We start from the raw sequence: 56,474 nt of genomic DNA, 5'->3' as shown, positions 1-56,474 counted from the left end.
CGCAAGGAGCAGGCCGAGCGTGAGGAAAGCCAGCAGCAGCGCCTTGTCGAGCAGCAGGAACGTGATCAGCGCCGCTTCGAGGAAGAGTCACGACGCCTGGGGGCTGAAGTTTCGGCCAATCTTCGGCGCGCCGAGCAAGAAGCCGAACGGGCCCGGGAAGAAGATATCCGCCGCAAGGAAGAGGCCGAACGACGGGTGAAAGAAGAAGACCTGGCTCGCCGGCAACGCGAAATCGAGCGTTTCCGCGGCCGCAGCTTTTCGTCCGGCGAGTGATTTCCCGTCGCCTGCGCCAAACCGGGATCAGCGCCGAAAATCGGCTTCGGCGGATCGCCAGTTTCCTCGTCGGCAGTCTGCTTATCGTCGTACTGGCCGGCTGCGAGCGGATCAAGGCCAGCGATTTTGTCGGCAAATGGCAGTCCTCCCGCGCCGTCACGCCCATCCATCTTGCCGCCAACGGCGAGTGGGAAATCCGCCGGGACGACGGCACCATCCTGCAATACGGTGTCTGGCGCTACGTCGACAAGAAAATCATCTGGAGCGTCAAGCAGGGCAGCCGTGTCATCGACGATCCGACGCCGGTGCTCACCGTCGAGCGCAAGGAGTTCAAGCTGCAGGAGCGCGATGGCGCGACGACCGTTTTCCAGCGTCTCGATTGACCGCAGGACCGGCGGAAAATGACTTGGTAATTTCCACGCTTGCTCATTAGACTGAAACTGTTGCCGTACGGGGTTTGATCGCCTCGGGCGCTACCGAAGGAGTCCAAAATGTCCGCTCTCGTTGCCTTCTGGAATCTCGAAAACCTCTTCGCCCCCGAAGGCTATCCAGCGCGCGAGCCGTGGATCGCCAAGGCTATGCAGAAGGATCTCAAGGGCTGGTCGGAGACGCTGTTCAAGCGAAAAATCGCCCAGCTTGCTTCGATCATCGTTCGCATGAAGGATGGTGCCGGCCCGGATATTCTCGGCGTCTGCGAGGTTGAAAACCGCTTTGCCCTGCAGGCCCTGGCCGATCAGCTCAATCAGGCCCTGCCGGCGCGCAACTACCAGCTCGTTCATGTCGATTCGGCCCGCGATCAACGCGGCGTCGACACCGCTTTCCTGTTTGACGCCAGGCTGTTTACCGCCAAGATGGATGAGTTGTTTTCGCACTGGGTCATGCGCCAGACCGGCACGCGTGACATTACCCAGATCACCTTCGTCGCGCCGTCCGGCAAGCAACTCGTCATGCTGGCCAATCACTGGCCGTCGCGCTCGTCGTCGACCGGTGACGGGGCGGAATATTCGGCCGGTTTCCGCGCCACGGCGGGCGAAACGCTGGCCTATTGGCATGGGCGGATTCGGGAAATCAAGGGTGACAACACCGCCGTCATCGCGCTCGGCGACTTCAACGACGAACCCTTCGACCGATCCGTCACCATCCATGCTCAGGGCTTGCGCGACAAGGGTGATGTGACGCGGACGCGGAGCGCCAAGTTCTACAACCTGAGCTGGGAATACCTGACGGTGATGACGCAGGACCGCAAGGGCAACCAGCGCCTGCTCAACGGCACGCTGTACTTCGGCAGCGATGCCAGCCTGTTCGATCAGATCCTGATTTCAACGGGCCTGCTGACCGGCAAGAGCGGCTGGCGCACGGTCGACGGCAGCGCCCGCATCGAGGCCTATCCGCCGATGGTCAGCCATCGCGTCGGCGAAGGGCCGATTCGCTTCGGGCTGCCGAGTGGCGACGTGGCTGAAAACGTCAATCTCGACGGCTACAGCGACCATTTTCCGGTGTCGGTGCGCATCGAAGAGGTTTGAACCGGGGCGCCGACTCGCGCCCCGCATTCAGAAGCCGATCTTCCGGCTCCGCCCCATGCGGGCCTGTTCGAAATCCCGCCCTTCCAGCCAGTTGCGGCCTTCCAGCTTAGCCGTGCCGAAAGCGGCGAGCAGGCGTTTGCGCATGTCTCGTGGGGGCAGCGAGCCGAGCCTTTCGAGTACCGCCTCGTCGGCTTCCGGCGGGAACCCCCAGTCGTGCTGGCCGACGATTTCGCGGTACAGCGCGGCGGCGATGCTGATCGCCGCATCGTGGTCCGGGCGCGGCACTTCGTAGACGTTCATGCGGTTGAGGATGGGCTCGGGAATCGAACGTTCGTCGTTGGCCGTCGTCACCCACAGGATGTGCGAGGCATCGATGTCAATGTCGATGAACTCGTCCTTGAAAGCGCGCGCTGTGTCATGTTCCAACAGACCGTAGAGCGAACCCATCGGGTCGTAACGCGAATCGCCACCGGCCTTGTCGATTTCGTCGAGGACGACGATCGGGTTGGCGTAGTCACCATGCACCAAAGTGTGCGCCACCTTGCCGGGCTTGGCGTTGTTCCACTGCGCCGAGGCACCGGACAGCACCCAGCCGGCGGTCAGCGAACTCATCGAGATGAATTCGTGGCCGGTGCCGAGGCGGGCGGCCAGTTCGCGGGCGAAATGGGTCTTGCCGATGCCCGGCTCGCCGAGCAGCAGGATGGGGGTGAAGCTCATCGGCTCGTTGCCGGCCACCGAGAGGGCGACGTACTTCTTGAGATCGTCGATGACGTCGCTGAAATTGGGGCAGGTGTCGTAGAGATCGTCGATCATGTCGGCACCGGTCGGGCGGATCAGGAAACGGCCGCCGCCGCGCTGCTTCATCTTGTCGTAGAGGGTGGCCAGCGCTTCGTTGCGATTGCCGGCGGCTTCTTCCATGGCGCGATCAATGGCTGCCACATCGTAGATGGTGCGCTCTTCAGCGACCGAGAGTCGGATTTCACTGTGTGCCATGATGACTTCCTCCATGCGCTTTTAGACCGGTTAACGGATCCAGCGTGCTACGGTTTCAGTCACGCATATTTCGTTCCCGGTGTCGGGTCATGGGCGTCGAACAAGAGCGTAAACCCTTGGTACAAGGTGATTAACAGCTTTGGCGAGCAGCAAAAAGCAGTTTCAAATTTGGCGGTTTTTTCCGGTTGACCGTGGAAACCTGACAATTTGTGCCCCTCTTTGGAGCATTCAGTGCTCCGGATAGAGCAGTTGCTGCGCTGTCTCGAACACCTCACGTTCCTCGAAGCGGACGTGGTCGTGGAGCAAGGTAGCAAAGCGGGCGAGGATTTCGCTGTCCGGCTCGACCAGGCGACGGTTCAGTTCGCGCAACTCGGCATGTTCGGCCAGCGTGCGCGCCACCAGCTCGTTGGCACCAACCGCGGCCAGCGCCGGCAGCAGGTCATTTTCTTCGCTCTGGAAATGGGGTTCGAGCACTTCGGGAAAAGACTCGATAATCTTTTCCGCCGCCTCGGCGATGGCCAGCGCATGGCCGGCGTCGCTGGCAAAGCGGGCCAGTCGGGACAGCTTGAGGGCGTGGTGGTGTTCGCGCGAGAGTTGCAGCAGGGCGGCGTGGCGTTTCATCGGGCACCTCGGTTGGCGTTACGGCGGACTAGCGTGACCAGCGTTGCAATGAAAACCACCAGGACCAACCCGTTGAGCAGCGCGGCCTGCTGACGCAGCACAAAATTGCCGCCCAGGCCACCGAAGATGCGTAGCGCCAGTGTCAGGTGGAGCAGCGCAAGCGGCAGGTAAAGGGCCGGGTGGTAGGGAATCTTGATGCGGGTGACGGCCGGGAAAATGATCGGGGCGTGGCCGAAGACCATGGAAAAAACGAAGCCGAGACCGATGGCGTGCAGGGCCGCATCGCGCCATTCATGGCCGGGTGTAAACGCGCCGGCCAGTCCGAGCAAGCCGGCCGCGAAAAGCCAGGCGTAGCCGGAGAGCAGGCAGGCAGCAATGAAGCGGGTCAGGCCCGCGGTGGCGATGTTGCGGCGGGCGATGTCGTAACGCAGCAGCCAGAGGGCGAGGGCAATCAGTCCGCCGGCAAAAAGGCGCTCGAGTCCGGCCATTGCACCAAGCAGCAGCACACCGACGATGGCGAGGAACAGCTTTTGGGCGAGCGGCGGCGTCGGCAGAAAACGCGTCAGTTCGAGCCGTTCACCGGCGATGGTCAGCACGAGAAAAAGCAGCCACCACGGTACAGCTGCGCTGACGTTGCCGGTGGCCAGCCAGAGCAGATTGCCGACCAGCCAGCAACCGGCGGCCAGGGTCAGGATGATCGTGAAGACGGCGACCTGACGGCGCAGGGCAACGGCGCTGGCGGCGATCAGGCCGAGCGCGCCAAGGCTGCCGAGGATCTGGCCAAGTATTAAAGGGGCGCCGGCGAGCAGCGCAATGCCGCTGGCCCCGGCCGCCAGCGGGGCGAGATAGGCCCAGTTCCGACCAGCCGCGACGGCACGTTCGAGGCTGATCACCGTGCCGAAAAAGGCGGCGATCATGAGCGGGCCATGCACGCCGGCCGCCTGCATGGCCGGGCCCGGCACATCCCAGCCAAGACGAGCAAGGCCGGCCATGACGCCGCCGAGCAGCGAAAGCATCCCGAAAAAGAGCAGCGGCAAGCGGCCGCCGGGTTTGAGGTCAGCCATTAAGCGTTGTCCGCCTCGTCCCAGCCCAGGCTTAGCCGGCACTTTTCGCTCATCATCGACGGCGCCCAGGGCGGTTCCCAGACGAGGCGGATTTCTGGCTGGCAGTCGGCCGGCAGGATGCGGTCGAGTTCGGCGTAGGCGTCCTCGACGATCATTTCGCCCATCGGACAGGCCGGCGAGGTCATCGTCATTTCGATGAGCAGCTTGTTGCCGTCGACTTCAATGCGGTAGATCAGGCCGAGATCAACAATATTGGCGCCGACCTCGGGGTCGACCACCTTGCGCAGGGCGGCGCGGATCAGTTCGGTATCGAGGGCAGCGGTCATTGGAGCGAGACGTTAGAATGTGGTGAGGGCCATCCTAGCATCGCGTTTTAAGGCCGTATTTAGCACGGAGCAAAGAACATGGAACGCTTCACAATTTCTTTGGATGAGGCTTTGGCCAAGGAATTCGACCAATTGATCGCGGCCCGCGGCTACAGCAACCGCTCGGAAGCCGTGCGCGACCTGATTCGCGGCGCCATCGAGAGCGACCGCCTGCGCGAAACGCCCTCCGGCCACTGCGTCGCCAACCTGTCCTACGTCTATAACCACCACGAACGCGAACTGGCCGAGCGCTTGACCAGCCTGCAGCACGACCACCATGACCTGACGGTGGCGGCGATGCACAGTCACCTCGATCACGACAACTGTCTGGAATCGGTGATCCTGAAAGGTGCGACGGCCGATGTCCGCCAGTTCGCCGATGCCCTGATGGCTGAAAGCGGCGTCCGCCACGGCAAACTCAATGTCATCGCGCTCCAAGCGGAACATCATCACGCCCACGACGACCACGGCGAAGCGCATGTCCACTATCGTCCCGCCCGCTGATCTTTCCGGCGACTCGCCGCTGCCGCCGGGCGGCGAGCAGGCGTGGATCGAAGTCATCCAGAAGATGGACGAAGTCTACAACGACCTCCTGCAATACGAAGTCGCCCTCGAAGAAAAGAACGCCGCGCTCGAAGAGTCGCACCAGTTCATCGAAAGCGTCCTTGCCTCGATGTCGGACATCCTGATTGTCTGCGACCGCAACGGCGGCATCGAGGAGGTCAATTCCTCGATGCTCCACATCTCGGGCAAGACTGCCGGCGAACTGGAAAAGACACCGGTCTTCGACCTCTTCGCCGACGATGTCGAACGGGCCAAGGCGCGCGACATCTTTGCCCGCTTCGGCCGCGAAGGCGCTCATGACTGCGAGTTCTTCCTGCGTGCCGGCGACGGTTCGACGGTGCCGGTGTCGATGAACTGCACGCCGCGCCTGTCGCAGACCGGCAAGCTCATGGGCATGGTGGTCACCGGCCGGCCGGTCGGCGAATTGCGCCGCGCCTATTCCGCCTTGCGCCAGGCGCACGACGATTTGAAACGGACGCAGAGCCAGTTGCTGCACGCCGAAAAAATGGTTTCGCTCGGTCGTCTGGTCGCCGGTGTGGCGCATGAATTGAACAATCCGATCAGCTTCGTGCTCGGCAATGTAATGTCGCTCAAGCGCTACGCCAGCCGGCTCGAAAGCTACCTCGGCGCGGTGCACGCCAGCGATGCCGCTGAAGACGGCGCCTTGCAGGCCATGCGCCAGGAGCTGCGCATTGATCGTATCCTCGCCGACATGCCGCACCTGATCGACGGCATGATCGAAGGGGCAGAGCGCACGCGTGACATCGTCGATGCGCTCAAACGCTTTTCGGCCGTGGACAAAATGACGCCCGAACAGGTCAACCTCAACGAGGTCGTCGAACGTTCGGTGCGCTGGGTCGTGCAGAGCGCGGCGGCGAGTTTCACGGTCAACACGAAAATATCGCCAAATTTGAAATGTTCCGGTTCGTCCGGCCAATTGCAGCAAGTTGTCATGAATCTGGTTCAGAACGCCTGCGACGCCACGGCCAGCCAGCCGGAACCCAGCCTGACCATCATCGGCGGCATCGAGAACGGCATGGTCACCTTGCGGTTCGCCGACAACGGCCCGGGCATTTCCGAGGAACATCTGGGGCGCCTGTTCGAGCCTTTCTTCACCACCAAGCCGGTCGGTCAGGGCACCGGTCTTGGCTTGTCGATCAGCTACAGCATCGTCGAGCGCCATGGTGGCAAACTGAGCGCCCGCAACATTCCGGGTGGTGGAGCGGAATTCATCCTTGCACTGCCGGTGGAAAGTCACTGACCAGTTGGCCGGTATTTCGTCCGGTTTCCGGATCGTGAAATCAATACGAACAATGACTTATTGATCTGGCACGGTCTTTGTATGAAGATAGCCACAAATTTCATACAGAGCCCATGGAACCTCTTCCCTCCGATTGGCTGTCGCTGTTGATCCTGACCTTCGTGCTCGGCATGAAGCACGGTTTCGACGCCGACCATCTGGCCACCATCGACGGCCTGACCCGCTACAACGCCCGCACCCGGCCGGGTCTGGCGCGCTATTGCGGCACGCTGTTCTCGCTCGGCCACGGAGCCGTGGTCATGGCCATTGCCCTTGGCGTCTCGGCGCTGGCCGGGCAATGGGAAGTGCCGGAATGGTTCGGCACGCTGGGGGCGGTGATTTCCATCGCCTTTCTCGTCGCGCTCGGCAGCCTTAATCTGGCTGCCGTGTTGTCGGCCGAACCGCATGAAATGGTTCAGCCTGTCGGTCTCAAAGGTCGCCTGCTCGGCAATCTGCGCCATGTTTCGCACCCGGCGCTCATCGCGCTAGTCGGCGCCCTGTTCGCCCTGTCCTTCGACACCCTGTCGCAAGCCGCCTTCTTCGCCCTGACCGCCACCCAGTTCGGCGGCTGGGAACACGCGCTGGTGCTCGCCCTGCTCTTCATGCTCGGCATGCTGCTGACCGATGGCATCAACGGCCTGTGGATCGCGAGGCTTATTGCCCGGGCCGACCAGGTGGCGCTCATCGCCTCGCGCGTCATGGGGCTGGTGGTGTCGGGTGTCAGTCTGCTGGTCGCTGCTTTTGGTGCCGCCAAGATGCTGTCGCCGGCGGTCGACGCTTGGAGCGAGGGCAAGGAATTGATATTCGGTTTTTCGCTGGTGGCGATCATCGCCCTGAGCTTCATTGCAGCGGTGCGCCTGACGCGCCGACCAGTGGCGGTTTAATCACTAACGATGGGGGATGGCCGGGTAACCGGCTTTTTTAAGCGATGAGATTAAGACGAAAAATAATTAATTCATATTTGATCCTCGCCATGACGAGTGTCGTGGCGCACGAATCGGTCGAACTATCTGCCGTCGAAGTCCGCGCCAAAGCCGAAAATCTCGAAGGCATCGCCAGCACGGGCAGCGAAGGCGTGGTTTCCAGCCAGCGGCTGGCGGCAGTGCCCATCCTGCGCCCCGGCGAGGCGCTCGAAATGGTGCCCGGCTTGATCGTTACCCAGCACGCTGGCGACGGCAAGGCCAACCAGTATTTCCTGCGCGGCTTCAATCTCGACCACGGTACCGATTTCGCCACCTATATTGGCGGCGTGCCGGTCAATATGCCGAGCCATGCGCATGGCCAGGGCTACACTGATCTCAATTTCCTGATTCCCGAACTGGTGGACCGCATCACTTTCCGCAAGGGGCCGTACTTTGCCGAGGAAGGCGACTTCTCGTCAGCCGGCGCCGCGCATATCGACTACTTCCGCAAGATCGAGGGCACGCTGGCGCAGGTCACGCTCGGCCAGGGCGGCTACGCCCGCAGCCTGCTCGCCGGTTCGCCGGAACTGGCTGGCGGCAACCTGCTTTACGCGCTGGAACTGTTCCACAACGACGGGCCGTGGGAGGTTGCCGAGAATTATCGCAAGATCAACGGTGTGCTGCGTTACAGCCAGGGCACGCGCAACGACGGCTTCTCGATTACCGGCATGGCCTATCAGGGCCGGTGGACATCGACCGACCAAATTGCGCAGCGCGCCATTTCCAGCGGCGCTGTCGACCGTTTTGGCTCGCTCGACCCGACCACCGGCGGCGAGACGCGTCGTTACAGCCTGTCCGGCGAGTGGGCGAAGCGCTGGGAAAATGCGCAGAGCAAGGCGAATGTCTGGTGGCTGAAGTCCGATCTCGATCTGTGGTCGAATTTCCAGTATTGCCTGAACGACATGGCAGCGACCGGCAGCTGCAACACCGGTGACCAGTTCAAGCAGGCGGAACGGCGTCAGGCCGGCGGCTTCGCCGTCTCGCATGCGATGTTCGATCAGTGGGGTGGCTTCGCGGTCGAGAACAGCATCGGCTTGCAGGGGCGGGTTGATGACCTGAACCCGGTCGGACTGTATGCGACCAGCGCTCGGCAAACGATCAGCACGATCCGTGAAGACAAGGTGACGCAGCGTAGCCTGGGGCTGTGGGCGCAGAACGAGACGCGGTGGACCCCCTGGTTCCGCTCCGTACAGGGCTTGCGCGCCGACACCTACGATTTCACGGTCGACAGCAATTTGGCGGCAAATTCAGGAAAAGCCAGTGATCAGATGGTGACGCCCAAGCTGTCGCTGATTTTCGGGCCGTGGCGCAAGACCGAGCTCTACCTCAACTACGGCCACGGCTTTCACTCCAACGACGCGCGCGGCACGACCATCCGCGTCGATCCGACCGATGGCGTGACGCCGGTGCAGTCGGTCAAGCCGCTGGTCAGGACCAAGGGTTACGAACTCGGCCTGCGTTCGGAAATTGTGCCGGGCTGGCAGTCGACCATCGCCCTGTGGCAACTCGATTCGGCCTCCGAACTGCTCTTTGTCGGCGATGCCGGGACGACAGAAGCTTCCCGCCCGTCGCGCCGTTACGGCGTCGAATGGACCAATCTGTACGTGCTCTCCGACTGGCTGGCCATCGATGCCGACCTCGCCTGGTCGCATGCCCGATTCCGCGACCACGACCCGCTGGTCGGCGACTACATTCCCGGCGCGGTGACGACGACGGCCAACATCGGGCTGACCCTCGATCACCTCGGTCCCTGGTTCGGTGCCGTACGCCTGCGCTACTTCGGGCCGCGGCCGCTGATTGAGGACAACTCGGTACGTTCGCAATCTTCGGCGCTGACCAACCTGCGCGTCGGCTACAGGTTCAACCCGCGGACGCAACTGGCGCTCGACGTGTACAACCTCTTCGATCGCAAGGCGAATGACATCGAATACTGGTACGACTCGCAACTTGCCTCCGAGGGCGCCGCGGTCGACGATCGGCATGTTCATCCGACCGAGCCGAGAAGCCTGCGCCTGACCATAAGCCATCGATTTTAACCCTGTAATTATGAATTACACTTCCAGCGGCGCAACGATTGGAGTACCCTAACGGGTTTTCCCTAATACCTAAATCCCCAGGAGAATCCGTGGAAAAGGATCTGCGCGAAGCCGCTCTCGAATACCATCGCTGGCCCACCCCGGGCAAGATTTCAGTCCGCCCGACGAAGGGCCTGACCAATCAGCGCGACCTCGCGCTGGCCTACTCTCCGGGTGTTGCTGCCGCCTGCGATGCGATTGTTGAAGATCCGGCGACTGCCGCCTGGTACACCTCGCGGGCCAATCTGGTCGGTGTCGTCACCAACGGCACTGCCGTGCTCGGCCTCGGCAATATCGGCCCGCTGGCCTCCAAGCCGGTCATGGAAGGCAAGGGCTGCTTGTTCAAGAAGTTCGCCGGTATCGACGTCTTCGACATCGAATTGGCCGAGAACGACCCGGACAAGCTGATCGACATGATTGCCGCCCTCGAGCCAACGCTCGGCGGCATCAACCTCGAAGACATCAAGGCGCCGGAGTGCTTCTACATCGAGCAGAAGCTCAAGGAACGGATGAATATTCCGGTCTTTCATGATGACCAGCACGGCACCGCGATCATTTCCGGTGCTGCCATGCTCAACGGCCTGAAGGTCGTCGGCAAGAAGATCGACGAGGTCAAGGTCGTCGTCTCCGGCGCCGGTGCCGCCGCCATCTCCTGCGTTAATCTGTGGTGCGATCTCGGCGTCAAGCGTGAGAACATCACCATTTGCGACTCCAAGGGTGTCATCTATGTTGGCCGCCCGGGTGGCATGGACGAGACCAAGGCACGCTACGCCCAGAACACCGAAATCCGCACGCTCGGCGAAGCGCTGGTCGGCGCCGATATTTTCCTCGGCCTGTCCGCTGCCGGTGTTGTCAAGCAGGACATGGTCAAGGCCATGGCCGACAAGCCGATGGTCTTCGCGCTCGCCAACCCGACTCCGGAAATCATGCCGGAACTGGTCAAGGAAGTCCGCCCGGATGCGATCATCGCCACCGGCCGTTCCGACTACGTGAACCAGGTCAACAACGTGCTGTGTTTCCCGTTTATCTTCCGCGGCGCACTCGATGTCGGCGCCACGCGCATCACCGAAGAGATGAAGATGGCTTCCGTTCGCGCCATCGCCGAACTGGCCGAAGCCGAAGTGACCGACGAAGTGGCCATGGCCTATCCGGGCGCCGACTTGTCTTTCGGCCCGGAATACTTGATCCCGAAACCCTTCGATCCGCGCCTGATCGTCAAGATCGCGCCGGCTGTTGCCCTGGCCGCCATGGATTCGGGCGTCGCGACGCGGCCGATCACCGACTGGGATGCCTACCGTGCCAAGTTGTCCGAGTTCGTCTATCACACCGGCGTCGGCATGCGTGCCATCTTCCAGGCCGCCCGTCAGGCCAAGGGCAAGCGCATCATTTTCGCAGAAGGTGAAGACGAGCGCGTCCTGCGCGCCGCTCAGGTGGTCATCGAGGAAAAATTCGCGCGTCCGATCCTGATCGGTCGTCCGGGTGTCATCGAGCATCGTCTCGAAAAAGCCAAGCTGCGTATCCAGCCGGGTGTTGATTTCGACATCGTCAATCCGGAATCCGACGAGCGTTATCGCGAATGCTGGACCGCCTACCACAAGGCCATGGCGCGTCAGGGCATCACCCCGGCCATCGCCAAGGAAGCCATGCGGCGCAAGCCGACAGTGATCGGCGCCATGCTGCTCAAACTCGGCTACGCCGACGGCATGATCTGTGGCATGACCGGCCAGTACAGTCATCACCTCGGCGTGATCAGCCAGATCATCGGCAAGCGCCCCGGCGTCAGCACGCTGGCTGCAATGAACTATCTGATGCTGCCGGGCCGTTCGCTGTTCATCTGCGACACGCATGTGAATGAAAACCCGAATGCCCAGGAAATCGCTGAAATGACTCTGATGGCGGCCGAACAGGTCAAGCGTTTTGGCAGCCATCCGAAGGTGGCGCTGTTGTCGCATTCCAATTTTGGTTCGGCCAATTCCGAGTCGGCGCGCAAGATGAGCGTCGCCGCCGGGCTGGTCTCGGCGATGTCGGCCGGCGAGCTGGAAGTCGATGGCGAAATGCACGGCGACTCGGCGCTCAATGAAGACCTGCGCCGTGAAGCCAACCCGGATTCGCCGCTCAAGGGCGAGGCCAACCTGCTGGTCATGCCCAATATCGATGCTGCCAACATCTCCTACAACCTGATCAAGATGACCGGCGGCGAAGGCGTCACCATTGGCCCCATCCTGCTCGGCGTGGCCCGTCCGGTGCATGTGCTGACCTCGACCGCCACCGTGCGTCGCTTGGTCAACATGACTGCGCTGGCCGTCGTGGAGTCCATGGAGCGCTAAGCTCGGCACAACAAAAAGGCGCGGGAGGGCTTACCTCGCCGCGCCTTTTTTATTTTTGGTCGTTTTTTCCGGTCGACCGTGGAAGTTCAGCCGAAAGGGAGGCTACTCCGTCAATCCGGCCAGTATCTTGCCGTGAATGCCGCCAAAGCCGCCGTTGCTCATGACCAGAATGTGATCGCCCGGTTGCGCGTTGATGACGATCTGGTCGACCAGTCGGGCCAGGTCATCTTCAACGACAGCGCGTTCGCCCATTGGCGCCAGCGCCTCGCGCGCATCCCAACCCAGATTGCCGGCGTAGCAGAAAGCCATATCAACTTCGCGCAGGCTGTCCGGCAGTTGCGCCTTCATCGTGCCCAGTTTCATCGTGTTCGAACGCGGTTCGAGCACGGCCAGGATGCGGGCCTTACCGACCTTGCGACGCAGGCCGGCAACCGTCGTCGCGATGGCAGTCGGATGATGCGCGAAATCGTCGTAAACCGTCACGCCACGCACTTCGCCGCGCACTTCCATGCGCCGTTTGACATTCTCGAAGCGCGACAGTGCGTCCAGCCCTTGCTCGAGTGGCACACCGACATGGCGGGCGGCGAGCAGCGCGGCGCAGGCGTTGGCCCGATTGTGGTCACCGGATAATCCCCAGACCGTGCGCCGGACCCTGCCGTCCGGCGAGTGCAAAACAAGTTCGCCGCGGGCGTCGTCACCTGTCACGCGATAGCCGTCCGGGGCGTTGAAGCGTTCCACAGGCGTCCAGCAACCGCGCTGCAAAACGCGATCCAGGCTGGCCTCGGCGGCATTCGAAACGATCAGGCCGGACTGTGGCAGGGTGCGAATGAGATGGTGAAATTGTGTCTCGATCGCGGCCAGATCGGTGAAGATGTCGGCGTGATCGAATTCGAGGTTGTTCAGGACGACCGTCCGCGGGTGGTAATGGACGAACTTGGAACGCTTGTCGCAGAAGGCCGTGTCGTATTCGTCGGCCTCGATGACGAAGAACGGTGTGCCACCGAGCCGGGCCGAGACGCCAAAGTTCAGCGGTACACCGCCGATCAGGAAGCCCGGGTCCATGTTGGCCGCCTCGAGTATCCAAGCCAGCATCGAGGCCGTCGTCGTCTTGCCGTGCGTACCGGCGACGCCGAGCACCCAGCGGCCCTGCAACAGGTTCTCGGCCAGCCACTGCGGCCCGGAAACATAGGGCAGGCCCTTGTCGAGAATGGCTTCGAGCAGCGGATTGCCACGCGAAATGGCGTTGCCGATCACGAAGACGTCCGGCGCCAGCTTCAGTTGCTCGACGTCGAAACCTTCGATCAGCTCGATGCCGGCGCCGCGCAACTGGTCGCTCATCGGCGGATAGACGTTGGCGTCGCAGCCTGTGACCTTGTGGCCGGAATCGACCGCCAGTTGGGCAACGCCGCCCATGAAAGTGCCGCAGATGCCGAGAATGTGAATGTGCATTTCAGTTCGAGCCGTTAGAATGGGGGCGATTTTACCTTGATCGAGTCCCCATGGCCCGTCATGAACGGCAACGTACGAGCCCCGGCACGCGGGCCAGCATCGCCAGCGCCGCCGCCCGCCTGATGGCGGAAGACGGCATTACCGATTATCACCACGCCAAAAAGAAAGCGGCCCGCCAGTTGGGGCTGCCCGACAATTCAGCTTTTCCGGATAACGCCGAGGTCGAAGCCGAGTTGCGCGCCTATCGCAGTCTTTATCAGGGCGAAGAACATGAGGAACTGCTCGGGCTGCTACGCCACACGGCACTCGAGCTGCTCGACTTGCTGGCGATTTTCAATCCCTACCTGACCGGCTCGGTGCTCGATGGCACGGCCGGCGAGCATTCGCACATCGATATCCTGCTCTTTGCCGATAGCGCCAAGGAGGTCGAGATCTTCCTGCTCAATCGCGCCATCGACGTCGCGCATGTAGAATCGCGAAATGAACGGGTCGAGGCCGTGCTACGCATGGAAACCGATACGGCTGACGCAGACCTGATCATTCTCCCACCGAACATGGAGCGCGTGAGCCTGAAACATCACGATGGCCGTCCGCACGAGCGCATCCGGGCCGACGCCCTGCGTGCCTTACTAAAGGAATAGACTAGACAAGTTGCAGCTATTTGCGGCAAACTTGCAGCTATGACGAAGCGAAAAACAGCTTCCAAGCCGGTCGAAAAGCCTCGTGTCCTAGTCATCCACGGGCCGAATCTGAACCTGCTTGGCACACGTGAGCCCGAACATTATGGCCGGGTAACCCTGTCGGACATCAACATGTCGTTGGCGCGCATGGCCGAAACGGCTGGTGTTGATCTGGAGGCCTTCCAGAGCAACCATGAAGGTGCGCTGATCGAGCGCATTCATGCGGCTCGCGAACAGGGTGTCCGTGCCATTATCATCAATCCCGCGGCGTACACGCATACCAGCGTGGCCTTGCGTGATGCCATTGCGGCGGTGGCAATTCCGTTTGTCGAAGTGCATCTTTCCAATGTGCATGCGCGGGAACCGTTCCGTCATCACTCGTATTTTTCGGACCTGGCTGTCGGCGTCATCTGCGGGCTGGGTCATGAGGGCTACTTGCTAGCCCTCGAATATCTGCTTAACAAGCTTAATATTGAATAGTCCGGCTCTGGCCGGACACTTGTGCCCGACGGGCGCAACACAGAAGGGAGTCTCCATGGATCTGCGTAAACTCAAGAAACTTATCGACCTCGTTCAGGAATCAGGTATTTCCGAACTGGAAGTGACCGAAGGCGAAGAAAAAGTCCGAATCGCCAAGCACTACGCCATGCCGGCCCAGCCGATGATGCAGCAATACGCCATGCCGGTTGGCATGCCGGCACCGGGTGCTGCTCCGGCGGCTTCTGCGGTCAACCTCGATGACGAGGATGAATTGCCGGAAGGTCACATCGTCAAGTCGCCGATGGTCGGTACCTTCTACCGCTCGCCGTCGCCCGGTGCTGATGCCTTTGTGCAGATCGGCCAGACCGTCAAGCAGGGCGAAACCCTCTGCATCATCGAGGCCATGAAGCTACTTAACGAGATCGAGTCCGATGCCTCGGGCGTGGTCAAGGCCATCCTGGTCGAGAATGGCGAGCCGGTGGAGTTCGGTGAGCCGCTTTATGTGATTGGCTGATATGGCCATGTTTGAAAAGATTCTTATCGCCAACCGCGGAGAGATCGCGCTGCGTATTCAGCGTGCCTGCCGTGAGCTTGGCATCAAGACGGTGGTCGTGCACTCGGAGGCCGATCGTGACGCGAAATACGTCAAGCTGGCTGACGAATCGGTCTGTATCGGACCTGCCTCCTCGTCACTGAGTTACCTGAACGTCCCGGCGATCATCTCGGCGGCGGAAGTGACCGATGCCCAGGCGATTCACCCGGGTTACGGCTTCCTGTCGGAAAACGCCGACTTCGCCGAGCGCGTTGAAACTTCGGGCTTCGTTTTTATCGGTCCGCGGGCTGAAACCATTCGCCTGATGGGCGACAAGGTGTCGGCCAAAAATGCGATGAAGGAAGCCATGGTGCCTTGCGTGCCCGGCTCCGAAGGCGAATTGCCCGACGATCCGAAGGAAATCGTCAAGATTGCCCGGGCCGTCGGTTATCCGGTCATCATCAAGGCCGCTGGTGGCGGTGGCGGTCGCGGCATGCGCGTCGTGCACACCGAAGCAGCGCTGGTCAATGCCGTGGGAATGACCAAGCAGGAGGCTGGCAGCTTCTTCAACAATCCTGCGGTGTACATGGAAAAGTACCTGGAAAACCCGCGTCACGTGGAAATCCAGGTGCTGGCCGACGAATACAAGAACGCGATTTACCTCGGCGAACGCGACTGCTCGATGCAGCGCCGACACCAGAAGGTAATCGAAGAGGCGCCGGCACCGCACATTCCGGCACGCCTGATCGCCCGTATCGGTGAGCGTTGCGCCGAAGCCTGCCGCAAGATCGGCTATCGGGGCGCTGGTACTTTTGAGTTCCTCTACGAGAACGGCGAATTCTATTTCATCGAAATGAACACCCGCGTTCAGGTCGAGCACCCGGTGACCGAAATGATCACCGGCGTCGATATCGTCCAGGAGCAGATTCGCGTCGCTGCCGGCGAGAAGCTGCGCTACAAGCAGAAGGACATCGTCTTCCGTGGCCATTCCATCGAATGCCGCATTAACGCTGAAGATCCCTTCACGTTCGTGCCCTGTCCCGGCAAAATCGAGTTTTATCACCCGCCCGGTGGCCCCGGCATCCGGGTCGATACGCACATTTATCAGGGCTATACCGTGCCGTCACATTACGACTCGATGGTCGCCAAGGTCATCGCCTATGGCGACACCCGTGATCAGGCCATTCGCCGCATGCGTATAGCCTTGTCCGAGATGAGCATTCAGGGCATCAAGACCAATATCCCGCTGCATCAGGAACTGATGCAGGACGCGCGTTTCGTCGAAGGCGGCACGAGCATTCACTACCTCGAACAGAAACTCGCCGACAAGGGCGAAGTGAAGCTTTAAGCGATGGCTTGGCAAAGTGTCAGCTTCCTGACCGATGCCTCGCATGCCGAGCCGATTTGCGACGCCCTGCTTGAAGCGGGCGCGCTGTCGGCCAGCATTGAGGATGCCGATGCCGGCACGCCGGACGAGCAGCCGCTCTTCGGCGAACCAGGGTCCTTGCCGAGTTCTGGCTGGACGCATTCGCGCATTGTCGCCCTGCTCGAGCCGGATGCCGACATCGACGCCCTGCTGGGCGAGGCAACTGCAGCTATCGGCTTGAGTGAGGCGCCGACATACACGGTTGAAACGGTGGAAGAACAGAACTGGGTACAACTGACCCAGTCCCAGTTCGATCCGATCCGTGTTTCGGAGCGCCTGTGGATAGTGCCGTCGTGGCATGAAACACCGGACCCGGCTGCGGTCAATCTGATTCTCGACCCGGGCATGGCCTTCGGCACCGGTTCGCACCCGACCACCCGACTCTGTCTGGAATGGCTCGAGCGCAACGTTTCCGAAGGCTGCTCCGTACTCGACTATGGTTGCGGCTCAGGCATTCTGGCCATCGCCGCCGCCCGGCTGGGGGCTGGTCGCGTCGCTGGCGTCGATATTGATCCGCTGGCAGTCGACGCGGCGCGTTCGAATGCCGAGCGCAATGGCGTGGTCGCACTATTTGCCGATTCGGCAATGCCGGTCGCTGGCGAGTATGATGTTGTCGTGGCCAATATCCTTTCCAATCCGCTTCGCGTTCTGGCGCCGGCTATCTGCGCCCATGTCCGTTCCGGCGGTCGTTTGGCACTATCCGGCATCCTCCGCGAGCAGGCGGAAGAAATCATCGCCATCTACGCTCAGTGGCTGCCCATGCAGGTCGCCGATACGCGCGAAGACTGGGTGTGTCTGGAAGGAAGCAAGCCTTGATGCGGACGCGCTGTCCGGTCTGCAGCACGGTTTTTCGTGTGACGACCGAGCAGTTGCGGCTGAGGGCGGGCAAGGTTCGTTGTGGCCACTGCCAAGCCGTATTCAATGCTTTTGATGCACTGGTCAGCGAGGATCACGAGCCATTAATCGAGACGCCGCCAGTCGAGGAGCCGGTTCCGCACCAAGAATCGGGTTCTCCGGAGCCTGAGACCCCGTTCGACGAGCCGGAAATTGAGGCGCCGGAAGTCGAAGCGGACGCGCCGCTGGCAGAGTGGCCCGCAGATTTGCCGGTTGAAGTCGTTGACGAGACTGCCGCCGCAGAGATTTCGCCAAACGAAGAGCCTGAACAGCCTGCCGATGTCGTCCCCGAGGATTTTTCGCCCATGGCTGTAGAGCCATCCGTGGAGCCTGTTACGACTGAACCGGAGTTGATTCAGGAGCCGCTCGCCGAACCCCTGATCGAATCTCCCGAGGAGTCGACCGAGGCGGCCCGTCAGGCCGGCTTGGTTGCCTCACGTGAACTGGCAGATACGGCATCTAGCAACCGCTGGTTGGCCGGAACTCTCGCCAGCGATGGTTTGGGTGGCTTCGATAACGAATCGACTCAGCGAGCGGTCTGGCCCTTTGTCCTCGTTGCTGTTTTGCTGTTGATCGGTCTGCTCGGCCAGCTGCTGTTCTATTTCCGCACCGACATTTCGCTGCGTTTCCCCAGCACGGTGGGGCTCTATGAGCTTGCTGCGGTCGACATTCCCTTGCCGCGGAATTCGGCGCTGGTGTCGATTGAAACCTCCGATCTGCAAGCCGATAACGCTCGTGGCCTGTTCGTGCTGCAAGCCACGTTGAAGAACCGGGCCGGCTACGCCCAAGCCTGGCCGGCGCTGGAATTGAGCCTGACCGATACCAATGATGCCGTGGTATCACGGCGGGTCATGTATGCCGCTGATTACTTGCCGCCCGGCACGACTTCCGATGCCTTTCCGGCTGACGGCGAAATGGCCGTCAAACTCTGGATCGAAGCCAAGGAAAGTGGCGCTTCGGGCTACCGCCTTTACATCTTTTATCCCTGATCCCTCATGACAACACTTATTTGCGGTTCCCTGGCTTTCGACAACATCATGGTCTTTCCGGACCGCTTCAAGAACCACATTCTGCCTGAGCAGATTCACATCCTGAATGTGGCTTTCCTGGTGCCGGAAATGCGTCGCGAGTTCGGTGGCTGTGCCGGTAACATTGCCTACAACCTGATGCTGCTCGGAGGCGAACCGATGATCATGGCTACCGTCGGTGACGATGCTGCGCCGTATCTTGATCGCCTCGACAAGCTTGGCTTGCCACGCACCCATGTCCGTCAGGTCAGCGGCAGCTTCACGGCACAGGCCTTCATCACGACCGACCTAGACGACAACCAGATCACTGCTTTTCACCCGGGCGCGATGAGTTTTTCCCATCTCAACAAGGTTGAGAGCGCCAACGCCAAGCTCGGTATCGTTGCCCCGGACGGTCGCGAAGGAATGATGCAGCACGCTCGTGACTTCGCTGATGCCAGCGTGCCGTTCATCTTCGATCCGGGCCAGGGCCTGCCGATGTTCAATGGGGACGAACTGCTCGATTTCATCCAGCTGGCTGATTACGCCTGCTTCAACGATTACGAAGCCAAGCTGCTGTGCGACCGGACTGGTCACAGCCTGGAGCAACTGGCGGGCAGTCTGAAGGCACTGATCGTGACGCGCGGTGGTGAAGGCTCTGAAATCTACGCCGATGGCGTGCGTCACGACATTCCCTGCGTCGTGGCCGACGAAATCCTCGATCCTACCGGCTGCGGTGATGCCTACCGCTCAGGCCTGCTTTACGGCATCGCCAACGGTTTCGATTGGCTGACGACGGGCCGTCTGGCCGCGGTGATGGGCGCCATCAAAATCGCTCATCGTGGTGGCCAGAATCATCAGCCAAGCCGTGAGGAAATCGCCGAACGTTTCCGCAAGGCCTTCGGCACCCAACCCTGGTAATCGGGCGGCGATGAAACATCGCTGTCATCTTCGGGCAAAGTGCATGTAACAACGCTCGTCCAGACTTGTTCTCCACGAACACAAGGAGAACAAAGATGGAAAATATCCATAAGGCGGCTGGTCGCAGCCGTCCCGAAAAGAAGAGTCTGGCTGTCGGCTTTGCCCGCAGCCAGAGCGATATCCTCGATGCGCAGCGCCTGCGCTACCGCGTTTTTGCCGGTGAAATGGGCGCCAACCTGCCGAGTCGCATCCCGGGCGTTGACCACGATATTTACGATCCGTACTGCCAGCATCTCGTTGTGCGCGATACGCAGACCAGCGAGATCGTCGGTACCTACCGCATCCTGACCCCGGAAAATGCCCGTCAGGTCGGCTACTACTCCGAAAACGAATTCGACCTGACCCGCCTGCAGTACCTGCGTTCGCGACTGGTCGAAATTGGCCGTTCCTGCGTACATCCGGACTACCGGACTGGCGCGACGATCACCTTGCTGTGGTCAGGTCTGGCCAATTTCATGATTGAGAACAACTACGACTACCTGATGGGCTGCGCCTCGATCAGCATGGCCGATGGCGGCCACGCGGCGGCCAGCTTGTATAATCGCTTGGCTGCCGATCACCTCGGGCCGCAGGAGTACCGCGTTTTTCCGCGCTGTCCGCTGCCCTTGGCTGCCCTGCAGCAGGATTTGCCGGCCGAAACGCCGCCGTTGATCAAGGGCTACTTGCGTGCCGGGGCCTGGATCTGCGGTGAGCCGGCATGGGATCCTGATTTCAACACGGCAGACCTGCCGATTCTGATGCCGATGGCCAAGGTTTCCGGCCGCTACGCCAAGCATTACCTGGGATAAATAGACTGAGCCAGACCAATTTAGCGATTCGCGCGTTCCGGATACTTCGTATCACCCTGCTGGTGATCAGCGGGGTGCTTTTTTCGCTGTGCGTCTTTCCGCTGTGCAGCGATCGCAAGCGTCTGGCGCTCAAGGCCAGTTGGGCGGCTGCCTTGCTCGACGCGCTTGGTGTCGAGGTCGAGGCCGATCTGACGCATGCGGTGCCGGGCGCCTTGCTGGTGGCCAATCACATTTCGTGGATCGATATTTACGTCATCAACTCGGCGTTGCCAGCGGCCTTCGTATCGAAGGAAGAAGTCCGGCATTGGCCGCTGATCGGCTGGCTGGCGGCGAAGAACGACACGATATTCTTGCGCCGTGGCAGTCGTGGGCACGCCAAGGTGATCAACGAGCAAGTGGCCGAGTTTCTCGACAAGGGAAGGCATGTCGCCGTTTTTCCTGAAGGAACGACCACCGATGGTCGCAGCCTGCTGCATTTTCATGCCGCGCTGATCCAGCCGGCGTTGAGCGCCGGGCGGCCGGTGTTGCCGGTGGCGATCTCGTACTGGGAACTCGATGGTCAGCGCAGTCTGGCGCCGCGTTACGACGGTGATATTTCGATGGGGCAATGCACGGCGGCCATCCTTGGCCGAAAACGGCTGATTGCCCGGCTGGTGACCACGCCGGTGCGTGGCCTGAATGGTGAAGACCGCAAGCAGGTCGCGGCCGAGGCGCGCGAAGCTATCGCTTTGGCGGCTGGGCTTCCGTTGGCGAGCAATCCACTTGAAACACCTGCCGATCTTCGAGCCGGACAGCGGTCAGGTGGCCTCCCCACAGACAACCTGAGTCGAGCGCCAGCAGATTCGGCGTGACTTTCAGGCCAAGCGCCGACCAGTGGCCGGTGACCAGCACGGCGTCAGCACTTTTCCGGTTTGGCAGATCGAACCAGGGCACGTGACCGGCTGGTGCGTTGGCCAGTTTGCCCTTGACCTTGAACTCCATGACGCCGTCCAGCGTGCAGAAACGCATGCGGGTCATGGCATTGACGATGACGCGCAGGCGCGGCCAGCCACTCAGCTTGTCCGACCAGCCAGCCGGTTCACTGCCCCACAGGTTGAGGATGAATTCGCGGAAATTCGGGCCCTGCAACGCGTCTTCAACCTCCCGCGCCAGTTCGCGGGCGCGGGAGGCCGTCCATTGCGGTAGCAGGCCGGCGTGGACCAAGCAGTATTCACCCTCGGTATGGCAGATTGGCTGGTGGCGTAGCCAGTCGAGTAATTCGTCGCAGTCCGGAGCGTCGAGAATTTCCTGCAGCGTGTCGTCCTTGCCGCGAAACTTGGCGCCGCCCTCGGCGACCATGAGCAGATAGAGGTCGTGATTGCCCAGCACGGTGAGTGCCGCCGGTCCGAGTGATTTGATCAGGCGCAGCGTTTCCAGCGAATGCGGACCGCGATTGACGAGATCACCGACCAGCCACAGGCGGTCGGTTGCCGGGTCGAAGGCGCAGCGTTCCAGAAGCCTCTGTAGCGAGTCGTAGCAGCCCTGGATGTCGCCGATGGCGTAGGTGCTCATTGTTACGGTCAACCGGAAAAAATGGCCAAAATTGAAATGTCTGCCTACTCGACGGTGACCGATTTCGCCAGATTGCGTGGCTTGTCAACGTCGGTACCCTTGACCAGCGCCACGTGGTACGACAGCAGCTGCAGCGGAATGACATGGAGGATTGGCGACAACTCGCCGTAGTGCTCCGGCAGGCGCAGGATGTGCACGCCGTCCGATTCCGGGATTTCCGAGTCGGCATCGGCAAAGACGTAGAGTTCGCCGCCACGCGCCTGGACTTCCTTGAGATTCGATTTGAGCTTGTCGAGCAGTTGATCGTTCGGGGCGACCGAAATGACCGGCATGTTGGCATCGACCAGCGCCAGCGGGCCGTGCTTGAGCTCTCCGGCCGGGTAGGCTTCGGCGTGGATGTAGGAAATTTCCTTGAGCTTGAGCGCGCCTTCCATGGCAATCGGGTAGTGGCGACCGCGCCCGAGGAAAAGGGCGTGATGCTTGTCGGCAAAGCGCTGAGCCCAGGCCTTGATCTCGTCTTCGAGCTCGAGCACCTTGTTGACCGCGACCGGCAGGTGGCGCAGCTGGTGAATGTAAGTGGCTTCCTGTTCCTCGCTCAGGCGGCCCTTGACCTTGGCGGCGACGAGCGTGAGCAGGAAGAGCGCGGCGAGCTGGGTGGTGAAAGCCTTGGTCGAGGCGACGCCGATTTCCGGACCGGCGCGGGTGATGAAGCGCAGCGCGCATTCACGGACGATAGCCGATTCCGGCACGTTGCAAATGGCCAGCGTTTTTGTCTGGCCAAGCGACTTGGCGTGGCGCAGGGCAGCCAGCGTGTCGGCCGTTTCACCGGATTGCGAAATGGCGACGATGAGCTGGCGCGGGTTGGGCACCGAGGTGCGGTAGCGGTATTCGCTGGCGATTTCGACATTGCACGGCACGCCTGCAATGCGTTCGAGCCAGTAGCGGGCGGTGAAGCCGGAATGGCTGCTGGTGCCGCAGGCCAAAATGAGGATCGAGTCGACATCGGCCAGCAAGTTGCCGGCTTCGGCACCGAAAATGCCGGGCTGGATGGTCTTGCTGCCGCCAACGATTTCCAGCGTATTGGCCAGCGCTTCGGGCTGCTCGAAGATTTCCTTTTGCATGTAGTGCTGGTAGTTGCCGAGTTCGACGGCAGCGGCCGACAGCTGGGAAACATGCACCGGACGCTGGACCGGTGTGCCGTCGAGGCGGGTAATCCGGACGTTGCCTGCGGTCAATTCGGCGATATCGCCGTTTTCCAGATAGACCATGTTGCGCGTGACTTGCAGCAGGGCCGAGGCGTCGGAGGCGGCATAATTGCCGGTGTCGGATACGCCGAGCAGCAGCGGCGAGCCTTCGCGGGCTACAATGACCTTGCCCGGCTGGTTGTGATCGATGACGGCAATGGCGTAGGCACCAACCAGACGCTTGCAGGTGATCTGCACGGCCTTGAGCAGGTCAGGCTCGGTTTTCAGCGTGGCCTGGACGAGGTGGGCGATGCTTTCGGTATCGGTATCCGAGGTGAAGACGTAGCCCTGGGTGGTCAGTTCGGTGCGCAGCGATTCGTAGTTTTCGATGATGCCGTTGTGCACGACAGCGATGGTGCCGGAAATGTGTGGGTGGGCATTGCGTTCGCACGGTACGCCATGGGTCGCCCAGCGGGTGTGGGCGATGCCGGTGATGGCCTGGGTGTTGGCCGAGGCGGCTTCCAGTTCGGCAACGCGGCCGACCGAGCGGACACGCTCGATGCTGTTGTCGGCAATGACGGCCAGGCCGGCCGAGTCATAGCCCCGATATTCGAGCTTCTTCAGACCTTCGACGAGAACCGGAACGATGTTCTTGTCGGCTGCTGCCGCGACGATGCCACACATAGCTGATCCTTAAACCTTGTAGTAATCGCGATACCACGCGATGAAGCGATTGACGCCTTCCTGGACCGGCGTGCCCGGGACGAAGCCAACCCAGTCGTTGAGCAGATCGGTGTTGGCATAGGTGGCCGGGACATCACCATCCTGCAACGGCAGCAGGCGCTTTTCAGCCTTCTGGCCGAGGGCGTTTTCGATGGCTCCGATGAAATCGAGCAACTGCACCGGGTTGTTGTTGCCGATGTTGAAGACGCGGTAAGGCGCGTTGCTGGTCGCCGGGTCGGCGGAAATCGCGTCATATTCAGCGTTGACCGCAGCATTCTTGTCGAGCACGCGGATGACGCCCTCGACGATGTCGTCGACGTAGGTGAAATCACGCTGCATGTTGCCGAAATTGAAAACGTCGATGGGACGACCTTCAAGAATCGCCTTGGTAAACAGGAAGAGCGCCATGTCCGGCCGGCCCCATGGGCCATAGACGGTGAAGAAGCGCAGGCCGGTCGTCGGCATGCCGTAAAGATGGCTGTAGGTGTGCGCCATGAGCTCGTTGGCCTTCTTGGTCGCGGCGTACAGGCTGACCGGGTGATCGACACTGTCGTGCTCGGAGAACGGCATCTTGGTGTTGCCACCGTAGACGCTGGAACTCGAGGCATAGACCAGATGCTGCACCTTGTTATGGCGGCAGCCTTCGAGAATATTGGTGAAACCGACGATGTTGCTCTCGATGTAGGCGTGCGGATTTTGCAGCGAGTAGCGAACGCCGGCCTGGGCGGCCAAGTGGATGACCTTGTCGAACTTCTCGTCGGCGAACAGCTTGTCCATGCCGGGGCGGTCGGCCACGTCGAGCTTGATGAAGCGGAAGTTCGGGTGCGACGTCAGGCGCTTGAGGCGATTTTGCTTGAGCGAGACTTCGTAGTAATCGTTCAGGTTGTCGAGACCGACCACTTCGTCGCCACGCGCCAGCAGGCGCAAAGAGGCGGTTGAACCGATGAATCCGGCGGCGCCGGTAACAAGAATTTTCACGGAATTGCCCAGAAGAAAAGTTGCTAGATTTTATCGCAGTGCAGCATCGAATTTATGACGCTTGTGCATATTCAGTCGGAAGCGCGCAATCAAAGGCGGCTGACACGTGCCGGCATTTATAATTGCGGCTTCGAAAGTCGTGATTTTATCCGTCGATGCGCATTCTGATCGTGAAAACTTCCTCGCTCGGCGACGTTATCCATAACTTGCCGGTGGTCAGCGACATCCGGCGGCATTTCCCGGATGCTACGGTCGACTGGTGCGTGGAAGACAGTTTCGCTGCCATTCCGCGCCTGCATCCCGGGGTTGGCAAGATCATTCCGGTCGCTGTCCGGCGCTGGCGCAAAAACCTGTTGAAGGCGGCAAGCTGGCGGGAGATGACCGAATTTCGCCGTGGTTTGCAGGCTGTACCTTACGACGCCGTTGTCGACACCCAGGGTTTGCTCAAAAGCGCGTTGATGGCCAGTCTGGCCCATGGCCCGGCGCTGGGTTATGCCGCCGATTCTGCCCGCGAACCAATGGCAGCCAGATTCTACGACCGGAAATTCAGCGTTTCCCGCGAACTGCACGCCGTCGTCCGCAATCGCCGGCTGGCCGCTGCTGCGCTGGGTTATGCTGCCGATGACGAGCCCGACTACGGCATCGAAGCAGCACCAGCCGGTTTCGCCTGGCTCCCGCACCGGCCCTACGTCGTCTTCCTGACCGCTACGAGTCGCGACGACAAGCTGTGGCCGGAAGCCAACTGGCTGGCCTTGGGGCAGCAACTCAATGCGCAGGGGATAAGTGCTGTTCTGCCCGGCGGCAGCCCGGTCGAGCGCGAACGGGCGAGTCGTTTGGCGGCAGGGATTCCCGGTGCAGTGGCGGCGCCGACCATGAATATCCCTGATCTGGCTGCCCTGCTCGCTGGCGGACTCGCCGCTGTGGGGGTCGATACCGGCCTAACCCATCTCGCCGTTGCGCTCAAGGTGCCTACCGTCGCGCTTTATACCGCTACCGATCCCGGCCTGACCGGCGTTCTTGGCGTCGGCTTTCATCGCAATCTGGGTGGCAAGAATCAGATTCCTTCGCCGGCTGCCGTCCTTACCGAATTGCAGCCGGTACTGGCCTGATGGTGCGTTTCTTCTATTCGTTGCTGCTCTATCTGATCACGCCGCTGATCTGGCTGCGCCTGCTCTGGCGCGGCCGCAAGCAACCGGAATATTTGCAAAATCTCGGCGAGCGCTATGGTTTCTATCGCCAACCGGCGCCGGCAAAACTGATCTGGGTACATGCTGTCTCCGTCGGCGAAACCCGCGCTGCCCAGCCGCTGATCGAAGGCTTGCTGGCGCGCTGGCCGGAGCATCGCATCCTGCTCACCGGCATGACGCCAACCGGCCGCGACGCCGGGCAGCAAGTCTATGGTGACAAGGTCATTCAGGCCTACCTCCCCTATGATTATCCCGGGGCGGTCGACCGTTTCTTCCGCCATTTTTCCCCGGCTTTCGGGGTGCTCATGGAAACTGAAATCTGGCCCAATTTGCTGGCTGCCGGGAAGCATCGCAAGGTGCGGATTTTCCTCGCCAATGCCAGGCTGTCGGTGCGTTCAGCCCGCGGTTATGGACGGTTTTCGGCGCTGACCGAGCCGGCTTTTTCGGCACTGGCTGGTGTTGCTGCGCAAACGACCGGCGATGCCGAGCGTATTGCCGGACTGGGCGCCAGTCCAGTCGAAGTCTGCGGGAATCTCAAGTTCGATGTCACGCCCCCAGCCGAAAAGCTCACCCTCGGTCACGAATGGCGGGCAGCGATTGGCCAGCGGCCGGTCTGGCTGGCGGCCAGCACGCGTGAAGGCGAGGAGCCGCTGGTGCTCGAAGCATGGCACCAGGTGGCCGTTCCCGATGCCTTGCTCGTGCTGGTACCACGTCATCCGCAACGTTTCGACGAAGTGGCTGCTTTGCTCCGGCAGCAGGGGCTGCGCAGTGTTCGGCGCAGCGCGGCCATGCCGGCGGCCGATACGCAGGTCTGGCTAGGCGACAGCATGGGTGAGATGGCTGCTTATTTCACGCTGGCCGATCTGGCCTTCATTGGCGGCAGTCTATTGCCGCTCGGCGGGCAGAACCTCATTGAGGCGGCGGCTTGCGACTGTCCGGTCGTTGTCGGGCCGCATACCTTCAATTTCAAGCAGGCGACCGAGGATGCAATCGCGGCGGGTGCCGCGCTACGCGTCGACAGCGCGGAAATGCTCGGTGCCACGGTCAACCGGATTTTTGGCCAAAAAATGAAATTGGCCGAAATGCGGACAGCGGCTGGATCGTTTGCCCGCGCCCATCAGGGCGCGGCCGGGCGAATGCTGGCGCTTATAGCGCGCTGGACGGATCCAGCAGGGCGTTGATCTGGGCGACGTCTTCCTCGCCCAAGGAACCCGTTGCCGCCTTCAAGCGCAGTTGTGCCAGCAGCGTGTCGAGCGTTGCCCTGGCCAGGTCACGACGGGTGACATAAACCTGATTCTCGGCGTTCAAGACATCGATGTTGATGCGCACGCCGACTTCGTAACCCAGTTTGTTCGACTCAAGCGCCGATTGTGATGAAATCAGCGCCGCCTTGAGTGCCTTGACCTGGGCCAGCCCGTTGGTCACGCCGAGATAATACTGGCGGGCCGACAGCGCGGCGCCGCGGCGGGCGGCATCAAGGCCGGATTGTGCCGCCGTGCGGTTGGCCGCAGCCTCGCGCTGGCGCGAAACGGTCAAACCACCCTGGAACAGCGGAATGTTGAGCTGGACGCCGATGTTGGTGTAGTCAGTGTCGGCCAGGCCGTAAGCCGCAGCATAGGATTTTGAGTGCCCCTGATTGGCGACCAGATCAAGCGTCGGGTAATGGCCGGCGCGCTGCTTGTCCACCTCGCGCGCCGCGATGTCGGCGGCAGCCTGCTGGACCTGAACGGTGATGCTGTCCTTTTCGGCGGCAGCGACCCACTGATTCATGTCGCTTGGCTGCGGCATGGTCAGCTCGGCGTCCTTGCGCGTTGTGGCGAGATTGCCCGGCGTCTTGCCGATAATCGCCTGCAAGGCATGTTGCTTGACCTCGAGGTCGCTTTCAGCGGCGATCTCCTGAGCCGAAGCCAGATCGTAGCGGGCTTGGGCCTCGTGCGAGTCGGTGATGGTTGCGGTGCCGACCTCGAAATTCTTTTTGGCCGATTCCAGTTGCTGGGCGATCGCCGTCTTGTTGGCGCGCACCGCCTTGAGGTTTTCGACGGCGTAGATCGCGTCAAAATAGGCTTGCGCTACGCGCAGGATCAGATCCTGCCGGGCTTGCACGAAATTGGCCTCGGCCTGTGCCACCTGCATTTTTGACTGGTCGTACGACACCCAGTTCTGCCAGCGGAACAGGGGCTGCGACAGGGTCAGCTGGTAACCATTGGAGTTGTATTGCGGCTTCGACAGCGTCGGGCCGTTGTGGGTCGAAATCTCGTTCTTGTTCCACACCGTATTGCCCGACAGTGTCAGGCTGGGCAGCAAGCCAGCCAGGCCTTGCGGTGCTTTTTCGCGGCCGGCATCAAGCGTTGCCCGGGCGGCGGCAAAGGTCGGGTCGTTATCCTGCGCATCGCGATAGACCTGCATCAAGTCTGCGGCGAACAGCGGGGATGCCAACAACGGGGAGACGATCAGCCAAGCGAGTTTTTTCATGCCTACCTCAATAACGACGCATGTTGGAATCGACTTCACCGGCCCAGGCCTCGACGCCACCCATCAGGTTATAGACCGCGTTGTAGCCCTTGCGCTCCAGGAACATGGCGACCTGCATGCTGCGGCCGCCGTGGTGGCAGATGACAACGATGTCCTGCTCGGGGGCGATTTCGGCGCAGCGCATCGGCACCAGGTGCATGGGGATGTTTTGCGATCCAGCGAGCTGGCAAAGCTCGATTTCCCACGGTTCGCGCACATCGAGCAGAACGGGGCTGGGCCGGCTCTCGTCGGCCAGCCATTCGGCAAGTTGTCGTGCTCGAACCTGTTGCATCAGAAAGAGAAGCTTTCCTTGGCCACGAAGCCGTCGAGCGCGGGAATGACCGTTTCGAACAAATTGACCGTGTTGTAGATGCCATCAGCGGTGCAGGTGATCAGTTGGGCTTCCATGACCGGTGCTTCGCCGACGACGACAGCCAGACGGCCGCCGACGCGCAGCTGCTTGAGCAGGGCGTCAGGAACGGCGGGAATGGAGCCAGAAACCACGATGGCGTCGTAAGGACCACGCTGGGACCAGCCGTTGGCGCCGTCGCCGAGTTCAATCGTGACGTTGGTGACGCCGGCACGCTCGAGATTCTGCTTGGCAATATCGACCAGCGCCGGGCGGCACTCGACGCTAACCACGTGCTCGGCACGGGCAGCCAGCAGGGCAGCCATGTAGCCGCTGCCGGTGCCGATTTCAAGAACCTTGTCGGTCTTCTTGAGGCCCAGCTCCTGCAGCATCTTGGCTTCGATTTTCGGGGCCAGCATCATCTGGCCATCGCCCAACGGGATTTCCATGTCGGCGAAAGCCAGGTTGCGATAGGCCGGCGGGGTAAAGTCCTCGCGCTTGACGACAAACAGGAGGTCGAGAACCTGCGGATCCAGAACATCCCAGGGACGGATCTGCTGTTCGATCATGTTGAAGCGCGCTTGCTCGATGTTCATTGGTGGGTCTCCGCAGACTGAATATTAGCACGAGCTAATATATTGATTCCGACAAATCAAAATTATACCCGACTCTCTTTTTCCGGCTTGCGCAAACCCTGGCGTAGCAAGTCCATATGTATGCGCAAATAGGTCTGCGGGTCGCTCTCGGCGCTTTGGCAGCAACTCATCGAAAAGCGCCAGATCAGCAGCATTAAAATCGGTGCGATAACCACGTCGACGGTGGTTTCGACGTCCATGCTGCGGAACTCGCCGCTATCCATGCCGCGTCGCAAGGCGCCAGCCACCAGCGCCCGGCCGCGGCTGATGACGTTTTCGTAATAGAAATTGGCCAATTCAGGAAAGTTGCGCGCTTCGGCCACTATCAGCTTCGGAATGCCGGCAAATTCGGTCTGGCCGATCTTTGTCCACCAGTTTTGGAGCAGGAGTTCCAGCAGTTCGAAGCTGCAGCCGCTATGTTTTGCCGCAATCGCTTCATTTTCGGCAATGACCGGGATGATCCCTTCCTGAACCACCGCCTTGAACAGCGCATCCTTGTTCTCGTAATAGAGATACAGCGTCCCCTTTGATACGCCGGCGCGTGCCGCGACATCTTCCAAACGGGTGGCGGCAAAGCCTTTTTCGACGAATAGATGAAGCGCAGCCTCGAGAAGTTCGGAGGGGCGGGCTTCCTTGCGTCGCTTGCGGGGGGTGGGGATGGCTGACATGGTAACTTAATGACTCGTTGGTCATTAAGTTACCATTGCGACTACTTTCCGGTCAACGGCCTTCCTTGATCAGGCGGCCGCCCGAGGGCTGGATGGGCCGGGCGTTGTTTTTGTACAGCCGGCTGAAGATGTTGATCTGGTCAGGCGAAACCTGCACCGGCTGCTTCATGACCAGCCACAGCACGCCTTCGGAGCACGGCGGCGTCGTCAGCGAGCCCATGTAGGTGTAGTAGTTGCGGGCGGTCGGCAGCAGGGTGTTCAGGTCGATCGTGGTGGTTGGTGGCGCTACCGGCAGGTTTTTTTCCAGCGGCATGTTGTTCCACAGGGTCTGGATGAACGCGTTTTCCGTGCCGCGTTCGAGCAACACGGCGACGACGGCGAGCTGGCCATCGTCGGCCTTGTGCACGAGGTGGGCGACCATGTCAAAACGCTGGCCATTGACCTTTTCTTCCGACGGACGATGGAAATGGAACTGGACCAGCTCGTAGGTCTTGCCGGTCAGGGAAATCGAGCTTTCGCCGACTTCGACCTGAACCGTGTGGCCGTTGTCGATGATGCGGAAGGTCGAAGGCTGGTAATTGAACTTGATCGGCTCCAGATCAACCTTGATGCCATCCTTGATGTCGATTGGCGACTGCCGCTGGCCAATGGCGCACGTCTTGTTGTTCTGGTCCAGTTTCGACCAGTTTTCCGGGCCGCCGGCACCTTCGTAATCCCAGTGGATGTGGGCATGCTGCACGGCCGGTTCGCTGTGGGTCAGTTCCAGCATGTAGCCTTCGGATCTGGGTGCCTTTTTCGGTTTTGGTGCTGGCGCCTGGCTGGTGTGAACTACGACGGTTGCTGCCTTCGGCGCGGCGACCTTGGCCGGTCCAGGCGTGGGCGCTGGTGGCGGCGGAGCGGGAGGTGCCGCTTCCTTGGTATTTTCCTTGGCGCTTTCCATGGCCGCCTTGAGGTTCGGCCGGATCGACGGAATCGCACTTTCTTTCAGCGGTGCCGCGCCATGGGCGGCGTCGCTGGTTTTCATGGCCTCGGGCTTTTCGGCCTTGGCCATTTCCTTCTTGAGCATCGCCTCGTTGGCTGCCTTCAGCTGGCCGGCTGCCTCATTCGCCTTCTGCGCAATCTCGGCGGCGCCCTCCTTGGGTGGGCGACAGACTTCGCGCAGCACCTTGTCATCCAGCGTTCCGGTACGCACCGGCAGGTCGGCGCCCTTGATGTCCTCTTCGCGGACAATGTCATTTTCATTCTTCTTGAAAATTCGCTTTGTCGTGCTGGCGCTGCGTGTCGTGCAGTCGTAGCGGGTGAATGCCTCAATCACGCGGTAAGGCGCGCCGGTACGGCCATCCACCAGTTCCTTTTCGAGCACGACGCGTCCTTGCGCCTCAACGATGTTGCCGTCACGTTTCAGGCTTGTGCGGTTGAGTTCAATACGTTTGCCCGGTTCGGATGAAATGGTCTGCCAGGCGGGCGCGGCTGCAGCACCGAAAGGCAGGGCGACCAGCAGGCTGGCGATCATCAGTAGGCGCATCTTGGTTCCCATGTTTTCTCTTTGAATTCTGGCGCTTGTCGACGATATTTCGGCTGGTTTCGAGAAATCTTGAGCGCATTTTGTCGTTCCTTGCATTTTGCCTGTATTTCCAGTAACTTGCAGCCTCTCGTTAGGGGTGCCCGACTGGATTCGGGCTGAGAATCACCCTTCGAACCTGACCGGGTCATGCCGTCGTAGGGAAACGAACTTTGTTGCTCCTTGCCCGTCTTACCCCGCTGCATCCACGCAAGGAATAACCATGAACGCCACCGAACAGTTTCTCGCCGCCAACGCCCACGTCGACGCGGCCGCAGTCCAGCCACTGCCCAATTCCCGCAAGGTTTATATCGAAGGTTCCCGCCCGGACATCCGCGTCCCGATGCGCGAAATTTCGCAGGACGACACGCCGACCGCCTTCGGCGGCGAAAAGAATCCGCCGATCTACGTTTACGACTGCTCCGGCCCTTATTCCGATCCTGCGGCCAAGATCGACATCCGTTCCGGGCTGCCGGCTTTGCGTGCCGGCTGGATTGCCGAACGTGGCGACGTTGAAGAACTCCCCGGCCTGAGCTCCGAATTCGGCCGCAAGCGCGCCACCGACAAGGAACTCGACGAACTGCGTTTCCCCGGTCTGCACCGCAAGCCGCTGCGCGCCAAACCCGGCAAGAACGTCAGCCAGATGCACTACGCCCGCCAAGGCATCATCACCCCCGAGATGGAATACGTCGCCATCCGCGAAAACAACAACCGCCGCGCCTACATCGAATCGCTACGGTCAACCGGAAAAATGGGCGAAAAAATGGCTGCCCTGCTCTGCCGCCAGCACCCCGGCCAGAACTTCGGCGCCAGCATCCCGGAAGAAATCACCCCGGAATTCGTGCGCAGCGAAATCGCCCGCGGCCGCGCCATCATCCCGAACAACATCAACCACCCGGAAAGCGAGCCGATGATCATCGGCCGCAACTTCCTTGTGAAGATCAATGCCAACATCGGCAACTCGGCACTCGGTTCAAGCATTCAGGAAGAAGTCGAGAAAATGACCTGGTCGATCCGCTGGGGCGGCGACACCGTGATGGACCTGTCCACCGGCAAGAACATCCACGAAACCCGTGAATGGATCATCCGCAACAGCCCGGTGGCCATCGGCACCGTGCCGATCTATCAGGCGCTGGAAAAGGTCAACGGCAAGGCCGAAGACCTGACCTGGGAAATCTTCCGTGACACGCTGATCGAACAGGCCGAGCAAGGCGTCGACTACTTCACCATCCACGCCGGCGTGCTGCTCCGTTACGTGCCGCTCACCGCTAACCGGATGACCGGCATCGTCAGCCGCGGCGGCTCGATCATGGCCAAGTGGTGTCTGGCGCACCACAAGGAAAGCTTCCTCTACACGCACTTCGAGGAAATCTGCGAAATCATGAAGGCCTACGACGTCGCCTTCAGCCTCGGCGACGGCCTGCGTCCCGGCTCCATCTACGACGCCAACGACGAAGCCCAGCTCGGCGAACTCAAGACCCTCGGCGAACTGACCCAGATCGCCTGGAAGCACGATGTACAAGTCATGATCGAAGGCCCCGGCCATGTGCCCATGCACATGATCAAGGAGAACATGGATCTGCAACTCGATCAGTGCAGCGAAGCCCCGTTCTACACCCTCGGCCCCTTGACCACCGACATCGCGCCGGGTTACGACCACATCACCAGCGGCATCGGCGCCGCCATGATCGGCTGGTACGGCACGGCCATGCTCTGTTACGTCACGCCCAAGGAACACCTCGGCCTGCCCGACAAGGATGACGTCAAGGTCGGCATCATCACCTACAAGCTCGCCGCCCACGCCGCCGACCTCGCCAAGGGCCACCCCGGCGCGCAGATCCGCGACAACGCGCTGTCCAAGGCGCGTTTCGAGTTCCGCTGGGACGACCAGTTCAACCTCGGCCTCGATCCGGACAAGGCGCGCGAATTCCACGACGAAACCCTGCCCAAGGAATCGGCCAAGGTCGCCCACTTCTGCTCGATGTGCGGCCCGCACTTCTGCTCGATGAAGATCACGCAGGACGTGCGCGAATTCGCCGCCGCCCAGGGCATCGCCGAAGCTGAGGCGTTGGAAAAGGGGATGGAAGTGAAGTCGGTGGAGTTCGTGAAGGCCGGGGCTGAGGTTTATAGCAAGGTCTGAGTCTTGCCGAATGCCTGGTAGCAAAGGAAAGGCGGCTGATTTAGCCGCCTTTTTTATGGCTATCTCGATCTGATTTTGCTTGATGACATCCGGGGGGGCTTGTCTCAAATGTGCACTAAGCAGTCCTTCGGTTCTCTATGAAGCGGACACTCAACAAATGGGGATTTATAGACCGGCCTTCGAATACCAATCCTTGGCAATGCCCCAGTCTTGATCGACGCCTTTTCCCAATTCATACATCATTCCGAGGTAGTAGCACGCCTCCTTGTAGTGTCTCGAATTGTCCTCTTCCTTTAGAGCATTAAGAAAACAACTCTTGGCTGACGAGTACGCGTTTGAGTTGAAGAAGTCTTGCCCTCGGCGGAGAAAAACTTCATTAGAAGGCTCTTTCTCGGCCGGTATTCTGCAATCAACACTATTCACCTGTTTCAACTCTAGGTGCCGTTCCTTGGCTTCTGTTTCGGCCATTGATCTGGCTTCAATGTTTGCAAGTCGATCAAAGGCCATCATCCTGGGCTTGACGTGGAATCCACCACGATTCGTGCCGTAAGCACGAATAATTTGTCCGGAATATTTTTCTGGAATGCGGGCGAGATTCTCCCAGCAGTGGGACGCACCTTGTAGTACGGCGCTCTCATCGACAACTGGATAGCTGCCTTTCACCACTATCACATTGGTTAGCACAACGCTCCCCCCATCCCAAATGCGGGTAGAGACGACTTCAGGACCAAAATGGGTGGTGTAGGGAACGCTTCCATGAGTAACAAAATTGACCTCGCCGTCGATTACCCAGTCGGCTATTTCGCTGCAAGAGCGATGCTCCGAACTGCTACCGCCACAAGGGTTGGGTGGGCAGCGGATGTCGGAAATACAGGAGCTGCTTACAGCCCATAAAAACACACTGAGTGTGGCACGGAGTCTTAGCATCGTTAGTCTTCTTTACGGCGGGGTCCCTGTTATGGGACTGGTCTACGCATCGTGCCGCAATGCCGAGGGGCCGCTTCTGGCCGATAGCAGGCTACTTCCCCGCAAGTTGTATACCTCGGTCACCGAATTTACGTTCCCTTACAGCTCCCTAACCCGTCTTAACGGTGTCGTGGGTGACTATTCGTCATGTCGTCGGGCATCACCCGAAGCCTGAAGTCAAAGGACCGAACGTGAATTTTCAACAATTGAGTTTGAAGCGGTTTCTGATTGCCGCGGCGATTTCGCTGGTGCTGCCGTTGGCTGCCCTTGGGGTTGGTCAGCGGGGTGGTGGCTGCGGTGTCGGGCCGGGTATGGAGGGCGGGAAGATGCCGCCGTATTTACGCCAGCTGAATTTGATTGAGGCGCAGCGCGACCGGGTTTTCGAGATCATGCACGGGCAGGCGCCGGCCATGCGCGAGAAGGTGAAGGCGGTGCGTAGTGCGGAGGAGTCGCTGCGCAAGCTGGTGGTGTCGACTGAATATACCGAGCCGAAGGCGCGTGAGTTGTCTGACATCGCAGCCCGGGCGACGGCGGATCTGTCGCTGGCCCGGGCCAAGGCCGAGCGCCAGATTTATGAGGTGCTGACGGCCGAGCAGCGCAGCCAACTGGCCAAGTTGAAGGCCGCCGGCAAGACGCCAATCGACGGGCGAGGTGCTGAGCGCCGGCCGCCTCCCGGCGATTGACCAAAGTTTTGGCGGCTGCCAGAACGGCGGCCGCCGCGCGATCTACCCCCTTGCCCGCCTCGGCAGAATTTGTGGTCGCGGCGGGCCTTTTTACATCGTTTAACACCTGTGAAGATCGCAGGCGGTGAAAATATCCGGATGAATACCACGTCATTTTCAAGAGCGCCGAATTGGCGCTTGTCGCTTGTTGTTTTGCTCGCCGTCGGCTCGCTGAGCGCCTGTTCCGGGCTGCCTTCAGTCGGGCCGGATTATCAGGCGCCGGGTTGGGCCATGCCGAGCCGTTGGCTGGCGGCGAAAGCGAGTGATTCCCGGCCGGAGGCTACGGAATCCACCGCTTCCACGGTCAACCGGAAAAACAGCCCAAAATCGCAAAGTGACTGGTGGCGGCAGCTGGGTGATCCGGTGCTCGATGAGCTGATCGCCACCGCCCAGTCCGGCAGTCTCGACCTCAAGGCGGCGCAGGCTCGTTTGCGGCAGGCGCGGGCCAGTCGGGCGCAGGCGGTGAGCGGATATTTTCCGCAAGCGTCGGCGTCGACTGGCGTTAGCCGGACGAAGAACGCCAGCGCCGTCAGCGCCCTGCCGACGCGCACGCTGTACGACGCCAGTTTTGACGCCAGTTGGGAGCTTGATCTTTTCGGCGGCACGCGGCGGGCGGTCGAGGCGGCGAGTGCCGATCTGGCGGCGAGCGAGGCCAGTCTGGAAAACGTCCGGGTGTCGCTGGTTGCCGAGGTGGTGCAGAACTATGTCGAGTTCCGCGCTTACCAGCTGCGGCTGGCGATCGCCCGGGCCAATCTGGCCAGCCAGACCGAAACGGCGCAGATTACCGAATGGCGCGAGCAGGCCGGGCTGGCCAGTAGCGCCGATGTCGAGCAGGCGCGGACCAACCGCGAGCAAACGCGAGCCAGCATGCCGGACCTTGAGGTCGGGCTGGCGGCGGCGGAAAACCGGTTGGCCACCTTGCTTGGCCGGCAACCCGGCGCCCTGCATGAACAGTTGCTGGCCTCGCAGGCCCGGCCGGTGGCGCCGCCGACGGTAGCGACCGGCATCCCGGCCGATGTGCTCACCCAGCGACCTGATCTGATCGTTGCCGAGCGCACGCTGGCGGCGGAAACGGCGCGCATCGGGCAGCGGCAGGCGGCGCGCTTCCCCAGCCTGTCGCTCGGCGGCTCTTTCGGCTGGCAGGCTTACAGCCTCGGCGCGCTGGGCGGCAGCGACAGTCTCGTTCGTTCCCTGAGCGGCACGCTGGCGGCGACCTTGTTCGATGGCGGCAAGTTGCGCAGCGCCGTGGATTTGCAGACGGCGGTGCAGGAAGCGGCGCTGGCTGACTACGAAAACGCCGTGCTGACAGCGCTGGAAGAGGTCGAAAACGCGCTGACTGCCCACGCCCAGGCCCGCGACCGGGTGATCGCCCGGGAAGCGGCGGCCGTTTCGGCGCGCAACGCGGCGACCTTAAGCCGACAGATGTACGAAGCCGGCCTCGCCGACTTCCAGAAAGTGCTGGAAACCCAGCGTACCCAATTGACGGCCGAGGATTCGCTGGCCACCGCCCAGTCGGCCGTGCTGACCACGCTGATCCAGCTCTACAAGGCGCTCGGCGGCGGCTGGTCGGGCCATGAAAGTGATCGAACATGACAAAAAATACGGATACCCAAAGTACGGATACCTCGTCGGCGGCGCTCGTTGCGCTGCTCAGCAAGAATGCCAACAATGGCACCGGCCGGCGACGGCTGTGGCTGATTGGTGGCGGCATTGCCGTCGTGGCCGTGCTGTGGCTGGCCTTGTCCGGTGGCAACGGCCAGCCGGCCGGGCAATACCTGACCGAGGAAGCGCTTCTCGGCAATCTGGTAGTTACTGCCTCGGCCAGCGGCACGTTGCAGCCGACCAAGTCGGTCGATGTCGGCTCGGAGCTTTCCGGCACGCTGTCCAGCGTACTGGTGCAGGAAAACGATGTGGTCAGGAAAGGCCAGTTGCTGGCCCAGCTCGACACCGCAAAATTGAAGGACGCTGTTTCCAAATCGCAGGCCGCGGTGGCGGCGGCCGAGGCCTCGGTGGCGCTGGCGCAGGCGACGGTGGCCGAAACGACGGCGTCGCTGAATCGCATGCGCCAGGTCGCCGAGCTTTCCGGCGGCAAGGTGCCGGCCAAGACCGAGCTGGAGACGGCCGATGCGGCGCGGCAACGGGCTGTCGCCAGCCTGGCCAGCGCCCGGGCCGACGTGGTGCAGGCGCGGGCGACGGCGAAAACCGATGAAACCAATCTCGGCAAGGCGACCATCCGTTCGCCAGTCGATGGCGTCGTGCTGACCCGCAAGGTGGAGCCGGGCCAGACCGTGGTGGCGGCGATGACGACGCCGGTGCTTTTCGTGCTGGCCGAGGATCTGGCCAAGATGGAGTTGCAGGTCAAGGTTGATGAGGCCGATGTCGGCAATGTCAAAACCGGCCAGACGGCGAGCTTTACCGTGTCGGCCTGGCCGGGACGCCAGTTTCCGGCGAGCATTCAGCGCGTCGGGCTGGGTTCGACGACGACCGACAACGTCGTCACCTACAAGACCATCTTGCAGGTCAATAACGATGATCTCGCGCTGCGGCCGGGCATGACGGCGACGGCTACTATCGTCACGGCCAGCCGCGACAAGGTGCTGCTGGTGCCCAATGCGGCGTTGCGTTTTACGCCGCCGGGCGAGGGGGCTGGGGCGAAAGAGCGCGGCATTGTCGCCCGCCTGATGCCCGGCCCGCCACCGGAGGCGCCGAAAAATCGCCCGGTGGCAGCCAAGGGCAGCGGCGACGGGCAGGTATGGGTGCTGGTCGATGGCCAGCCGCAGGCGGTGGCGCTGAAAACCGGCGTCAGCAACGGGCGCCTTACCGAGGTGCTGGGCGGCGAGCTGAAGGCTGGCATGGCGGTGATTTCCGACTATCAGGCGGCGAAAAAGTGAGTTGCTGCGGTCAACTGGAAAAAACGGCCAAAATTGAAATTTCGGCGAGGCTACCGTGAGCGCGCCCTTGATCGAACTGCGCGCCATCACCAAGACCTACGGTCAGGGCCAGACGGCGTTTCAGGCGCTGGGCGGCGTTGATCTGAGCATAGCGGCCGGTGAATTCGTGGCGGTCATGGGGCCGAGCGGTTCCGGCAAATCGACGGCGATGAACCTGCTCGGCTGCCTCGATACGCCGACCTCGGGCGAATACCGTTTTCAGGGCATCAACGTCGAGCAGCTCGACCGCAACCAGCGGGCGTTGCTGCGTCGGCAATGCCTTGGCTTCGTTTTCCAGGGCTTCAATTTGCTGGCGAGAACCTCGGCGCAGGAGAACGTCGAACTGCCGCTCCTCTATCGCGGCGAGCGGGCCGAAATGCGCCACGCTGCGGCCCGTGCCGCCCTCGCCAAAGTCGGCCTCGACGGCTGGGAAACGCACACCCCGGCTGAGCTTTCCGGCGGTCAGCAGCAGCGCGTCGCCATTGCCCGCGCCATCGTCACCAACCCGCTCGTCCTGCTCGCCGACGAGCCGACCGGCAACCTCGACAGCAAGCGCAGCCACGAGATCATGGAACTGCTCGGGCGGCTGAACAGCGAACAAGGCATCACCATCATCATGGTCACCCACGAGCCGGACATGGCTCAGTACGCGCGGCGCATCGTGCATTTTGTAGACGGCCTCGTGGACAGCGACAGCGCGACGGAGGCCGCATGATCCTCAACGCACTCCTGCTCGCCCTGCGCGAGATCCGCCGCAACTTGCTGCGCTCCTTCCTGACCGTGCTCGGCATCGTCATCGGCGTTGGCGCGGTGATCACCATGGTGACGCTGGGCAACGGCGCCACGAAGATGGTTTCCGACCAGATTGCCAGCCTCGGCAGCAACCTGCTCATGGTCATGCCCGGCCAGCGCCTTGGCCCGGGGCGCGATAGTGCCGGCGCGCCGAAATTCAAGATCGCCGACATCGAGGCCATCCAGCAACAGGTCAATGGCCTCAAGGCCGTGGCGCCCGTTGTCGGCAGCCCCGTAACGCTGGTCGTTGGCACGCAGAACTGGTCGTCGACGGTGAGCGGCACGACCAACGACTATTTCATCTCCGGCAACTGGAAAATCGCCGCCGGGCGGCAGTTTAGCGATGACGAGGAACGCGCCGGCAAGGCCGTTTGCGTGATCGGCAATACCGTCAGGAAGGAACTGTTCGGCGCCGGCAATCCCGTCGGCAGCAGCATCCGCGTCAAGACCTTCGACTGCGAGGTGATCGGCCTGCTCGTCGCCAAGGGCCAGGGCGGCATGGGTCAGGACCAGGACGACACGGTGCTGATGCCGCTGCGCACGACGCAACGCCGGCTGACCGGCTCGCTCGATATCGGCAATGTCATGGTCTCGCTCAAGGACGGCACCGACGCGACCGTCGCCATCGCCCAGCTGCGCAGCCTGCTGCGCGAACGCCGCAAACTGGCCGAGAACGCCGACGACAATTTCAACGTGATGGACACCAAACAGATTGCCGAAACGCTCTCCGGCACCATCGGCACGATGACCGCGCTGCTCGGCGCGGTGGCCGCCGTCAGCCTGCTCGTCGGCGGCATCGGCATCATGAACATCATGCTGGTGTCGGTCACCGAACGGACACGCGAAATCGGCATCCGGCTGGCCATCGGGGCACTGGAAAACGAGGTGCTCTGGCAGTTTCTGATCGAGGCCGTGGTGCTCTCTGCATGCGGTGGGCTGGTCGGCGTGGGGCTGGCTTTTGTCGCCTGCCTCGGGCTGTCGTCGCTGATGCACATACCTTTTATGTTCAACCCGGCCATTAACCTGACGGCCTTTGGCTTCTCGGCAGCGATTGGCGTGATTTTCGGCTACGTCCCGGCGCGCCGGGCGGCGCAACTTGATCCGATCGAGGCGCTGCGGCACGAGTAGGGGTTTTCAATTTTGGGCATTATTTCCGGTTGACCGTAGCAAGCTGGTTGCTCCCTGTTACGCCCTTTACTTTCATTTACAGCCCCGTCACCCACCTTTACAGGCTCTCGGGGGAGTATTCGTCCTGTCGCTTGGCCCGCTTGGGTCGGCTAATTTGAACAAGAGGATGAAGAGATGAAAACTACCCCGAACAGCAATATCAAACGCTTCCTGATTGCCGCCAGCGTGGCTTTGGCCATTCCGCTTTCCGCCGCGGCCTTTGGCGGTCACGGCGGTCATTCTGGCTGCGGAATGGAGGCGCATGGCGGCGCTGGCCACCACATGATGGGTGGCAACATGATGCCGCCGCACCTGCGTGCCTTGAATCTGACCGAAGCGCAGCAGGATAAGGTGTTCGAGATCATGCATGCGCAAGCGCCGGTGATGCGCGACAAGGCCAAGGCCCTGCGCAAGACCGAGACTGATCTGCGGGCGTTGACCTCTGCGGCGGATTACAGCGAAGCCAAGGCGCGCGGTCTGGCCGACGAGGCGGCGAAGGCGATGTCGGAAATGACGTTGGCACGTGCCAAGGCGGATCGTCAGGTATTCGAAGTGCTGACGCCGGAGCAACGCAAGCAGCTGGCTGAAATGAAGCCAACCGAGCGCGGGCCGCGTGGCCGTGGCGATGGTCCGCGTGGCGCTGCTGCTGATGGTGGCAAGCCAGCCGTTCGTTAATTTGGTTGTTTGACCTTTGGGGGCCGATGGCCCCCATTTCATTTTTGGCTGTTTTTTACGGTAGACCGTAGCAAGCCCGAGTGACCATGGAGTTCATTGGCGCCGAACGGATAAGCCGAATCTGCGACAATCGGGCATGCCCGAAAAGCTTTGCCCCGCAGCTCCGTCGCCGATGGCGTGCCGCCCCAATTGCGGCGCCTGTTGCATTGCGCCGTCGATCAGTTCGCTCAGCAAGCCGGCGGGGGTGCCATGTCGGCATCTGGATGGCGAACTTCGTTGCCTGATTTTCGCTAGCCCGGAACGGCCGAATTGCTGCGCTGGCCTGCAGCCGTCGGCCGAGATGTGCGGCTTATCCCGCGAGCATGCGCTGAATTGGCTGGCCGAACTCGAAGTTTTGACACATCCGGGATAGTAGAATGCGGCCTCCCCAACTTGGTAAAAGCACAGGCCGCACGCCATGGACCCGATTCTTCTCCTCAAAGCCCTCATCCTCGGCATCGTCGAAGGCCTGACCGAATTCCTGCCGATTTCATCGACCGGCCACCTGATTCTGGCCGGCGATCTGCTGGATTTCAACGATGATCGCGGCAAGTTGTTCGAGATCGTCATCCAGTCCGGCGCCATTCTGGCGGTCGTCTGGGAATATCGCGAACGTCTGCTCGTCGTGGCGCGCGGCGCCTTCAGCGACAAGGCTGCGCAGAAATTCATCCTCAACCTGTTCGTCGCCTTCCTGCCGCTGGCCATCCTCGGGCTGGCTTTCGGCAAGGCCATCAAAGCCAATCTGTTCAACCCGATTGCCGTGGCGACAACCTTCATTCTCGGCGCCTTCGTCATCCTGTGGGCCGAAAAGCGAGAGCACACCATCCGCGTCCAGACGGTCGAGGAAATGACCCTGCTTGATGCGCTGAAAATGGGCTTCGCCCAAGCCGTGGCGCTGATTCCCGGCACCTCGCGTTCCGGCGCAACGATCATCGGTGGCCTGCTGTTCGGCCTGTCGCGCAAGGCGGCGACCGAGTTTTCCTTCTTCCTCGCCATCCCGACGCTCGGCGCAGCCACCGTCTATCAGCTCTACAAGGAGCGCGCCCTGCTCAGCGCCGACGATATCGGCATGTGGGTGGTCGGCTTCATTTCCGCCTTCGTTTCTGCCTTTCTCTGCGTGCGCTGGCTGCTGCGTTTCATTTCCAGTCACGATTTCACGCCCTTCGCGTGGTATCGCATCGTCTTCGGCATTGTCGTCCTGATGACCGCCCACTTCGGCTGGGTGCAATGGACCGCTCACTGATCGTTTACCTGCACGGCTTCTGCTCGTCGCCGGCATCGTGGAAGTCGCAATTGCTGGCGGAAGAGATGGCCCGGCGCGGCATGGCGGCGCAGTTCGTCTGCCCGCAACTGTCGCCGGTGCCCGATGAAGCGGTGGCCAGCGTCAGTCGCTTGATCGAACAGGCCGGCGGGCCGGTGACCTTGATCGGCAGTTCGCTGGGCGGGCATTACGCCAACCATCTGGCCGAAAAATACGGCGTGAACGCCGTACTGATCAACCCGGCCGTGGTGGACCGTCTGGATTTGACTCTGTTCGTCGGTGACCACGCCAACTTCCATAGCGGCGAACGCTTCACCTTCTCCGAAGCGCATGCCGCGCAGCTGAAAGCCCAAGTGCGCCAGCCGACGCCGGAACGCTACTGGCTGCTCGCCGAAACCGGCGACGAGGTGCTGGATTACCGGCAGGCCGTCGATTTCTACACCGGGTGCCGGCAAACGGTGTTGCCAGGCGGCGACCACGGCTTCACGCAATTTCCCGGCTTCGTGCCGCAAATCATTGAATACGCTGGGCTATAATCCGTCGATGAATGTATTGTTTGAAGAAGATGGCGGCTTCAAGGCCGGCAATATCATGGCCGACAACGACAGTTCGTTGCAGGTCGAAATGCCGAGCGGCAAGCGCAGCAAGATCAAGGCCGCAACGGTGTTGCTGCGTTTCGAGAAACCGTCGGCGGCCGCCTTGCTTGATCAGGCCACGCCGCTGGCCGAAGAAATCGAAGCAGAATTCCTCTGGGAGTGCGTGAACGATGGCGAATTTTCGTTTCTTGATTTTGCCCGTGACTACTACGGACACGAGCCCAGCCCGCTCGAAGCGACGGCGGTGCTGCTTGCCGTGCACGCCGCGCCCGTCTATTTCCACCGCAAAGGCAAGGGCCGCTTCCGCAAGGCGCCTGCCGACATTCTCGCAGCTGCTCTGGCCAGTCTTGAAAAAAAGCGTCAGCAAGCGCTCGCGATGGAAGGCTGGATTGGCGAGCTGAAGGAATTCCGCCTGCCGCCGGAAATCGGCGCCATGACCGATGCCCTGCTCTACGCACCAGACCGCAACAAACCCGAAACCAAGGCCTTCGAGACGGCCTGCGCCGAAACCGGCCTGACGGCGGCCCAAATGCTCTTCAAGTGCGGCGCCATCAAGTCGCCCTACTTCCTGCATTACCGCCGTTTTCTGCACGAACAGTTTCCCAAGGGTGTGGCTTTTCCGCCTCTTGATGCGCCGAAACTGCCACGCGACCTGCCGCGCGCCGATGTCCGCGCCTTCTCGATCGACGACGCCAACACCACCGAAATTGACGACGCGCTGTCCGTCGTCAAACTGCCCGGCATCGGCACGCGCATCGGCATCCACATCGCCGCACCGGGGCTGGCCATCGAACACGGCTCGCCGCTCGACGGCATCGCCCGCGCCCGGTTGTCCACGGTCTACATGCCCGGCAACAAGATCACCATGCTGCCCGATGCCGTGGTCCAGAACTACACGCTGGCCGGCGGTGTCGATTGCCCGGCCGTCTCGCTCTACCTGACGGTCAATGACTCGCTGGAAATACTGAGTCACGAGTCGCGGCTGGAGATGGTGCACATCGCCGCCAACCTCCGTCACCACGAAATCGAACCGTGGTTCAACGCCGAAACGATCAATGGCCCGCTCCCAGACCAGCCGTTCAAGGACGAACTGGTTCACCTCTGGCACTTCGCCAACGCCTGCGAAGGCCGCCGGGGCAAGCCGTCGGCGATGCAGGGCATCAACGATTACAACTTTGAAATCGGCGGCGATCTGGCTGATCCGGACAACTGCACCGTCGAAATTTCCGAACGCAAGCGCGGCAGCCCGCTCGACAAGCTGGTCGCCGAGTTGATGATCGTCGCCAACTCGACCTGGGGCGGCCTGCTCGCCGAGAAGAACGTCGCCTGCCTGTACCGGGCCCAGACGCAGGGCAAGGTGCGCATGACCACCTCGCCGCTGCCGCATGAAGGCCTCGGCGTGCCGCAATATGCCTGGATGACTTCGCCGCTACGCCGTTACTGCGACATGGTCAATCAATGGCAGTTGATCGCCTGTTTGAAGGGCGAAACGCCGGCTTTTGCCCAGAAATCGGCTGAATTGTTCGGCGCCATGCGCGATTTTGAACTGACTTACGCCGCCTATGCCGATTTTCAGCGCCAGATGGAGCGTTACTGGTGCCTGCGCTGGCTGCAACAGCATGAAATGACAGAAATCGAGGCGACCGTTCGTCGTGAACAGAGCGTCAAGCTCGACCATTTGCCCTTGTTGCTGCGCGTGCCTTCCCTGCCGGCCGATCTGGTGGCCGGTCAGCGCGTGCGTCTGGCCATTGAAAGTCTTGATTTGCTTGCGCCGGAAGTCAGTTGCCGTTTCCTGAGCCTGCTTGGCGAGAACAATCTGGCCGACGCCACGGAGAGTGAGGAGCAGTGAAAAAAAGGAGACCGTCCCTGCGTGCGGCCCGCGCGGCGAAGCAAGATCGCCGCTTGTGGATCGCACTGGGCATCTCCGTTCTTTTTCATGGTTTGTTGCTGTTCCTTAATTTCCAGTTTCCGGAGGCTTCCCAAGCCTTCCGCGAAAAGGCCATGGACATCATCCTGGTCAACGCCAAATCCGCCCGCAAGCCGACCGACGCCCAAGCCCTCGCGCAGGCCAATCTCGATGGTGGCGGCAATACCGATGAAAACCGGCGGGCCAAGACGCCCTTGCCGCCCTCGCCACAAAAGAGCGATGGCGACTCTATTCAGCAGATGCAGCGTCGCGTCCAGGAACTCGAAACAGCCCAGCAAAGGCTGCTGGCGCAGGCGAAAAGTCTGCGCACCGTCGCCGCGGCAAATACGGCCACCGAGCAGCCATCGCCCGTCGTGCCCGTGGTCAGTGGCTTGGACCTCGCCGAGTCGGCGCGGGCGATGGCCCGTCTCGAGGGTGAGATCAGCAAGTCGGCCGACGAATACAGCAAACGGCCACGCAAGAAATTTGTCGGTGCGCGGACCGAGGAATACGGCCTGGCCGCCTATCTCGATGCCTGGAAACAGAAGGTCGAGCGTATCGGCACGCTGAATTATCCGCCCGAAGCGCGCGGCAAGCTTTATGGCGCGGTGGTGATCTTCGTCGAATTGCGGGCCGAGGATGGCAGTCTCTACAGCGCGGAGATTTCGCGTTCGTCCGGTCACAAGATTCTCGATCAGGCCGCCCTGCGCATCCTCAGAATGTCGGCGCCCTTCGGTGCCATTCCGCAGCAGGCATTGGGTGGTGCAACGGTGCTTTCTTTCGCCCGAACCTGGTATTTCACGCAGGGTGACGCCCTCAATACGGCCAGCAAATGAGCGATCTGTACTGCGTGTTCGGCAATCCGATTGCCCATTCGAAGTCGCCGGCCATCCATGCCGCCTTCGCCGCGGTTAGCGGGCAGGATATGGTCTATGAGGCGCGTCTTGCTGCGGTCGACGGCTTTAAACAGGCAATTTCCGAATTTGTTGCGGCGGGCGGCAAGGGGGCGAATGTCACCGTGCCGTTCAAGGAGGAAGCGTTTCGTCTGGCGACGCGATTGTCCGGGCGCGCGGCGCGAGCCGGGGCGGTCAATACGCTGGCTTTCAACGGTGGCGAAATCTTCGGCGACAACACCGATGGCGCCGGGCTGGTTCGCGACATTTCGCACAATCTTGGCTTTTCGCTGGCCGGCAACCGCATCTTGTTGCTCGGCGCCGGCGGCGCTTCGCGCGGTGTGATCGCGCCGCTGCTGGCTGAAAAGCCGGCGTCACTTTTCATCGCCAATCGGAGTGCTGACAAGGCCGTCGCCCTGGCGGCGTCGTTTGGCGACATGGCTGCGGTCGACGCCGGAAGTTTTGCAAAAATCACTGGTAAAAGCTTCGATCTGGTCATCAACGCTACTTCGGCCAGCCTTGCCGGCGAAAGCCTGCCCTTGCCGCCGGGAATCTTCGCACCGGGCAGTCTGGCCTACGACATGATGTACGGCAAAGGTGAAACGCCTTTTCTCGCATTGGCCCGCGAGCAGGGGGCGACGCAACGGGCGGATGGCCTTGGCATGCTGGTCGAGCAGGCAGCGGAAGCCTTTTTTGTCTGGCGCGGCGTGCGCCCGGCAAGCGCTCAGGTGCTGGCTGACCTGAGAGTCAAACTGGCCGCATGAGAGTCGTCGGTCGCTGGTTCAAATGGGCTGTCCTGGGTCTGGTCGGTCTGTTCCTGATCTGGCAGCTGTGGCTGCTTGGCTGGGTGTTGTTCTGGGGTTGGGTTAATCCTGGTGAAACCCGCTTCATGGAAATTCGTCTGGCCGAAATCCGTCAGAAGGCACCGGATGCCCAGATAAAAAAGCAATGGGTGCCCTATGAGCGGATTTCGATTCATCTCAAGCGCGCCATCATTTCGGCCGAGGATGCCAAGTTCGTCGATCATGAAGGCTTCGACTGGGAAGGCATGCAAAAAGCCATAGAAAAAAACCAGAAACGGGGGCGTTTGGCTGCCGGTGGCTCGACCATCAGCCAGCAGCTGGCGAAAAACCTGTTCCTGACGCCGACCAAGTCGTATTTCCGCAAGGCCGAAGAGGCGATCATTACGTTGATGCTGGAGAACCTGTGGAGCAAGCGGCGGATTCTCGAGGTCTATCTCAACGTGATCGAGTGGGGCAACGGTGTCTTCGGCGCCGAAGCGGCAGCTCGTCATTACTACAACGCCAGCGCCGCCCAGCTCGGGCCGGAACAGGCAGCGCGGCTGGCCGGCATGGTGCCGAATCCTCGCTTTTACGACCGGAATCGCAATGCGCCCGGATTGGGGCGCAAGACGGCGATCATTCTTGGTCGTATGTCGGGCGCCGAGGTGCCGTGATTTATTGCCGGAATAGGGGTTTTACGCACTAACCCGGCTCTCCGCCCGGTGCTAAAATGCCCCACCTTTTGCGGCGCCGCACCATGAGCGAAGAAGCCCAGCTAACTGATACCGAAGACTTGCAGGAGCGCCTCGCCGAGGTGCAGACCCTGCTCGCCCGGCACAAGCTGGTTGAGGAGCTGGTGCACCGGCAGGATGGTCCGCGTCACGACATCGTTGAGGACATGGTGCACAAGCAGCACCTGAATGCGCTGCAGGCGCGCCTCGAGCCGATGCACCCGGCCGACATCGCCTACGTTCTAGAAGCTTTGCCGCAGGACGAGCGTCTGATTGTCTGGGGGCTGGTCAATCCCGAGCTCGAAGGCGAAATCCTGCTCGAAGTGTCGGACGCCGTTCGGGAAAACCTGATCGACTCGATGGGCCGCACCGAACTGGTTGCCGCCGCCGAAACGCTCGACGCCGATGAACTGGCCGACCTCGCGCCCGACTTGCCGCAAGGCGTTATCGACGACGTTTTCCGTGGCTTGCCAATCGAGGAGCGCGAGCAGTTGCGCGCCGCGATGTCCTATCCGGAAGAGTCCGTCGGCTCGATCATGGACTTCGACATGGTCACCGTCCGCGAGGATGTGTCGCTCGAAGTCGTGTTGCGTTATCTGCGCCGTTTCGACGAACTTCCCGACCATACCGACCAACTTTTTGTCGTTGATCGCAACGAGCACCTCAAAGGCGTGCTGCCGCTCAACATCCTGCTGGTCAATGAAGTGGATGTCGAAGTCGGTACGCTGATGCAGACCGATTTCGTCGAGTTCGAACCCGACGACCTCGCCGAAGAAGCGGCCAAGGCCTTCGAACGTTACGACCTCGTCTCGGCGCCGGTGCTCGACCCCGATGGCAAGCTGGTCGGCCGCGTGACGGTTAACGAGGTGGTGGACTACATCCGCGAAGAGGCCGAGCACGAACAACTGGCCCAGGCCGGTCTGCGCGAGGAAGAAGACATTTTCGCCTCGGTCTGGGACTCGGTGAAGAACCGCTGGGCCTGGCTGGCGGTGAACCTGGTGACGGCCTTCATCGCCTCACGGGTGATCGGCGCTTTCGAGGATTCGATTGAAAAGCTGGTGGCGCTGGCGGCCCTGATGCCGATTGTTGCCGGCATCGGTGGCAATTCCGGCAACCAGACGATCACCATGATCGTCCGCGCCATCGCCATGGGTCAGGTCCAGCCCGACGCCATGCGCCGCTTGCTGCGTAAGGAACTCGGCGTGGCGACGATCAACGGCCTGATCTGGGGCAGCCTGCTCGGCATTGCCGCGTGGTGGCTGTACGGCAGCGTCAAGCTCGGCTTGGTGATGACCTCGGCGATGACGCTCAACCTGCTGCTGGCGGCCTCGGCCGGCGTCGGCATCCCTCTGCTGCGCCAGAAGTTCGGCGCCGATCCGGCCGTGGGCGGCTCGGTGATGATCACCGCGCTGACCGATTCTGGCGGCTTTTTCATCTTCCTCGGCTTGGCTACGCTGCTGCTGATGTGAATTTGGCCGCGGGTGGCCATTTCAATTTTGGTCGTTTTTTACGGTAGACCGTAGCAAGCCCGGTTGACCGTCGGATTCAGTGAGAATCGGGCGTCAGGAGCTTGAGGCCGACGATGCCGGCGACAATCAGCCCGATGCTGACCAGGCGTGCCACTTCCTTCGATTCGCCAAACAGGAACATCCCGAGAATAGCTGTGCCAACGGCACCAATGCCCGTCCACACGGCATAGGCCGTGCCCAGCGGCAGTACCTTGAGCGACCAGCCGAGCAGGACAACGCTGACGGTCATCGCCACCAGTGTTGCCGCCGATGGCCACAGGCGACTGAAACCTTCGGTGTATTTGAGCCCGACCGCCCAGCCGATTTCGCAGAGACCGGCGACGAAGAGGATCAGCCAGGCGGAAGCCGTGTTCATTTGAGCGTGGCGAAGTAGGCGTCGGCGGCGGCGATGGTGGCCGCAATGTCGGCGTCGGAGTGGGCGGCCGAGACGAAGCCGGCTTCAAAGGCCGACGGCGCGAAGTAATGACCGGCGTCGAGCATGGCGTGGAAGAAGCGGTTGAAGGCTTCCTTGTCGCAGGCCAGCACTTCGTCGTAGGTGCCAGGGCACTGCTCGGCGAAGTAGAGGCCGAACATGCCGCCAACGTTCTGGGCGCTGAACACGACGCCATGTTTTTTCGCGGCGGCGACCAGGCCGTCGCACAGAGCCTTGGTCTTGGCGGTCAGGGTCTCGTAGAAGCCCGGCGCCTGAACGAGCTTCAGCGTCGCCAGACCAGCCGCCGTGGCGATCGGGTTGCCGGACAGCGTGCCGGCCTGATAAACCGGGCCGAGCGGGGCGATCTGCTCCATGATCTCGCGCTTGCCGCCAAAGGCGCCGAGCGGCATCCCGCCGCCGACGACCTTGCCGAAGGTGGACAGGTCCGGCGTGATACCGAAAAGGCCCTGCGCGCTCTTGAGGCCGACGCGGAAACCGGTCATCACTTCGTCAAAAATCAGCACCGAGCCGTTCTTCGTGCACAGCTCGCGCATGGCGTTGAGGAAGGCTTGGGTCGGGGCGATCAGGTTCATGTTGCCAACGACCGGTTCGACGATGACGGCGGCGATCTTGTCGCCATGCTTGGCAAACGCCTCGGCCAGTTCCTGCGGATCGTTGTAGGTCAGGACCATGGTGTTTTCCGCAACGCCGGCCGGGACGCCGCTCGACGAGGGATTGCCGAAGGTCAGCAGGCCCGAGCCGGCCTTGACGAGCAGGCCGTCGGAATGACCGTGGTAGCAGCCTTCGAACTTGATCAGGATGTCGCGGCCGGTGTAGCCGCGAGCCAGACGGATGGCGCTCATCGTCGCTTCGGTGCCCGAGGAAACCAGGCGGACCATATCCATCGACGGCACCAACTCGCAGAGCAGGTCGGCGATGTCGACTTCTTTTTCGGTCGGTGCGCCGAAGGATAGGCCATCAACAACGGCCGCCTGAACGGCTGCGATCACTTCCGGATGGGCGTGGCCGAGGATCATCGGGCCCCACGAGCCGACGTAGTCGGTGTACCACTTGCCGTCGGCATCCTGCACCTTCGGGCCAACGCCTTTCTGGAAGAAACAAGGTGTGCCGCCGACCGAACGGAAGGCGCGGACGGGCGAATTGACGCCGCCCGGGATGTGGCGCTGGGCGCGTTCGAACAGTTGCTGGTTGCGTGAGGTCATGACTGTACTTCCTCGAAAAGGCGTTGATAGGCAGCAGCGCGCGCCGTGATGTCGGGGGCGCTGAACAGGTCGGTGATGACGGCGAGCAGGTTGACGCCGGCGGCAATGAGGGGCGGGGCGTTGGCGAGCGTGATGCCGCCGATGGCGCAGCTTGCCACGGTCAACCGGGTTTTTGCCGCAAAAAACAAATCGGCTCCGGAGAGCGGGGCGTTCGGTTTGGTCGGTGACGGATAGGCAGCACCGAAGGCCACATAATCGACCCCGGCCGCTTCGGCCGCCTGCGCGGCAGCGAAGTCGGCGTAGCACGAGGCGCCGAGTATGCGGTTTGGCCCGAGGATGGCGCGGGCGGCCAAGAGGTTGCCGTCGTCCTTGCCCAGGTGCACGCCGTCCGCTTCGATCAGGAAGGCCAGAGCCAGATCGTCGTTGATCAGCAACTTTGCATCGTGACGCCGGGTCAGTTCGCGCAGCGCCCGGGCGCGAGCGACGCACTCGGGCATCGCGCTGGTTTTGTCGCGGTATTGCACGATGCGGCAACCGCCGGCCAGGGCAGCTTCAGCCTCGCTGAGCAGCCGGGCGCCATCCGCGTATTCCGGGGTGATGGCGTAAAGGCCGCGCAATTCAGGCTTCATCTGATTTGCCATCGCCCTGCTCATTCTTGTTTTTTGCTGCCTCGTCGTCTTCGCCGCGCGCCCAGAAAAAGCGGTCCGGAATGAACTGGCCCATGCCGGCCCGGAAGCCGGCGGCCAAGGCCTGCCACGTGTAATCCTGGGCATCGTGCACCGCATCTTCCATGCTGGCCCCGCCGGCGATGCAGCCAGCAATGGCCGAGGCCAGCGTGCAGCCGGAACCGTGGTAGCTGCCCGGCAGGCGTTCCCACTGGTCGCGCCGGATGACACCCTCGGCGCCGTACAGCGTGTTAACCACTTGCGGCGTGTTTTCATGCGTGCCGGTAATCAGCACGTACTGCGCGCCCATTTCAATCAGGCGCTGGGCGCACACGTCGATCGACGGCTCGCCTTCGTCCTCGTCGCTTTCAGCCAGTCGCCGTGCTTCTGGCGCATTCGGTGTGAGCAGCGTGGTCTGCGGCAGCAACATTTCACGAATCGCGGAAATGACATCCTCGCTCGACAACTCGTCGCCCCGTCCGGAAGCCAGCACCGGGTCGAAAATCACCGGGATTTCCGGGTAATCCGAAATGATTTCGGCCACCGCAATGACGTTCTCGACGCTACCCAGCATGCCGATCTTGAAGGCAGCCACTGGCATGTCTTCGAGAACGGTTCGTGCCTGCTGTTCAAGCAACTCGGCGCTAACCGGCTGTACGTTCTGCACGCCCACGGTGTCCTGCACGGTCAGTGCGGTCAAGGCGCTGAGCGGATGGCAGCCGAGGCTGACCAAAGTGAGAATGTCGGCCTGCATGCCGGCGCCGGCTGACGGGTCACTGGCCGAGAAGACCAGCACCATCGGTGGGCAGGGCGGTGTTGGTGCGGTGGTATTCATCATTTTTCGCACCCTTGGCGGGAGCGAAGGGAATTGGGTAAGATGGCCGCGATTTTATCCGAATCTCGAGGCGGTCGAAGTAGTCATCAAAAAGCTGTAACACTGTTGTTGGCATTGCCTCGCGGTAATACTTCCGTAGTATGATGCACCGATAGAGCCTTCATCAGAGGCACAGGGGACAGGGAAAGTGGCTGATTTATCCAGACTGCGCGGCGTCAGGGTCATGGTCATTGACGACAGCAATACGATACGGCGCAGCGCCGAGATTTTTCTCGTGCAGGCAGGGTGTCAGGTCGTCCTCGCCGAAGACGGCTTCGATGCGCTGGCCAAGATCGCCGACCACCAGCCGAGCGTCATCTTCTGCGACATCATGATGCCGCGCCTTGATGGCTATCAAACCTGCTCGCTGATCAAGAAGAACCCGAAATTCAAGGCTACGCCGGTCATCATGCTCTCGTCCAAGGACGGGCTGTTCGACCGGGCGCGTGGCCGCATGGTCGGCTCCGACCAGTACCTGACCAAACCATTTACAAAAGACAGCCTGCTGCAAACGGTTGCTACGTTTGCCTTGCCGGCCGAGACAGAATCCAATACGTAGAGCTCAGGGAGAGCACATGCCTGTAAAGAATATTCTCGTAGTCGACGATTCGCCCACTGAGCGTTTTTTTACCGTCGATGTGCTGACCAAGGCCGGTTATCAGGTGACCACCGCAGAAAATGGCGAAGAGGGGATCGCCAAGGCCAAGGCCAACAAGCCTGACCTGATCCTGATGGATGTCGTGATGCCCGGGCTGAACGGCTATCAGGCAACGCGCACCCTGACCCGCGATGAAGAAACGAAAAACATTCCGATCATTGTCTGTACCTCCAAGGGGCAGGAAACCGACAAGATCTGGGGCTTGCGTCAGGGCGCGGTGGACTACCTCGTCAAGCCGCTGATTCCGGAAGAGTTGCTGCAACGAGTCGCTGCGCTGCCGTAATCCAGATGGCCCGGAAAACCAGCCTTCGTGATTTTCAGGAATATCTGGCGACGCGTCTGAGCAATGCGGCCAAGGGTAAGGGATCGTCGTCCTGGCTTGGCGTTGAGGCCGGCGGCGAATCTTGGCTGGTTGATCTTTCCGATGGCGGAGAAATTGTCCAGGCCTCGCTTCTCGCGCCTGTTCCGATGACCCGGCCATGGTTCGCCGGGATCGCCAATATTCGCGGCAACCTGCACGCGGTCAGCGATTTTTCGCTCTTTCGTGGTGGCCCGCCCATCGTCCAGAACGCCAACGCGCGCTTGCTGTTGATCGGTGCCCGTCACGGCGTCAATGCCGCCCTGCTTGTATCGCGCATGCTCGGTTTGAAAAACCCTGACGATTTCACTGTCGAACCGGCCGATGTTTCGATGCCGGCCTGGGGCAGGCAGCGTTTTGCCGATACGCAGGGAAAAATCTGGCACAAACTTTCGGTGCGCGAACTGCTTGCCGATCAGGATTTCATGAATATCGGGGTTTGACAGAGGGCTTTCGCCCCTACCCCAAGTGGAGGATTTCCATGGCTTTCAGCTTCAAGCTTCCCAAGATCGGTGGTCTCGGCAACGGTGGTTCATCGGGGCAGATGACCGTTTCGGCAGATATGCCTCCCGGCAAAATGCCGTTGCCCGGTTTTCTCGCGGGGCAGCCTGTTGTGCAACAGATGAAGACATTGGGTGGTATTTTTATCGCCCTGCTTCTGCTGATTGCCGGCCTGGTTTTCCATGACAACCGCGAGTCGACCCACAACACCGCCTACATCGCAGCCTCCGGAGAAATGCGCATGTTGTCGCAGCGGCTGGCCAAGGCTTCATCGCTGGCGCTGCAGGGCAACGTCGTTGCCTTCGGTCAGTTGAAGGAGTCGCGCGATACTTTCGGCAAGCTTTTCGATCAGCTTTCGAACGGTGGCGAAATTGGCAGTGTCAGTGTTCCCGCATCGCCTGACAGCGTTCGGCCTCAGCTCGAAGCCCTGGGGCTGCGCTGGGCAACCACTGACAAGGACGCCGAAACTGTGATTGCGCAGGAAGCGAACCTGGTCGCACTGGGCAAGAACGTCGCCACCATCGACAACAAGAATTCCGCGATGCTTGAACTGACTGAACAGTTGGCAACCCTGAAGCTGCAGGGTGGGGCGGCTTCCCGAGAGATTGCGTCGTCCAGTCAGTTGGTCATGCTGACCCAGCGGATTGCCAAGAATGCATCGGCGTTGCTCGTCGGTGACGAAATCAATCCGGAAGTGGCCTTTCTGCTGGGCAAGGATACCAATGCCTTCCGCGACATCCTGGGCGCTTTGAGCAAGGGTGGCAACGATGCCGAAAGCCGTACCAAGCTCGATAGTCTTGAAGTTGCGTTCAAGGAGTACCAGGGTGCCATTTCCAGCATTCTTGGCAACATGCAACCGCTGGTTCTTTCCAAACAAGCTGGATCCCGGATTTTCCGCGAGAGTGAAGACCTGCTGAAGACAACCGACGAACTGGCTTTGGGTTATCAGCAGGGGCTGGCTGAACGCGGCATGTATATCGTGTTGCTGATCGCGCTGAGCCTGATTGCGCTGGCTACACTGGCCTTGCTGGCCAAAATCTATCTCGACGATACCGGTCGTCGTGCCGCAGACGCAGAAGAGCAGCGCCATGCATCGGAACAGACCAACCGTGAAAATCAGGACGCCATTTTGCGTCTGATGAATGAACTCGGCGACCTGGCCGACGGCGACCTGACCGTTACTGCTACTGTTAGTGAAAACATTACCGGCGCCATCGCTGACTCGATCAACTACACCATTGAAGAACTGCGCGTGCTGGTCGGTCGTATCAACGATGCGGCAAACCGCGTGACCGCGGCAACCGAAATTGCCCGCCAGACGTCGGCCGAACTGCTCAACGCGGCCGAACGGCAATCCTCCGAAATTCAGGAGGCGGGTCAGTCGGCTCTGGAAATGGCCCGTTCGATGTCCGAGGTTTCCGGCAACGCAACGGAGTCGGCTCAGGTTGCCCGGCAGTCGCTGCAGGCCGCTGAGAAAGGTACGCTGGCTGTGCAGGACTCGATCAAGGGTATGAACGAAATTCGCAACCAGATTCAGGAAACCTCGAAACGCATCAAGCGCCTCGGCGAAAGTTCGCAGGAAATTGGCGAAATCGTGGAGCTGATTTCCGACATTACCGAACAGACCAACGTGCTGGCGTTGAACGCCGCTATTCAGGCCGCGTCTGCAGGCGATGCCGGGCGCGGTTTTACAGTGGTTGCCGAGGAAGTGCAGCGACTGGCGGAGCGTTCCGGTGAGGCAACGAAACAGATTGCGGCCATTGTGAAGACTATTCAGACCGACACGCAGGATGCCGTGTCCGCCATGGAACAGTCGACCCGCGGGGTGGTCGAGGGGGCCAAGCTGTCCGATGCAGCCGGACAGGCGCTGTCCGAGATCGGCGACGTGTCGCGCAATCTGGCCGACCTGATTCAGAGCATTTCCACATCGACCCAGAATCAGGCAGATTCGGCCACCCAGGTGGCGCGCCTGATGCAGGACATCCTGCACGTCACGGAACAGACAACTGCAGGCACGCAGCGTACAGCGCAGGCGGTCGATGAACTGACTGCGCTGGCTTCCGAACTGAAGGGCTCGGTCGCCGGCTTCAAGGTCGACTGACGATAATCGCGAGAGATCATGAACGCGGCAACGGAATTTGATTTGGGCCCGCTGACGTGGGTCAAGGGCGAAATTGACCTGGCCTTGCAACGCGCCGAGCAGGCGCTCGACGAATACGTTGCGAGTGCCGACCGGACGCAGCTCAAGTTCTGCCGGACCCATGTTCACCAGGTGCATGGCGCGCTGGCCATGGTTGGTCTGGATGGTGTAACGCTGCTAACGGAGGCGACCGAGGCCTTGCTCGCCGGCATGGAAGAAGAGCGACTGCCTTCCGGAGATGCTGCTGTCGCCGTTCTGCGCCAGACACTGAGCGCCTTGCGCCAGTATCTTGATGACCTGATGGCGGGTGAACCCAACCATCCGCTCGTTCTCCTGCCTGTCTATCAGGCTCTGGAGACAGCCCGCGGCCTGCCCGGCGCTCATCCATGCGACTTGTTTTATCCCGATCTTTCGCGTCGTCCGCCAAAGCGCGAGACGGAAGCGCCTGTGCTGGATGCTGATGAACTGTTGCGCACCCTCAAGGTCAAGCGCATGCAGTTCCAGAAGGGGCTGCTGCGCTGGTTGAAAGACCCGGCTGACGCCGAAACCGGTCGCCGCATGATGCGCGAAGCCATCGCCGAAATCGAGGCGGTTCAACCAACGCCGGCCGCTCGTTCGTTCTGGTGGATTTCACTCGGGGTGCTTGAAGCGCTGGCTGATCCGGTACTCGGCGCCGATCCGTCGTCGCGCCAGCTTTGTTCCCGTATCGATGCCCAGATCCGGCGTCTGGTCGGCGGGTCGAACAATGTCGCCGAGCGTGTTCTGCGCGAGTCGCTCTATTACATCGCCCAGGCGCCGGCCGATCTGAATCCGGGCATTGCCGATGTGCAGTCGGTATTTGGTCTGGCTGATTTGCTGCCGAG

General features: G+C 61.3%; 55 protein-coding genes, 1 pseudogene and 1 riboswitch (2 of these 57 cut by a window edge). Of the genes and pseudogenes, 38 read left to right on the top strand and 18 right to left on the bottom strand.

Translation table 11 applies throughout. From position 1 onward, the window contains the following. The 3 genes from WBK19_RS02710 to WBK19_RS02700 form a co-directional block, all read left to right on the top strand. A protein-coding gene (locus WBK19_RS02710) for a DnaJ domain-containing protein (protein WP_511286717.1) crosses the window boundary here: on the top strand, window positions 1-273 show its final stretch. Its footprint begins 516 nt before the window's first position; 273 of the gene's 789 nt are visible here — the last part of the coding sequence; its start codon lies beyond the left edge, outside the window; the stop codon is at window positions 271-273. Then, window positions 270-656 carry a hypothetical protein gene (locus WBK19_RS02705; protein ID WP_511286715.1) on the top strand — a complete coding sequence of 129 codons (387 nt, stop codon included), beginning with the start codon at window positions 270-272 and terminating at the stop codon, window positions 654-656. Before WBK19_RS02710 ends, WBK19_RS02705 begins: the two co-directional genes overlap by 4 nt. A gap of 108 nt (window positions 657-764) precedes the next feature. After that, a complete protein-coding gene (locus tag WBK19_RS02700; protein ID WP_511286713.1) occupies window positions 765-1,796 on the top strand; it encodes an endonuclease/exonuclease/phosphatase family protein in 1,032 nt (343 codons plus the stop codon). 27 nt (window positions 1,797-1,823) lie between these two features. Here WBK19_RS02700 and WBK19_RS02695 read toward each other — a convergent pair whose 3' ends face one another. The 4 genes from WBK19_RS02695 to WBK19_RS02680 all read right to left on the bottom strand — a co-directional run bounded on the left by WBK19_RS02695 (window position 1,824) and on the right by WBK19_RS02680 (window position 4,800). Continuing rightward, window positions 1,824-2,789 carry an AAA family ATPase gene (locus tag WBK19_RS02695; RefSeq protein ID WP_511286711.1) on the bottom strand — a complete coding sequence of 322 codons (966 nt, stop codon included), beginning with the start codon at window positions 2,787-2,789 and terminating at the stop codon, window positions 1,824-1,826. 228 nt (window positions 2,790-3,017) lie between these two features. Next, entirely contained in the window at window positions 3,018-3,410 is a 393-nt protein-coding gene (locus WBK19_RS02690; RefSeq protein WP_511286709.1) for a hemerythrin domain-containing protein, read from the bottom strand. Then, window positions 3,407-4,474, bottom strand: a complete 1,068-nt coding sequence (locus WBK19_RS02685; RefSeq protein ID WP_511286707.1) for a DUF8744 domain-containing protein — start codon at window positions 4,472-4,474, stop codon at window positions 3,407-3,409. The genes WBK19_RS02690 and WBK19_RS02685 overlap by 4 nt, the downstream gene beginning before the upstream one ends. Beyond that, window positions 4,474-4,800, bottom strand: a complete 327-nt coding sequence (locus WBK19_RS02680; protein WP_511286705.1) for a metal-sulfur cluster assembly factor — start codon at window positions 4,798-4,800, stop codon at window positions 4,474-4,476. The genes WBK19_RS02685 and WBK19_RS02680 overlap by 1 nt, the downstream gene beginning before the upstream one ends. 78 nt (window positions 4,801-4,878) lie before the next feature. On the opposite strand from WBK19_RS02680, the gene nikR reads away from it, so the two are divergent. From nikR to WBK19_RS02655, 5 genes are all read left to right on the top strand, one after another. Beyond that, entirely contained in the window at window positions 4,879-5,343 is a 465-nt protein-coding gene (gene nikR, locus WBK19_RS02675) for a nickel-responsive transcriptional regulator NikR (RefSeq protein ID WP_511286703.1), read from the top strand. After that, window positions 5,318-6,664 carry a PAS domain-containing sensor histidine kinase gene (locus WBK19_RS02670; protein ID WP_511286701.1) on the top strand — a complete coding sequence of 449 codons (1,347 nt, stop codon included), beginning with the start codon at window positions 5,318-5,320 and terminating at the stop codon, window positions 6,662-6,664. Before nikR ends, WBK19_RS02670 begins: the two co-directional genes overlap by 26 nt. A 113-nt stretch (window positions 6,665-6,777) precedes the next feature. Then, a complete protein-coding gene (locus tag WBK19_RS02665) occupies window positions 6,778-7,587 on the top strand; it encodes a HoxN/HupN/NixA family nickel/cobalt transporter (protein WP_511286699.1) in 810 nt (269 codons plus the stop codon). An 89-nt stretch (window positions 7,588-7,676) separates the two neighbouring features. Continuing rightward, on the top strand, window positions 7,677-9,701 hold the full coding sequence (locus WBK19_RS02660; RefSeq protein WP_511286697.1) for a TonB-dependent receptor: 2,025 nt from the start codon (window positions 7,677-7,679) through the stop codon (window positions 9,699-9,701). An 89-nt stretch (window positions 9,702-9,790) separates the two neighbouring features. Further along, a complete protein-coding gene (locus WBK19_RS02655) occupies window positions 9,791-12,067 on the top strand; it encodes an NADP-dependent malic enzyme (protein WP_511286695.1) in 2,277 nt (758 codons plus the stop codon). Window positions 12,068-12,169: 102 nt separating this feature from the next. On the opposite strand, the gene mpl is transcribed toward WBK19_RS02655, so the two are convergent. Beyond that, a complete protein-coding gene (gene mpl / locus WBK19_RS02650; protein WP_511286693.1) occupies window positions 12,170-13,516 on the bottom strand; it encodes a UDP-N-acetylmuramate:L-alanyl-gamma-D-glutamyl-meso-diaminopimelate ligase in 1,347 nt (448 codons plus the stop codon). A 50-nt stretch (window positions 13,517-13,566) separates the two neighbouring features. Between mpl and WBK19_RS02645 the strand changes: the two genes are divergently transcribed. The 9 genes and pseudogenes from WBK19_RS02645 to WBK19_RS02605 all read left to right on the top strand — a co-directional run. After that, window positions 13,567-14,157 carry a hypothetical protein gene (locus WBK19_RS02645; protein WP_511286691.1) on the top strand — a complete coding sequence of 197 codons (591 nt, stop codon included), beginning with the start codon at window positions 13,567-13,569 and terminating at the stop codon, window positions 14,155-14,157. Between the two features lie 39 nt (window positions 14,158-14,196). Next, window positions 14,197-14,676, top strand: coding sequence for a type II 3-dehydroquinate dehydratase (gene aroQ, locus WBK19_RS02640; RefSeq protein WP_511286689.1), 480 nt, complete (start codon window positions 14,197-14,199; stop codon window positions 14,674-14,676). A 55-nt stretch (window positions 14,677-14,731) separates the two neighbouring features. Continuing rightward, a complete protein-coding gene (gene accB / locus WBK19_RS02635) occupies window positions 14,732-15,190 on the top strand; it encodes an acetyl-CoA carboxylase biotin carboxyl carrier protein (protein WP_511286687.1) in 459 nt (152 codons plus the stop codon). A 7-nt stretch (window positions 15,191-15,197) separates the two neighbouring features. Continuing rightward, window positions 15,198-16,556 (top strand): acetyl-CoA carboxylase biotin carboxylase subunit, encoded by a 1,359-nt coding sequence (gene accC / locus WBK19_RS02630; RefSeq protein WP_226496439.1) that lies wholly within the window; start codon window positions 15,198-15,200, stop codon window positions 16,554-16,556. 3 nt (window positions 16,557-16,559) lie between these two features. Then, window positions 16,560-17,450 (top strand): 50S ribosomal protein L11 methyltransferase, encoded by an 891-nt coding sequence (gene prmA, locus WBK19_RS02625; RefSeq protein ID WP_511286685.1) that lies wholly within the window; start codon window positions 16,560-16,562, stop codon window positions 17,448-17,450. After that, window positions 17,450-18,517: a DUF3426 domain-containing protein gene (locus tag WBK19_RS02620; protein ID WP_511286727.1), complete on the top strand. Its 1,068-nt coding sequence runs from the start codon at window positions 17,450-17,452 to the stop codon at window positions 18,515-18,517. Before prmA ends, WBK19_RS02620 begins: the two co-directional genes overlap by 1 nt. Window positions 18,518-18,523: 6 nt before the next feature. Continuing rightward, the gene (locus WBK19_RS02615) at window positions 18,524-19,456 is read left to right on the top strand and encodes a carbohydrate kinase family protein (RefSeq protein WP_511286683.1); all 933 of its coding nucleotides are present in this window, start codon (window positions 18,524-18,526) and stop codon (window positions 19,454-19,456) included. 95 nt (window positions 19,457-19,551) lie between these two features. Next, window positions 19,552-20,304, top strand: a complete 753-nt coding sequence (locus WBK19_RS02610) for a GNAT family N-acetyltransferase (protein WP_511286681.1) — start codon at window positions 19,552-19,554, stop codon at window positions 20,302-20,304. Between the two features lie 62 nt (window positions 20,305-20,366). Further along, window positions 20,367-20,834: pseudogene (locus tag WBK19_RS02605) on the top strand (lysophospholipid acyltransferase family protein); the annotation flags it as partial. A 190-nt stretch (window positions 20,835-21,024) separates the two neighbouring features. On the opposite strand, the gene WBK19_RS02600 reads toward WBK19_RS02605, so the two are convergent. The 3 genes from WBK19_RS02600 to WBK19_RS02590 are packed head-to-tail and all read right to left on the bottom strand — an operon-like array spanning window position 21,025 to window position 24,740. Continuing rightward, entirely contained in the window at window positions 21,025-21,855 is an 831-nt protein-coding gene (locus WBK19_RS02600; protein WP_511286679.1) for a symmetrical bis(5'-nucleosyl)-tetraphosphatase, read from the bottom strand. 44 nt (window positions 21,856-21,899) lie between these two features. Then, window positions 21,900-23,723, bottom strand: a complete 1,824-nt coding sequence (gene glmS / locus WBK19_RS02595; RefSeq protein ID WP_511286677.1) for a glutamine--fructose-6-phosphate transaminase (isomerizing) — start codon at window positions 23,721-23,723, stop codon at window positions 21,900-21,902. 9 nt (window positions 23,724-23,732) lie between these two features. Further along, a complete protein-coding gene (locus tag WBK19_RS02590) occupies window positions 23,733-24,740 on the bottom strand; it encodes an NAD-dependent epimerase (RefSeq protein ID WP_511286675.1) in 1,008 nt (335 codons plus the stop codon). Between the two features lie 170 nt (window positions 24,741-24,910). Between WBK19_RS02590 and waaC the strand changes: the two genes are divergently transcribed. Together waaC and waaA are read left to right on the top strand one after the other, a co-directional pair. Continuing rightward, a complete protein-coding gene (gene waaC, locus WBK19_RS02585) occupies window positions 24,911-25,849 on the top strand; it encodes a lipopolysaccharide heptosyltransferase I (protein ID WP_511286673.1) in 939 nt (312 codons plus the stop codon). Beyond that, window positions 25,846-27,108 (top strand): lipid IV(A) 3-deoxy-D-manno-octulosonic acid transferase, encoded by a 1,263-nt coding sequence (waaA, locus tag WBK19_RS02580; RefSeq protein WP_511286725.1) that lies wholly within the window; start codon window positions 25,846-25,848, stop codon window positions 27,106-27,108. Before waaC ends, waaA begins: the two co-directional genes overlap by 4 nt. Here the strand turns inward: waaA and WBK19_RS02575 are convergent. From WBK19_RS02575 to WBK19_RS02555, 5 genes are all read right to left on the bottom strand, one after another. After that, window positions 27,074-28,399 carry a TolC family outer membrane protein gene (locus WBK19_RS02575; protein WP_511286672.1) on the bottom strand — a complete coding sequence of 442 codons (1,326 nt, stop codon included), beginning with the start codon at window positions 28,397-28,399 and terminating at the stop codon, window positions 27,074-27,076. The two genes, waaA and WBK19_RS02575, sit on opposite strands and share 35 nt — an antisense overlap. Before the next feature lie 7 nt (window positions 28,400-28,406). Next, entirely contained in the window at window positions 28,407-28,730 is a 324-nt protein-coding gene (locus tag WBK19_RS02570; RefSeq protein ID WP_511286670.1) for a rhodanese-like domain-containing protein, read from the bottom strand. Beyond that, on the bottom strand, window positions 28,730-29,383 hold the full coding sequence (locus WBK19_RS02565; RefSeq protein ID WP_511286668.1) for a protein-L-isoaspartate O-methyltransferase family protein: 654 nt from the start codon (window positions 29,381-29,383) through the stop codon (window positions 28,730-28,732). Before WBK19_RS02565 ends, WBK19_RS02570 begins: the two co-directional genes overlap by 1 nt. 62 nt (window positions 29,384-29,445) lie before the next feature. Beyond that, window positions 29,446-30,090 (bottom strand): TetR/AcrR family transcriptional regulator, encoded by a 645-nt coding sequence (locus WBK19_RS02560; RefSeq protein WP_511286666.1) that lies wholly within the window; start codon window positions 30,088-30,090, stop codon window positions 29,446-29,448. A 52-nt stretch (window positions 30,091-30,142) separates the two neighbouring features. Next, a complete protein-coding gene (locus tag WBK19_RS02555) occupies window positions 30,143-31,627 on the bottom strand; it encodes a carbonic anhydrase (RefSeq protein WP_511286664.1) in 1,485 nt (494 codons plus the stop codon). Window positions 31,628-31,737: 110 nt separating this feature from the next. Continuing rightward, a riboswitch (TPP riboswitch) is annotated at window positions 31,738-31,833 on the top strand. A 41-nt stretch (window positions 31,834-31,874) separates the two neighbouring features. Between WBK19_RS02555 and thiC the strand changes: the two genes are divergently transcribed. Continuing rightward, entirely contained in the window at window positions 31,875-33,791 is a 1,917-nt protein-coding gene (thiC, locus tag WBK19_RS02550) for a phosphomethylpyrimidine synthase ThiC (protein WP_511286662.1), read from the top strand. 165 nt (window positions 33,792-33,956) lie between these two features. Here the strand turns inward: thiC and WBK19_RS02545 are convergent, their stop codons facing one another. Next, window positions 33,957-34,718, bottom strand: a complete 762-nt coding sequence (locus tag WBK19_RS02545) for an SEL1-like repeat protein (RefSeq protein WP_511286660.1) — start codon at window positions 34,716-34,718, stop codon at window positions 33,957-33,959. Between the two features lie 230 nt (window positions 34,719-34,948). Here WBK19_RS02545 and WBK19_RS02540 point away from each other — a divergent pair, with 230 nt between their 5' ends. The 13 genes from WBK19_RS02540 to mgtE all read left to right on the top strand — a co-directional run bounded on the left by WBK19_RS02540 (window position 34,949) and on the right by mgtE (window position 48,720). Next, window positions 34,949-35,440, top strand: a complete 492-nt coding sequence (locus WBK19_RS02540; RefSeq protein ID WP_511286658.1) for a Spy/CpxP family protein refolding chaperone — start codon at window positions 34,949-34,951, stop codon at window positions 35,438-35,440. A 177-nt stretch (window positions 35,441-35,617) separates the two neighbouring features. Continuing rightward, the gene (locus tag WBK19_RS02535; protein WP_511286656.1) at window positions 35,618-37,072 is read left to right on the top strand and encodes an efflux transporter outer membrane subunit; all 1,455 of its coding nucleotides are present in this window, start codon (window positions 35,618-35,620) and stop codon (window positions 37,070-37,072) included. Next, window positions 37,069-38,370 carry an efflux RND transporter periplasmic adaptor subunit gene (locus WBK19_RS02530; RefSeq protein WP_511286654.1) on the top strand — a complete coding sequence of 434 codons (1,302 nt, stop codon included), beginning with the start codon at window positions 37,069-37,071 and terminating at the stop codon, window positions 38,368-38,370. Before WBK19_RS02535 ends, WBK19_RS02530 begins: the two co-directional genes overlap by 4 nt. A gap of 55 nt (window positions 38,371-38,425) precedes the next feature. Then, a complete protein-coding gene (locus tag WBK19_RS02525; RefSeq protein ID WP_511286652.1) occupies window positions 38,426-39,124 on the top strand; it encodes an ABC transporter ATP-binding protein in 699 nt (232 codons plus the stop codon). Then, a complete protein-coding gene (locus WBK19_RS02520) occupies window positions 39,121-40,329 on the top strand; it encodes an ABC transporter permease (RefSeq protein ID WP_511286650.1) in 1,209 nt (402 codons plus the stop codon). Before WBK19_RS02525 ends, WBK19_RS02520 begins: the two co-directional genes overlap by 4 nt. A 174-nt stretch (window positions 40,330-40,503) precedes the next feature. Further along, window positions 40,504-41,043 (top strand): Spy/CpxP family protein refolding chaperone, encoded by a 540-nt coding sequence (locus WBK19_RS02515; protein WP_511286648.1) that lies wholly within the window; start codon window positions 40,504-40,506, stop codon window positions 41,041-41,043. Window positions 41,044-41,500: 457 nt separating this feature from the next. Then, window positions 41,501-42,325, top strand: a complete 825-nt coding sequence (locus tag WBK19_RS02510) for an undecaprenyl-diphosphate phosphatase (RefSeq protein WP_511286646.1) — start codon at window positions 41,501-41,503, stop codon at window positions 42,323-42,325. Next, complete coding sequence (locus WBK19_RS02505; protein WP_511286644.1) at window positions 42,310-42,879, top strand: YqiA/YcfP family alpha/beta fold hydrolase; 570 nt, start codon at window positions 42,310-42,312, stop codon at window positions 42,877-42,879. The genes WBK19_RS02510 and WBK19_RS02505 overlap by 16 nt, the downstream gene beginning before the upstream one ends. Window positions 42,880-42,886: 7 nt before the next feature. Next, window positions 42,887-44,788, top strand: a complete 1,902-nt coding sequence (locus WBK19_RS02500; protein WP_511286642.1) for a ribonuclease catalytic domain-containing protein — start codon at window positions 42,887-42,889, stop codon at window positions 44,786-44,788. Continuing rightward, window positions 44,785-45,681 carry an energy transducer TonB gene (locus WBK19_RS02495; RefSeq protein ID WP_511286640.1) on the top strand — a complete coding sequence of 299 codons (897 nt, stop codon included), beginning with the start codon at window positions 44,785-44,787 and terminating at the stop codon, window positions 45,679-45,681. Before WBK19_RS02500 ends, WBK19_RS02495 begins: the two co-directional genes overlap by 4 nt. Next, window positions 45,678-46,502: a shikimate dehydrogenase gene (gene aroE / locus WBK19_RS02490; protein ID WP_511286638.1), complete on the top strand. Its 825-nt coding sequence runs from the start codon at window positions 45,678-45,680 to the stop codon at window positions 46,500-46,502. Before WBK19_RS02495 ends, aroE begins: the two co-directional genes overlap by 4 nt. Then, window positions 46,499-47,194: a monofunctional biosynthetic peptidoglycan transglycosylase gene (gene mtgA, locus WBK19_RS02485; protein ID WP_511286636.1), complete on the top strand. Its 696-nt coding sequence runs from the start codon at window positions 46,499-46,501 to the stop codon at window positions 47,192-47,194. The genes aroE and mtgA overlap by 4 nt, the downstream gene beginning before the upstream one ends. Before the next feature lie 83 nt (window positions 47,195-47,277). Continuing rightward, window positions 47,278-48,720, top strand: coding sequence for a magnesium transporter (mgtE, locus tag WBK19_RS02480; RefSeq protein WP_511286634.1), 1,443 nt, complete (start codon window positions 47,278-47,280; stop codon window positions 48,718-48,720). 76 nt (window positions 48,721-48,796) lie between these two features. On the opposite strand, the gene sugE is transcribed toward mgtE, so the two are convergent. Genes sugE through thiD form a run of 4 tightly spaced genes read right to left on the bottom strand, consistent with a single transcriptional unit; the run spans window position 48,797 to window position 51,918 of the window. Next, window positions 48,797-49,135 carry a quaternary ammonium compound efflux SMR transporter SugE gene (gene sugE, locus WBK19_RS02475; protein ID WP_511286632.1) on the bottom strand — a complete coding sequence of 113 codons (339 nt, stop codon included), beginning with the start codon at window positions 49,133-49,135 and terminating at the stop codon, window positions 48,797-48,799. Next, window positions 49,132-50,415: a glutamate-1-semialdehyde 2,1-aminomutase gene (hemL, locus tag WBK19_RS02470; RefSeq protein ID WP_511286630.1), complete on the bottom strand. Its 1,284-nt coding sequence runs from the start codon at window positions 50,413-50,415 to the stop codon at window positions 49,132-49,134. The genes sugE and hemL overlap by 4 nt, the downstream gene beginning before the upstream one ends. Further along, on the bottom strand, window positions 50,412-51,056 hold the full coding sequence (gene thiE / locus WBK19_RS02465; RefSeq protein ID WP_511286628.1) for a thiamine phosphate synthase: 645 nt from the start codon (window positions 51,054-51,056) through the stop codon (window positions 50,412-50,414). Before thiE ends, hemL begins: the two co-directional genes overlap by 4 nt. Next, a complete protein-coding gene (gene thiD, locus WBK19_RS02460; RefSeq protein ID WP_511286626.1) occupies window positions 51,034-51,918 on the bottom strand; it encodes a bifunctional hydroxymethylpyrimidine kinase/phosphomethylpyrimidine kinase in 885 nt (294 codons plus the stop codon). The genes thiE and thiD overlap by 23 nt, the downstream gene beginning before the upstream one ends. A gap of 220 nt (window positions 51,919-52,138) precedes the next feature. Between thiD and WBK19_RS02455 the strand changes: the two genes are divergently transcribed. The 5 genes in view from WBK19_RS02455 to WBK19_RS02435 are tightly spaced (at most 38 nt apart) and all read left to right on the top strand, a layout consistent with a single transcriptional unit that may run on beyond the window. Further along, window positions 52,139-52,513 (top strand): response regulator, encoded by a 375-nt coding sequence (locus WBK19_RS02455; protein WP_226405783.1) that lies wholly within the window; start codon window positions 52,139-52,141, stop codon window positions 52,511-52,513. Between the two features lie 16 nt (window positions 52,514-52,529). Further along, complete coding sequence (locus tag WBK19_RS02450) at window positions 52,530-52,895, top strand: response regulator (RefSeq protein WP_494646717.1); 366 nt, start codon at window positions 52,530-52,532, stop codon at window positions 52,893-52,895. Between the two features lie 5 nt (window positions 52,896-52,900). Beyond that, window positions 52,901-53,413, top strand: coding sequence for a chemotaxis protein CheW (locus tag WBK19_RS02445; RefSeq protein WP_494646718.1), 513 nt, complete (start codon window positions 52,901-52,903; stop codon window positions 53,411-53,413). A 38-nt stretch (window positions 53,414-53,451) separates the two neighbouring features. Further along, entirely contained in the window at window positions 53,452-55,572 is a 2,121-nt protein-coding gene (locus tag WBK19_RS02440) for a methyl-accepting chemotaxis protein (protein ID WP_511286623.1), read from the top strand. Window positions 55,573-55,590: 18 nt separating this feature from the next. After that, window positions 55,591-56,474, top strand: partial view of a hybrid sensor histidine kinase/response regulator gene (locus tag WBK19_RS02435; protein ID WP_511286621.1) — the 5' portion only. It continues 4,678 nt past the right edge of the window; only the first 884 of its 5,562 coding nucleotides appear in the window; its start codon is at window positions 55,591-55,593; its stop codon lies beyond the right edge, outside the window.

This window comes from Azonexus sp., from assembly GCF_049652925.1.
Taxonomy (GTDB): Bacteria; Pseudomonadota; Gammaproteobacteria; order Burkholderiales; family Rhodocyclaceae; genus Azonexus.
The sequence above is the reverse complement of the archived record's forward strand: the minus strand, read 5'-3'. Positions and strand labels throughout refer to the sequence as shown.

Coding starts and splice junctions, on each gene's coding strand:
- WBK19_RS02560 (WP_511286666.1), bottom strand. CDS start 30,090: ATGTCAGCCATCCCCACCCCCCGCAAGCGACGCAAGGAAGCCCGCCCC.
- WBK19_RS02645 (WP_511286691.1), top strand. CDS start 13,567: ATGGCCCGTCATGAACGGCAACGTACGAGCCCCGGCACGCGGGCCAGC.
- WBK19_RS02615 (WP_511286683.1), top strand. CDS start 18,524: ATGACAACACTTATTTGCGGTTCCCTGGCTTTCGACAACATCATGGTC.
- mgtE (WP_511286634.1), top strand. CDS start 47,278: ATGAGCGAAGAAGCCCAGCTAACTGATACCGAAGACTTGCAGGAGCGC.
- WBK19_RS02665 (WP_511286699.1), top strand. CDS start 6,778: ATGGAACCTCTTCCCTCCGATTGGCTGTCGCTGTTGATCCTGACCTTC.
- WBK19_RS02695 (WP_511286711.1), bottom strand. CDS start 2,789: ATGGCACACAGTGAAATCCGACTCTCGGTCGCTGAAGAGCGCACCATC.
- WBK19_RS02500 (WP_511286642.1), top strand. CDS start 42,887: ATGAATGTATTGTTTGAAGAAGATGGCGGCTTCAAGGCCGGCAATATC.
- WBK19_RS02455 (WP_226405783.1), top strand. CDS start 52,139: ATGGTCATTGACGACAGCAATACGATACGGCGCAGCGCCGAGATTTTT.
- WBK19_RS02450 (WP_494646717.1), top strand. CDS start 52,530: ATGCCTGTAAAGAATATTCTCGTAGTCGACGATTCGCCCACTGAGCGT.
- WBK19_RS02545 (WP_511286660.1), bottom strand. CDS start 34,718: ATGCTAAGACTCCGTGCCACACTCAGTGTGTTTTTATGGGCTGTAAGC.
- sugE (WP_511286632.1), bottom strand. CDS start 49,135: ATGAACACGGCTTCCGCCTGGCTGATCCTCTTCGTCGCCGGTCTCTGC.
- glmS (WP_511286677.1), bottom strand. CDS start 23,723: ATGTGTGGCATCGTCGCGGCAGCAGCCGACAAGAACATCGTTCCGGTT.
- WBK19_RS02575 (WP_511286672.1), bottom strand. CDS start 28,399: ATGAAAAAACTCGCTTGGCTGATCGTCTCCCCGTTGTTGGCATCCCCG.
- WBK19_RS02445 (WP_494646718.1), top strand. CDS start 52,901: ATGGCCCGGAAAACCAGCCTTCGTGATTTTCAGGAATATCTGGCGACG.
- aroQ (WP_511286689.1), top strand. CDS start 14,197: ATGACGAAGCGAAAAACAGCTTCCAAGCCGGTCGAAAAGCCTCGTGTC.
- hemL (WP_511286630.1), bottom strand. CDS start 50,415: ATGACCTCACGCAACCAGCAACTGTTCGAACGCGCCCAGCGCCACATC.
- thiC (WP_511286662.1), top strand. CDS start 31,875: ATGAACGCCACCGAACAGTTTCTCGCCGCCAACGCCCACGTCGACGCG.
- WBK19_RS02555 (WP_511286664.1), bottom strand. CDS start 31,627: ATGGGAACCAAGATGCGCCTACTGATGATCGCCAGCCTGCTGGTCGCC.
- WBK19_RS02600 (WP_511286679.1), bottom strand. CDS start 21,855: ATGAGCACCTACGCCATCGGCGACATCCAGGGCTGCTACGACTCGCTA.
- WBK19_RS02680 (WP_511286705.1), bottom strand. CDS start 4,800: ATGACCGCTGCCCTCGATACCGAACTGATCCGCGCCGCCCTGCGCAAG.
- WBK19_RS02530 (WP_511286654.1), top strand. CDS start 37,069: ATGACAAAAAATACGGATACCCAAAGTACGGATACCTCGTCGGCGGCG.
- WBK19_RS02565 (WP_511286668.1), bottom strand. CDS start 29,383: ATGAACATCGAGCAAGCGCGCTTCAACATGATCGAACAGCAGATCCGT.
- WBK19_RS02570 (WP_511286670.1), bottom strand. CDS start 28,730: ATGCAACAGGTTCGAGCACGACAACTTGCCGAATGGCTGGCCGACGAG.
- WBK19_RS02505 (WP_511286644.1), top strand. CDS start 42,310: ATGGACCGCTCACTGATCGTTTACCTGCACGGCTTCTGCTCGTCGCCG.
- WBK19_RS02690 (WP_511286709.1), bottom strand. CDS start 3,410: ATGAAACGCCACGCCGCCCTGCTGCAACTCTCGCGCGAACACCACCAC.
- WBK19_RS02510 (WP_511286646.1), top strand. CDS start 41,501: ATGGACCCGATTCTTCTCCTCAAAGCCCTCATCCTCGGCATCGTCGAA.
- mpl (WP_511286693.1), bottom strand. CDS start 13,516: ATGCACATTCACATTCTCGGCATCTGCGGCACTTTCATGGGCGGCGTT.
- thiE (WP_511286628.1), bottom strand. CDS start 51,056: ATGGCAAATCAGATGAAGCCTGAATTGCGCGGCCTTTACGCCATCACC.
- nikR (WP_511286703.1), top strand. CDS start 4,879: ATGGAACGCTTCACAATTTCTTTGGATGAGGCTTTGGCCAAGGAATTC.
- prmA (WP_511286685.1), top strand. CDS start 16,560: ATGGCTTGGCAAAGTGTCAGCTTCCTGACCGATGCCTCGCATGCCGAG.
- WBK19_RS02520 (WP_511286650.1), top strand. CDS start 39,121: ATGATCCTCAACGCACTCCTGCTCGCCCTGCGCGAGATCCGCCGCAAC.
- WBK19_RS02620 (WP_511286727.1), top strand. CDS start 17,450: ATGCGGACGCGCTGTCCGGTCTGCAGCACGGTTTTTCGTGTGACGACC.
- WBK19_RS02660 (WP_511286697.1), top strand. CDS start 7,677: ATGACGAGTGTCGTGGCGCACGAATCGGTCGAACTATCTGCCGTCGAA.
- mtgA (WP_511286636.1), top strand. CDS start 46,499: ATGAGAGTCGTCGGTCGCTGGTTCAAATGGGCTGTCCTGGGTCTGGTC.
- aroE (WP_511286638.1), top strand. CDS start 45,678: ATGAGCGATCTGTACTGCGTGTTCGGCAATCCGATTGCCCATTCGAAG.
- accB (WP_511286687.1), top strand. CDS start 14,732: ATGGATCTGCGTAAACTCAAGAAACTTATCGACCTCGTTCAGGAATCA.
- WBK19_RS02610 (WP_511286681.1), top strand. CDS start 19,552: ATGGAAAATATCCATAAGGCGGCTGGTCGCAGCCGTCCCGAAAAGAAG.
- accC (WP_226496439.1), top strand. CDS start 15,198: ATGTTTGAAAAGATTCTTATCGCCAACCGCGGAGAGATCGCGCTGCGT.
- WBK19_RS02685 (WP_511286707.1), bottom strand. CDS start 4,474: ATGGCTGACCTCAAACCCGGCGGCCGCTTGCCGCTGCTCTTTTTCGGG.
- thiD (WP_511286626.1), bottom strand. CDS start 51,918: ATGATGAATACCACCGCACCAACACCGCCCTGCCCACCGATGGTGCTG.
- WBK19_RS02670 (WP_511286701.1), top strand. CDS start 5,318: ATGTCCACTATCGTCCCGCCCGCTGATCTTTCCGGCGACTCGCCGCTG.
- WBK19_RS02515 (WP_511286648.1), top strand. CDS start 40,504: ATGAAAACTACCCCGAACAGCAATATCAAACGCTTCCTGATTGCCGCC.
- WBK19_RS02440 (WP_511286623.1), top strand. CDS start 53,452: ATGGCTTTCAGCTTCAAGCTTCCCAAGATCGGTGGTCTCGGCAACGGT.
- WBK19_RS02700 (WP_511286713.1), top strand. CDS start 765: ATGTCCGCTCTCGTTGCCTTCTGGAATCTCGAAAACCTCTTCGCCCCC.